At 58.6% G+C, this 47,982-nt stretch carries 41 protein-coding genes (1 of these 41 cut by a window edge); 34 read left to right on the top strand and 7 right to left on the bottom strand.

All coding sequences use genetic code 11. From position 1 onward, the window contains the following. Positions 1 to 417, bottom strand: partial view of an ROK family protein gene (locus PLH32_13775; protein ID HQJ65676.1) — the beginning only. Its footprint begins 555 nt before the window's first position; the window shows 417 of its 972 coding nt (coding positions 1–417); its start codon is at positions 415 to 417; the stop codon falls past the left edge of the window. Positions 418 to 476: 59 nt separating this feature from the next. Then, positions 477 to 1,670 carry a hypothetical protein gene (locus PLH32_13780; protein HQJ65677.1) on the bottom strand — a complete coding sequence of 398 codons (1,194 nt, stop codon included), beginning with the start codon at positions 1,668 to 1,670 and terminating at the stop codon, positions 477 to 479. Between the two features lie 278 nt (positions 1,671 to 1,948). Here PLH32_13780 and PLH32_13785 point away from each other — a divergent pair, with 278 nt between their 5' ends. The 7 genes from PLH32_13785 to PLH32_13815 all read left to right on the top strand — a co-directional run bounded on the left by PLH32_13785 (position 1,949) and on the right by PLH32_13815 (position 7,970). After that, entirely contained in the window at positions 1,949 to 2,458 is a 510-nt protein-coding gene (locus PLH32_13785) for a TlpA disulfide reductase family protein (GenBank protein ID HQJ65678.1), read from the top strand. A 30-nt stretch (positions 2,459 to 2,488) separates the two neighbouring features. After that, positions 2,489 to 2,920 carry an OsmC family protein gene (locus PLH32_13790; GenBank protein ID HQJ65679.1) on the top strand — a complete coding sequence of 144 codons (432 nt, stop codon included), beginning with the start codon at positions 2,489 to 2,491 and terminating at the stop codon, positions 2,918 to 2,920. Between the two features lie 193 nt (positions 2,921 to 3,113). Further along, on the top strand, positions 3,114 to 3,695 hold the full coding sequence (locus tag PLH32_13795) for a sigma-70 family RNA polymerase sigma factor (protein HQJ65680.1): 582 nt from the start codon (positions 3,114 to 3,116) through the stop codon (positions 3,693 to 3,695). A gap of 97 nt (positions 3,696 to 3,792) precedes the next feature. Further along, on the top strand, positions 3,793 to 4,629 hold the full coding sequence (locus PLH32_13800) for a CsgG/HfaB family protein (protein ID HQJ65681.1): 837 nt from the start codon (positions 3,793 to 3,795) through the stop codon (positions 4,627 to 4,629). 19 nt (positions 4,630 to 4,648) lie between these two features. Next, positions 4,649 to 5,461, top strand: coding sequence for a hypothetical protein (locus PLH32_13805; protein ID HQJ65682.1), 813 nt, complete (start codon positions 4,649 to 4,651; stop codon positions 5,459 to 5,461). A gap of 62 nt (positions 5,462 to 5,523) precedes the next feature. Beyond that, positions 5,524 to 7,344, top strand: a complete 1,821-nt coding sequence (locus PLH32_13810) for a DUF2207 domain-containing protein (protein HQJ65683.1) — start codon at positions 5,524 to 5,526, stop codon at positions 7,342 to 7,344. Positions 7,345 to 7,469: 125 nt separating this feature from the next. Further along, the gene (locus PLH32_13815; GenBank protein HQJ65684.1) at positions 7,470 to 7,970 is read left to right on the top strand and encodes a peptidylprolyl isomerase; all 501 of its coding nucleotides are present in this window, start codon (positions 7,470 to 7,472) and stop codon (positions 7,968 to 7,970) included. A 56-nt stretch (positions 7,971 to 8,026) separates the two neighbouring features. On the opposite strand, the gene PLH32_13820 is transcribed toward PLH32_13815, so the two are convergent. Further along, the gene (locus PLH32_13820) at positions 8,027 to 10,882 is read right to left on the bottom strand and encodes an SNF2-related protein (GenBank protein HQJ65685.1); all 2,856 of its coding nucleotides are present in this window, start codon (positions 10,880 to 10,882) and stop codon (positions 8,027 to 8,029) included. Between the two features lie 102 nt (positions 10,883 to 10,984). Further along, complete coding sequence (locus tag PLH32_13825) at positions 10,985 to 12,463, bottom strand: aminotransferase class V-fold PLP-dependent enzyme (protein HQJ65686.1); 1,479 nt, start codon at positions 12,461 to 12,463, stop codon at positions 10,985 to 10,987. A gap of 214 nt (positions 12,464 to 12,677) precedes the next feature. Here PLH32_13825 and lexA point away from each other — a divergent pair, with 214 nt between their 5' ends. The 16 genes from lexA to PLH32_13905 all read left to right on the top strand — a co-directional run bounded on the left by lexA (position 12,678) and on the right by PLH32_13905 (position 30,292). Then, positions 12,678 to 13,310 carry a transcriptional repressor LexA gene (gene lexA / locus PLH32_13830; protein HQJ65687.1) on the top strand — a complete coding sequence of 211 codons (633 nt, stop codon included), beginning with the start codon at positions 12,678 to 12,680 and terminating at the stop codon, positions 13,308 to 13,310. 14 nt (positions 13,311 to 13,324) lie between these two features. Continuing rightward, the gene (locus tag PLH32_13835) at positions 13,325 to 13,762 is read left to right on the top strand and encodes a hypothetical protein (GenBank protein ID HQJ65688.1); all 438 of its coding nucleotides are present in this window, start codon (positions 13,325 to 13,327) and stop codon (positions 13,760 to 13,762) included. A gap of 37 nt (positions 13,763 to 13,799) precedes the next feature. Then, positions 13,800 to 14,042 carry a hypothetical protein gene (locus PLH32_13840; GenBank protein ID HQJ65689.1) on the top strand — a complete coding sequence of 81 codons (243 nt, stop codon included), beginning with the start codon at positions 13,800 to 13,802 and terminating at the stop codon, positions 14,040 to 14,042. Between the two features lie 136 nt (positions 14,043 to 14,178). Continuing rightward, complete coding sequence (locus PLH32_13845) at positions 14,179 to 15,321, top strand: ion channel (GenBank protein HQJ65690.1); 1,143 nt, start codon at positions 14,179 to 14,181, stop codon at positions 15,319 to 15,321. Between the two features lie 11 nt (positions 15,322 to 15,332). Beyond that, a complete protein-coding gene (locus PLH32_13850; GenBank protein HQJ65691.1) occupies positions 15,333 to 15,842 on the top strand; it encodes a cyclic nucleotide-binding domain-containing protein in 510 nt (169 codons plus the stop codon). Between the two features lie 20 nt (positions 15,843 to 15,862). Further along, a complete protein-coding gene (locus tag PLH32_13855) occupies positions 15,863 to 18,598 on the top strand; it encodes a valine--tRNA ligase (protein ID HQJ65692.1) in 2,736 nt (911 codons plus the stop codon). A 53-nt stretch (positions 18,599 to 18,651) separates the two neighbouring features. Further along, on the top strand, positions 18,652 to 20,001 hold the full coding sequence (locus PLH32_13860; protein HQJ65693.1) for a hypothetical protein: 1,350 nt from the start codon (positions 18,652 to 18,654) through the stop codon (positions 19,999 to 20,001). Positions 20,002 to 20,028: 27 nt separating this feature from the next. After that, positions 20,029 to 22,134: an ATP-dependent DNA helicase RecG gene (gene recG / locus PLH32_13865; protein ID HQJ65694.1), complete on the top strand. Its 2,106-nt coding sequence runs from the start codon at positions 20,029 to 20,031 to the stop codon at positions 22,132 to 22,134. Between the two features lie 50 nt (positions 22,135 to 22,184). Next, positions 22,185 to 22,550, top strand: a complete 366-nt coding sequence (locus PLH32_13870; protein ID HQJ65695.1) for a DUF1844 domain-containing protein — start codon at positions 22,185 to 22,187, stop codon at positions 22,548 to 22,550. Then, complete coding sequence (locus tag PLH32_13875) at positions 22,522 to 23,313, top strand: class I SAM-dependent methyltransferase (GenBank protein ID HQJ65696.1); 792 nt, start codon at positions 22,522 to 22,524, stop codon at positions 23,311 to 23,313. Before PLH32_13870 ends, PLH32_13875 begins: the two co-directional genes overlap by 29 nt. Before the next feature lie 5 nt (positions 23,314 to 23,318). After that, on the top strand, positions 23,319 to 24,458 hold the full coding sequence (locus tag PLH32_13880; protein ID HQJ65697.1) for a glycosyltransferase family 4 protein: 1,140 nt from the start codon (positions 23,319 to 23,321) through the stop codon (positions 24,456 to 24,458). A gap of 43 nt (positions 24,459 to 24,501) precedes the next feature. Then, a complete protein-coding gene (locus PLH32_13885; GenBank protein HQJ65698.1) occupies positions 24,502 to 27,150 on the top strand; it encodes a DUF2723 domain-containing protein in 2,649 nt (882 codons plus the stop codon). 20 nt (positions 27,151 to 27,170) lie between these two features. Beyond that, the gene (locus PLH32_13890; GenBank protein ID HQJ65699.1) at positions 27,171 to 28,178 is read left to right on the top strand and encodes a lysylphosphatidylglycerol synthase transmembrane domain-containing protein; all 1,008 of its coding nucleotides are present in this window, start codon (positions 27,171 to 27,173) and stop codon (positions 28,176 to 28,178) included. A gap of 20 nt (positions 28,179 to 28,198) precedes the next feature. Further along, complete coding sequence (gene purE / locus PLH32_13895) at positions 28,199 to 28,657, top strand: 5-(carboxyamino)imidazole ribonucleotide mutase (protein HQJ65700.1); 459 nt, start codon at positions 28,199 to 28,201, stop codon at positions 28,655 to 28,657. A gap of 7 nt (positions 28,658 to 28,664) precedes the next feature. Then, positions 28,665 to 29,558 carry an NAD(P)-dependent oxidoreductase gene (locus PLH32_13900; GenBank protein HQJ65701.1) on the top strand — a complete coding sequence of 298 codons (894 nt, stop codon included), beginning with the start codon at positions 28,665 to 28,667 and terminating at the stop codon, positions 29,556 to 29,558. A 17-nt stretch (positions 29,559 to 29,575) separates the two neighbouring features. After that, positions 29,576 to 30,292: a polyprenol monophosphomannose synthase gene (locus PLH32_13905; protein ID HQJ65702.1), complete on the top strand. Its 717-nt coding sequence runs from the start codon at positions 29,576 to 29,578 to the stop codon at positions 30,290 to 30,292. Here PLH32_13905 and PLH32_13910 read toward each other — a convergent pair. Next, the gene (locus PLH32_13910; GenBank protein HQJ65703.1) at positions 30,270 to 31,148 is read right to left on the bottom strand and encodes an SDR family oxidoreductase; all 879 of its coding nucleotides are present in this window, start codon (positions 31,146 to 31,148) and stop codon (positions 30,270 to 30,272) included. The genes PLH32_13905 and PLH32_13910 overlap by 23 nt on opposite strands. 75 nt (positions 31,149 to 31,223) lie before the next feature. Here PLH32_13910 and PLH32_13915 point away from each other — a divergent pair, with 75 nt between their 5' ends. Next, the gene (locus PLH32_13915) at positions 31,224 to 32,531 is read left to right on the top strand and encodes a M23 family metallopeptidase (protein HQJ65704.1); all 1,308 of its coding nucleotides are present in this window, start codon (positions 31,224 to 31,226) and stop codon (positions 32,529 to 32,531) included. A gap of 31 nt (positions 32,532 to 32,562) precedes the next feature. Here the strand turns inward: PLH32_13915 and PLH32_13920 are convergent, their stop codons facing one another. After that, on the bottom strand, positions 32,563 to 32,784 hold the full coding sequence (locus tag PLH32_13920; GenBank protein ID HQJ65705.1) for a hypothetical protein: 222 nt from the start codon (positions 32,782 to 32,784) through the stop codon (positions 32,563 to 32,565). On the opposite strand from PLH32_13920, the gene PLH32_13925 reads away from it, so the two are divergent. After that, entirely contained in the window at positions 32,783 to 33,247 is a 465-nt protein-coding gene (locus tag PLH32_13925) for a 23S rRNA (pseudouridine(1915)-N(3))-methyltransferase RlmH (protein ID HQJ65706.1), read from the top strand. The genes PLH32_13920 and PLH32_13925 overlap by 2 nt on opposite strands. A 121-nt stretch (positions 33,248 to 33,368) precedes the next feature. On the opposite strand, the gene PLH32_13930 is transcribed toward PLH32_13925, so the two are convergent. After that, positions 33,369 to 33,599, bottom strand: a complete 231-nt coding sequence (locus PLH32_13930; GenBank protein HQJ65707.1) for a KH domain-containing protein — start codon at positions 33,597 to 33,599, stop codon at positions 33,369 to 33,371. A gap of 320 nt (positions 33,600 to 33,919) precedes the next feature. Here PLH32_13930 and groES point away from each other — a divergent pair, with 320 nt between their 5' ends. The 9 genes from groES to PLH32_13975 all read left to right on the top strand — a co-directional run. Beyond that, positions 33,920 to 34,204: a co-chaperone GroES gene (groES, locus tag PLH32_13935; GenBank protein ID HQJ65708.1), complete on the top strand. Its 285-nt coding sequence runs from the start codon at positions 33,920 to 33,922 to the stop codon at positions 34,202 to 34,204. A gap of 48 nt (positions 34,205 to 34,252) precedes the next feature. Then, the gene (gene groL, locus PLH32_13940; protein ID HQJ65709.1) at positions 34,253 to 35,872 is read left to right on the top strand and encodes a chaperonin GroEL; all 1,620 of its coding nucleotides are present in this window, start codon (positions 34,253 to 34,255) and stop codon (positions 35,870 to 35,872) included. Between the two features lie 347 nt (positions 35,873 to 36,219). Then, positions 36,220 to 36,972: an alpha/beta fold hydrolase gene (locus PLH32_13945; GenBank protein HQJ65710.1), complete on the top strand. Its 753-nt coding sequence runs from the start codon at positions 36,220 to 36,222 to the stop codon at positions 36,970 to 36,972. Between the two features lie 24 nt (positions 36,973 to 36,996). Further along, positions 36,997 to 37,875 carry a TIGR00730 family Rossman fold protein gene (locus PLH32_13950; GenBank protein ID HQJ65711.1) on the top strand — a complete coding sequence of 293 codons (879 nt, stop codon included), beginning with the start codon at positions 36,997 to 36,999 and terminating at the stop codon, positions 37,873 to 37,875. After that, complete coding sequence (locus PLH32_13955; protein ID HQJ65712.1) at positions 37,865 to 38,683, top strand: polysaccharide deacetylase family protein; 819 nt, start codon at positions 37,865 to 37,867, stop codon at positions 38,681 to 38,683. Before PLH32_13950 ends, PLH32_13955 begins: the two co-directional genes overlap by 11 nt. A gap of 7 nt (positions 38,684 to 38,690) precedes the next feature. Further along, complete coding sequence (nagA, locus tag PLH32_13960) at positions 38,691 to 39,839, top strand: N-acetylglucosamine-6-phosphate deacetylase (GenBank protein ID HQJ65713.1); 1,149 nt, start codon at positions 38,691 to 38,693, stop codon at positions 39,837 to 39,839. Positions 39,840 to 40,495: 656 nt separating this feature from the next. Next, complete coding sequence (locus PLH32_13965; protein HQJ65714.1) at positions 40,496 to 43,939, top strand: YCF48-related protein; 3,444 nt, start codon at positions 40,496 to 40,498, stop codon at positions 43,937 to 43,939. Between the two features lie 234 nt (positions 43,940 to 44,173). After that, complete coding sequence (locus PLH32_13970; GenBank protein HQJ65715.1) at positions 44,174 to 47,050, top strand: S8 family peptidase; 2,877 nt, start codon at positions 44,174 to 44,176, stop codon at positions 47,048 to 47,050. Positions 47,051 to 47,472: 422 nt separating this feature from the next. Beyond that, the coding region (locus PLH32_13975; GenBank protein ID HQJ65716.1) for a hypothetical protein at positions 47,473 to 47,982 on the top strand (510 nt) is incomplete at its 3' end.

Raw genomic sequence — 47,982 nt, forward strand, 5'->3', positions numbered from 1 at the left:
GCCCACCACATCCCGCGCGCCTTGTGCGGCGCCGTAGGTATACTCACCCAGCAAACCAACGTTGCAATCGTTATCGACATAAACCGGCTTTTTCAGCAGCTTTTTGAGCTCCTTACGCAACGGTGCTTCTCTCCAGGCAAGGTTGGGGGTCTCAATGATCATGCCCTGCTTCAGGTCGAGGGGGCCGGGGGAGCCCACCCCGATGCCCCGGATCGCCTCCCAGGGGATGCCGGCGGCGGTTGCAGCAGCCTGCGCGCAAACGGCCATCCGGGCAACAGTCGTATGGAAACCGAGCTCCGCTTTGGTTTTTTTTCGCTCGCTGCCAAGGATTTTCCCTTTGCGGTCGATCACCGCGGCATAGATTTTGGTCCCACCCAGATCGATGCCGATGACGAAATCTTTTTTATCCTTGCCCATGGTTCCATCCTGACGGTTGTTGGCGCTGCAGCCGGCTTCGGAGCTCGCCCGGCCGCTGGCTAATCGATGCGATAGGTGATGCCAGGCTCGAGCATTTCGGCGATACTCAAGCCGACGAATCCGGTGCTGATCGAGAGTTCGAAAACCCCGTATCGCTGCAAATTTCCGGGGGTGAGGAAGAACCGGTAGTTGCGTTCGAGGCTCGCTAGCACCATGGGTTCGGGAGAGATTTCGTTATAATAGAGGACGATCAGATTGACGGCTCCCTGGCTGCGCTGCTGGTCCTCGCTGCGCAGCTTGCCCCAGAGGCCTTGCCCGTTCTGCTGGTTGAGAAGCCAGTTGACGTTGCGGTTGATCGAGGAGGCAATCGCCGTGCGCATCGCCTCATGGGGGGTACGGCGGTAGAGGCCAATAAGGCCGTCGCTGACGTAGCTCAAGGTATTGATCGGCCACTCTTCATGGAGACGGCCCTCGATGGTATAGGGCATGTGTCCATCGGGGGCGCTTTTTTTGAGAAGCCAGGTGCCGGCCGCCTCGGCAATTTCGAGATAGTCAGGATCACGGGTGAGGCCGTAGAGCGCCGAGAAAAAGCCGCATCCGGTCACGGAGGTGGCGATGGTGTAAGGAGCGATTGCCAGTTTGCCCTTGTAGTAACCGGTGCCGAGAGCCCCGCGATCCGGGCCTTCGGTGATGACCCAGCCGGGCGAACCACCACGCCCTTGACCCTGGGGGTCGTCCGCGCAGCCGAAACGCACAAAGGCGGCATAGCGCTGCAAGGCTTGAAGATAGGCCTGGCGCCGCGGCCCTGTGGCGAAGCGGACCGCACCGGCCAGAGCCGTGGCTGAGGTCCCGGCATCGCCTAGATAGATGTTTGCGGCAGGAGAAAAATCACCCCACCAGCCGACCGAATCACCCCTGGAGGAGACCGTCACCTGTTGCAGGGCGACGAGGCGGTCGAACCAGGCCAGGGCCTCCTCAAGATAGGCCTCCCCGCCATGGAGCTGGTACCCCGCAAGCAGGACGCGGGCGAGGTTGCTGTTGATAAAGATCGAAGTCCGGCGTTTTTCCTGGATCTTGAGTTCACCGGTGCGCAGCCCGACCTGAATAGCCCAGTCACCGATCTCGCGCAGAATCCGGGTCAGCTCTTCGCGTACGGCCGGGCTGGTCAGCACCGGCGTCGATTGCGCGCCACTATCACTGGTGACCAGCAAAAGGGCAGTGGTTGCCATCGTCCGGATCCAAGCGGTTCTCATATCGATTCCTTTCTTCTGACCTTGCTGCCCGGAGTGGCCCTGCAGCTCCGGGCAGTACTATTCACAGCAGCACTGAACCCTGCAAAGTTATTAAATCAGGGTCTTAAAAACAAGAAAATAGTACGAAAACCGCTCCGCACTGCCCCGGCATGAAACTTTCGGATGATTGCGGCATCTAAATAAAACACAAGGCGGGCAGCGAACGCTGCATGCCCTGATCAATTCTCTCAGCGAACGACCCGTTGATAAAAACAGCACGAACCGATATTGGAGGCGAGATGAAAAAGCAGATTGTATTGGCCCTGGCGGCATTGATTCTGGGCGCTGGCGTACAAACCGGATGCACCCAGCAGAGGGATAAAAATACATCCCTGAAAAAAGCCCCGGCCTTTGAACTGATGAGTACCGAGGGGAAAAAAATCACCCTGGCCGATTACCGCGGCAAGGTGGTGATTGTCGATTTCTGGGATACCTGGTGTCCTCCGTGCCGTATGGAGATTCCCCATTTCATCGAACTCTATTCCCAATACAAGAGCAAGGGATTCGAGATGCTTGGCGTCGTTCTGGGACGCGAAGGCAAGCAAAAGGTGCTGGATTTCATCCAATCCAACAAGATCAATTACACCAACGCCTATTCAACCGATGCCTTCCTTGACGCCTATGGTCCGATCGACGGTATCCCTACGACGTTTGTCATCGACCAGCAGGGGCGGATCTACAAATCCTATACCGGCTATCGCGACAAATCGGTGTTCGAAGGCGATATCAAGGCGCTGCTTAAACTTTAAGGCCGGCTGCGGTGACGCGGGAGATGAGAGATGCAAGCCATTATCAAACGGATCGCCGGGCTGAGTCTAGCCGGCAAGGCCGATTCTGACCATTGGGTGAGCATGGATACCAGCCTGGCTGGCGGCGGCAACGAAGCTGGCGCCAGTCCGATGGAGTTGGTGTTGATAGCGCTCGGAGGCTGTACCTCGATGGATGTGCTCTCGATCCTGGCTAAAAAGCGCGTTACTCTCCAGGAATACGAATGTCAGGTCGAGGCGGAGCGCGCCGAGGAACATCCCAGGATCTTTACGCGGATCCATATCCGGTTTATCTTTTATGGCGATAATATTCCTGTCGAGGCGGTCGAGCGCGCCATCGCCCTCTCTAATGAAAAGTATTGCTCTGTTTCGGCGATGCTGCGCAAGGCGGCCGAAGTGCGGGTGGAGTACGATATCCGGCCCGGAAAGGAGGGCCGGCGCTAAACCGCAGTCTCGCCGCGCCGCCGCCCTTGCGGCTGGTGGCTTTTCTTCCCTGATTGCCCCCTTGGACGCCGCCGGGACACCCTCCCGGCGGCGTTTTCCTGCAATAAAACTCTTGATACTCTATAAGATAATGGTTAAGTTGTAGCCATCCTCGCCCCCGGGGCGAATCCGTTTGGAACCCAGCGAGCAAACCATGAACCAGGCACAAGAGAGCGAGACCGCCCTGGTGGCCCGGGCGGTCAACGGCGACCACGAAGCCATGACCCGGATTGTCACACAGAATGAGCGCATGGTTTACAACACGGCCCTGCGCCTGCTCACCGATCCGGTCGAGGCCGAATGTGTCTTGCAGGAGACCTTCCTCAAGGTTGTTCAGGCGCTCCCTGAATTCAAGGGCGGCTCGTCGCTCTCGACCTGGATTTTCCGAATCGCCACCAACTATGCCCTGATGCGGCTGCGCTCGCGCAAAAAGGAGGGGGGCTCTCTGGATGAGGCCGAGAGCCGGGTGAGTCAGGAGGCGCTCGAAGCCTTCAATCGCTCCGTCGGCAACAATCCCCTTCAAGCCATCATGAACCAGGAACTGCGCCAGGCGATGGAGGCCGCGATCGCCGCGTTGCCCGCAAAATTCCGCTCGGTCTTTGTTCTCAAGGATATCGAAGGATTCTCTCTCAAGGAGATCGCTGAAATGCTCGGCCTCTCGCTCGCCGCCGTCAAAACCAATCTGCACCGTGCCCGCCTTTTCCTCCGCGATCGTTTGGCGGAATACAGCCACTGAGCGACCTGTTAATAAAAATAGGCCTTGACAAATAGGGCTTCCCTGAGTACATTGAATTATTAACCATGCGACTTTTCACGCGCCTTTGAGGGTAGATATGAATAAGGCCTTTGCACTCTTCCTGCTGCTCGGGATCGTTTGCCAACCCAACCTGCTGCACCCCCAAGCCAAACCCACTATTGCAGTGCTCACGCTCGAGGCCAAGAATGTTGGCCAAGAGACCGCCGACGCGGTGTCGGATATCCTCAGCACTGAACTCTTCAATTCGCAGCGGTTCAAGGTGATCGAACGCCAGGCTATTCTGCGGATACTCGACGAGCAAAAGCTGCAAATGACCGGGGTGACCGACATGAGCCAGGCGGTCGAGATCGGCAAGATCCTCAATGTGGAGAAGATCCTGATCGGCAGCGTCAGCCGGCTGGGTGACAACTATATCATCAATACGCGCCTCGTCAATGTCAAGACCGGAGCGCTCGAGCTGGCCCAGAATGCCACCAGCAAACGGGGGGAAGAGGGTTTGACCGAGGCGATCAATGATCTGGTCGCCAAGATGAGCGAAAAGATACAGGTCGAGGGCTCCGTGATCCGCATCAAAGGGGAGGTGATTCTGGTCGATCTTGGCCTAAATCACGGTGTGGCCGAGGGTCAGGAACTCAGCGTGGTCCGGCTAGGCGATGTCGTCACCGATCTGGGCGGCACCGTGATCGGCCAGGCGGAGGATAGAATCGGCACACTCCTGCTCACAGCGGTGAAGGCCGACTATTCGGAGGCCCGGGTCGGGATGGTTAAGCTGCCCTTCAGGGTGGGCGACAAGGTACGCGTGGCCGCTGCTATAGTGGAGACGACGCCGGAAAAACCGGTGGTCCGCAAGAAAGAGAAACCAAAAAAAGAGGGCGATCAGGGGAAAGCGGTCGATACGCCCCCCGTTTTTTAAACCAACAGGAGGGAGTCGTATGAAACAAACGTTTCTACTGGTGGCCGGACTGCTCCTGCTCTTGACGGCAGGCCTCAGCTTGGCTCAGACCAAGACCACCTACACGGTCGGTGCCGGGATGTGGATGCCCGCCTATTCCTGGGTTTACACCGGCAACGAGAGCGGGATGGATGATTATGAACTGGGCAATGGCTCTTATTTCGGACCCTATCTGGCCGTCAATTCCGGCCGCTGGAATTTCGGCGCCTCGATGCTCATCGGTACCCTCAAGGCCGATGATCAGGAATATGCCTGGCAAGGCCTGGAGGCCAAACGGACCGATCTTAACTTCACCCTGGGTTACCGTCTCATCAGCACCACCTCCCTCAGCGGCAACGCCTTTATAGGCCTAAAATACCTCAAGGAAGACCAAACCGCCGACTCCTGGTACTGGACAGGCTATAGCGTCGACACCGGGGATTACATCGACTGGTACGACAAGTATGATGCGACGGTCTCGGGCGCCATGTACGGGGCGGGTGTTTCGCTGGTGGTCCCTTTTGGCGGTTCCAATCTCTACGCCTACGGCTCCATGGCCTATCTTCTCGGGACCTTGAAAACCGAGAATAACCTCAAATCCACCGATGTCAATCCCAACGGCTACTCCTCGTGGGACACTGAAGACGATACCCATCTTTTCGCCCTGACGCTGGGCATGGGGTACCGCTTCCCGAGTGGATTCGGGCTCAATCTCGGTTATCGTGGCGACCTCTATGGGAATGAGGCTTCGGACGAATTCGAGTATGCGCAGCGGCTGGCCGGCCTGGTGCTGAATGCCTCCTATACTTTTTAAGGAGGTCTGACTTGACACTTAAAGCCTGCCTCGAGCAGGCTTATTTATATCCGGAGGAACTGATGAACCTTCTGATGCCGCGCCATCCGGATCTCCTGCGGCTGCTGCTCCTGATCCTGGCTCTGGCCGGACCGGTGCGCGCGGCTCAATCCTACCGCATCGGTCCGGTTGAGATCGAGGCTTGGCTGGATGATGCCGGCGGGCTGACCGTGGAAGAGCGGCGGACCTACGATTTCACCGGGTCGTTCCATTATGCCTACCGTTCGCTGCCGCTGCGCGAGGGTGTGCATTACGGCGATTTTGCCGTCTTCGAGGGCGGTCAGGCCTTCATCGAGAAACCGGCAAAGGATCCGGGCTGCTTCGCAGTCCGCGAAGAGAAACAGGCCTTGGAGGTGCGCTGGTATTTCAGTGCCCGCAATGAAAAACGAACCTTTGTCTTTCGTTATCGCGTGATGGGTGCGGTGGCTCGCCATGAAGATGCGGCGGTTTTATATTACCAGTTCATTGGAACCGACTGGAGCCATAAGCAGAGCGATGTGACCCTGATCCTGCATCCACCGCAGGAGGGAGAGGAAGGGAAGGTACTGCACTGGCTGCATGGACCGCTCTGGGCCCGATCGGCCATTCAGCCCTCCGGGCGGATAACAGCCCTTTGTGCGGAGCTGCCGGCGCGGACCTATCTGGAGGTACGCGCGCTTTATCCGCCGGCGTGGTTCGCGGGCATGGCGGTTGCGGACGGTACGGTCCGCCCCGGCATCCTGGATGAGGAAGAACGCTGGGCGGCGGAGGCCAACCGCCTACGCAGCGCTGAAAAGGAAAAACAGGCGATGCGGCACGAACGCAGCCGCCAGGGCGTCTATTATGCGGGCTTTCTGGCCGTGATCGGTGTTGCGGCCTGGTGGTATTTTTACCGCCTCTACGGCAAGCGTCCGGCGGTGCATGAATACATCCCGGCCCAGAGTCCGGATATTCCGGATGAAACGCCGCCCGCTCTGGTTAGCTATCTGCTGACGATGCAGATGGTCACTGGTGGCGCCTTGCAGGCGACTCTATACGATCTGGCGCGGCGCGGTTTCCTGCGGATTTCGGCTGTAGAGCCGGAAAAGCGCAACCGATTCTTCGGGGCGAAGCAGGACTATCTGCTCGAGTTGCAGACCGAGGTTTTGCGGCAGCGCCGGCAGGAGTTGATGGTATACGAGTCCGATTTGCTCGATTTTCTCTTCCGGGAGTTGTCCGGGGGCGAACCGCGGCTGCGCATGCACGACATTGGCAAGCAGGCTCACAAGATGGCGAGTTTTTTCCGGGGCTGGCAAAAATCCGTTAGTAAAATGGCCGAGAGTCGCGGCTATTATGACAAGCGGAGCGAGCACGGTATGTACCGCGCGATGCTCGTTTTTGGCGTGGGCATCCTGGTGAGTTTGCTGCTGCTGATCTGGTACGCACCCTGGCCGGGGGCCGCTGCGGGCCTCTTTTTTATCCTGCTCATCGGGGCGGTCGCCATCCGGCATCGCACAGAGGAGGGGGAGGTGCAGTTCCGGCGCTGGAAAGCGCTCTCCCGCTATCTCCGCCGCGGCCGTTTTGAGCAGTCGGAGCGCGCCTCCCTGCTTGGCAACATCGACCGCTACATGGTCTACGCATCGGCTTTAGGTGCGGGGCCGAGGCACTATCGGGCGCTGGCTGAGGTGATCCCCGTTGATCAGAGCGCCCATTACATCCCCTGGTTCGTATACTCAGCCGGCGGTCCTGGAGCAGCCGCGCCGGTCGCCTTCGCCCAGGCGTTTGCTGCGATGACAACGACGATGAGTTCTTCCGGCGGCATCGGCGGTGGCGCGAGCGCTGGAGGAGGGGGCGGAGCGGGAGGTGGTGGGGGTGGTGCAGGTTGAGTCCATTCAGCCGGAGCAGGGCTTGCCCTGGACCGGCTGTTTTTTGCTTTGGTTATTCCTTTTTTTTATGTATAATGTAGTCAATTAATTGGCGTTGCCACATCATCGAGACCACGGAGGTTATTGTGCCTATACCGAACGATCAGGTTGTCACGGTTCATTACACGCTCACCGATAGCGACGGGAATCTGCTGGATACCACCTATGATGAAGATCCCCTGGAATTCATCTCCGGCGCCGAGCAAATCCTCGCCAAGCTGGAAGACGAGATTCTCACGATGCCGATGAAGAGCAAGAAGAAAGTCGTCCTCCGGCCGGATGAGGCCTATGGCGATTACGATCCTGAGGACATTCAGGTCGTCCAGCGCAACGAGCTGCCCGATGACATCGAACTGGAGATTGGCGCCGAGCTGCTGGCGGAAGTGGATGAGAATGATGAAGAGGATGAGGACGAGCAGCTATCCTGTTTCATCAGCAAAATCGACGGCGACCAGATCACCCTCGATTTCAACCATCCTCTCGCCGGGAAGACCCTGCACTTCGATGTGGAACTGATCGGCGTCCGACCGGCAACTCCGGCGGAACTCGAACACGGACATGTCCATGGCGAGGATTTCGAGGAGTAGCCGATGCTGCTTCTGCGACCGGGCGCGAAACGCCCGGTTTTTTTTTGCCCCCGCTCCTAGATCACGCTCCAGCGGAGGGTGAAGAGTTCCTTGACCTCGCTTTTTTGCGCCACGCGTTGTTCGAGCATGGCGATCAGGGCGTCGCGCCGGGCGCCGATCTCGTCCTCGACCTGGAAGATCCTCTGCCGCAACCGGCGTTTTTTCTGTTCCAGTTCCTGCAGCTGGCGATGGATCTGATGCTGCTCGACCGCCATGGTGCTCCGCCGCGAGAGGCGGCTGAGCTGCCGGATCTCCTTTTTCACGGCATTCAGCTCGTTCTCCACCGCCCCGGCGGCCTCCTCGGACCAGGTATCGAGCCGGTCGCACTCCTCATAAAAAAGCGCATTGTTCCAGTCCAGGGAGCGCTGGGTCAGGGCTTTGATCTGTTTTTCGCTCTCCCGAGCCAGTTTTTTCAGCGTCGCCTCCGGTGGGGGTTGAACCGGACGCACCGCCCCTTGGCAGTAAAACAGATGCTCACAGAGTTCGCTGTCGAGATGCCGACCCTGATCGTCAAAGGCAGCGAAGATCAGATGATCCTCGCGATCGAGGGCATCGATCCGCAGCCAATGGAGCGTGAGCCAGCCGCTGCGGCCTTTGAGGTTTTCGATCATTGAGATGCGGCTCGGGTGGTGGCTGATGTCAAAAAAGAGGTGGGCGGTGGGCGTCGCATGGCGCTGGCCGGCAGCAATGACGTACTCACCGAGAGGGTGGGAGAGGCGGTAGAGGGCTTCATCAATCACGGGCTGGCGGCTACGCGAGACCAGGGTATAGCGCCCCGGCGGTATCTGCGGCAAGGGGGACCGCACCAGATCGAAGTGCAGCGCGGCCTCGTCGAACTGCGCCTGGTCGGCGAGCTGATACCGGGTCAGCTCCCAGAAGAAAAGGCCGATACGATTGAGCTGCTGGCGGGCGGCATCGAGGCGCATGCGCAGCCGTGCCTGAACATCCTGGTCGAAGTGTTCGAGGAGAAGACGGCGGGTCTTGTCGAGCCGGTGGGTGATGCTCTCTTCCATCTCCTGCTGCAGGGCGGCGAAGGCCGCATCGATCTCTTCGCGGCTGCGGCAGCGCTGATACAGATCGAGGATGCGTGCCTCGAAATCGACCCCCGATTCGATCTGCCCAAGGATCTCGTCGGAGGCGCCAAAGAGGCCGTTGAAGAGGGCGAACTTGTGTTCGAGGAGCTCATAGACCCGCTGGTCCGCCTGGTTCTGGGTGTTGAGAAAATTGATCACCACTACATCGTACTTCTGGCCATAACGGTGGCAGCGGCCGATGCGCTGTTCAATGCGTTGCGGATTCCATGGCAAATCGTAGTTGATCACCAGACTGCAGAATTGCAGGTTGAGCCCCTCGGCGGCCGCCTCGGTGGCGATCATGATTCGGCCGCGATCGCGGAAGTGGTCGACCAGCGCGGTGCGGATGTCAGCCGGACGCGAACCACTGCTGCGGCCGGAACCGGCGTTGCGACCGATCCACTCCTGATAGATGGCGGCCGACTCGGGGTCGGCGTTGGTGCCGTTGAAAAGGACGATCTGGCCCTCATAGCCGATCCGGCGCAGGTGCCGGTCAATGTACTCCTGGGTGCGGCGCGATTCGGTGAAGATCAACGCCTTTTCGGGGGCACCCATCCTTCTCATTTCCGCGAAACCCGTCTCGAGAGCCTGTTCAAGGCGCTCTGCCTTGGACTCGAGCACGATCGCTCCGGCCGCCTGGATGAAACCGTCGAGCAGGCGGATCTCTTGCTCCAGCTGCACCGGATCGACCTCGCCTTCTGCCTCTCCCTCGCTTTCTGCTAAATCGGAGTCCTCCAGATAATCGCTCTCGACCTCCTCCCCCGCAATCAGACCGTCGATAAAGTTCCCTTCGGGCTGCTGGCCGCGCTGTAAAAGCAGCAAGCGGTTGCGCATGGTCGTCAGGGTGAAGCGGATTGCGTAAGCGGAGGAGGCGAGCAGTTTGCGCAGGATCAGACTGAGCAGATGGCGCTGCCGCACCGGGACCGCCAGGGTATCCTCACGGGCGAGGTATTCGGAGATGGCCTCGTAAAACTGCTGCTCCGCATCGCTCGGGGTGAAGGGGAGGGTGATGGCGCGGCGCTCGGTATACTGGATGTACTCGGAAACCTGGCTGCGCAGCGTGCGCTTGCAAAAGGAAGCGAGACGCTTGCGCAGCTCGTCATGGTCCGGCCGGGGCCCTTCGAAACGGGCGCGGAACGCCCCGAGGTCGCCAAAAATGTGGGGATCGATGAGGGTGGCCAGGCCGTAGAGCTCCTGCAGCGAGTTCTGCAATGGCGTGGCGGTGAGCAATAATTTTTGCCGGCCTTCGAGGGCCCAGTTGATCTCCTGCGCCATCTTGTTGCCCTGCTGGTACACATTGCGGAGCTTGTGGGCCTCATCGATGACGACCAGGTCCCAGGGAACCGTCCGCAGGAGTGCTCCATGGCGGCTGGCGAAGTGGATGGAGGTGATGACGACCTGGGGCTGATCGAAGGGGTTGGCCCGTCCCTCACGTTGAACCTGGCGCAGAGTGCGGGCGTCGATCAGCTGGTTGGGAAGATGAAATTTTTCGGTCAATTCCAGGCTCCATTGCACCCGCAATGCGGCGGGCGCGATGATCAGCAGTCGACGGCGGCGCTCGGCCCAGTACTGGCAGAGCACCAGCCCCGCCTCGATCGTTTTACCGAGCCCCACTTCGTCGGCCAGGATCACTCCCTTGCTGAGGGGAGAGCGCAAGGCGAAGAGAGCGGCTTCGAGCTGGTGGGGATTGAGGTCGACCCGTGCATCAAAGAGGGAGTGGGAGATCTTGCCGAGGAGGTCGCCGTGATAGTGCTGCGACAAGGCATGAGCGAAAAATTTGGCATGGAATGCGGTGGACATGGACTTCCTGTGAACAAAGGGTTAACGAATCGCGGGATGGGGCGGGCCGGATGGGTCGTGCTAGAGTGGCCTCTCCCGCAGCGGGTTGACCGGAAGGCCCATTCAGCTGCGCAAAGAAAACCAGGAGGCGATATCCGGCGTACTGTCGCATCCGGCGCGGAGGCAGTGAAATTCGTTCGTCGCCGGCGCGTAGCGGTACTCTTTCCCCCACGCCGCAGCGTGCCGGATGGTCTCCCCGAGGCCTTCCAGGATGAAGTCGACCTCCGCGTTGGTCATGGTGGGATGGATGGAGAGGCGGACCCAACCCGGTTTGTCGGAAAGATCGCCACGGTCAATGTGCTCGGCGATCTGGTGCGAGCGGTTGGGATCGACGTGCAGGAGATAATGGCCGTAGGTGCCGGCGCAGGAGCAGCCGCCGCGAACCTGGATCCCGAAGTGGTCATTGAGCAGCTTGACAAAAAGGTTGTAATGGATCCGGTCGGAGTAGAAGGAAAAAATACCGAGGCGATCCTCGATATGATCGGCGAGCAGGTGCAGCTCCGGCAGTGCGCGCAGACCGGCGAAGAGGCGGCGCTTCAATTCCTCTTCGCGTGCCAGCATATCCGGCACTCCCATGTGTTCCTTGAGCTCGATGCTCAGGGCGGCGCGAATGGCCTGTAGAAAGCCGGGGGTGCCGCCATCCTCCCGGGCCTCGATGTTGTTGATGAAACGGTGCTCGCCCCAGGGATTGGTCCAGTTTACCGTGCCCCCGCCGGGTTGGTCGGGGACGCGCAGGGTGTACAGACTGGAAGCGAAGATGAGGACTCCGGCGCTGCCTGGTCCGCCGAGAAATTTGTGCGGCGAAAAATAGATGGCATCGAGCCGCTCCAGGGGATCCTGGGGGTGCATATCGATGGAGACGTAAGGCGCTGAGGCGGCGAAATCGACGAAACAAAAGCCGCCGTTTTCGTGCATGATCCGGGCCAGGGCATGATAGGGGGTGCAGATGCCGGTGACATTCGAGCAGGCGGTGAAGGTGCCGATCTTCATCGGCCGGTCGCGATAGATACGGAGCAGCCGCCGCAGGTTGTCGAGATCGACCAGACCTCGGTCGTCGGGTTCGATCACCTCGACGTCGGCGATGGTTTCGAGCCAGGAGGTCTGGTTGGAGTGATGCTCCATGTGGGTGAGAAAGACCACCGGCCGCTCCTCGTCGGGCAGATAGAGATGATCGGCCAGCTGTTCCGGCACGCGCAAGCCGAGAATCCGCTGCCATTTATTCACCGCTGCCGTCATTCCCGATCCGGTTGTGATGATTACATCGTCAGGACCGGCGTGGACGTGGCGCTTGATGATCTCGTGCGCCAGGTGGTAGGCCCGCGTCATGCTGCTGCCGGTCACACTCGCCTCCGAGTGGGTGTTGCCGACAAAGGGGCCGAAACGTTGGCTCAGGGCCTCTTCGATCGGGGCATACAGACGTCCGCTCGCGGTCCAGTCGGCATAAACGATCCGTTGCTCCCCGTAGGGCGTCGTGAAGGTCTGATTACCGCCGATGATCTGCTCGCGGATCGGCGCGAAGCGGTTTTCCAGGGTTTCGGACATGGGGCTCCTGCTCAAGTACCACTTTAGTTTCGGGGTATAGTGTAGCAAAATTCTCCGACAGGAACAATCTTTTTCTTTATCCTGCAGGGCCGAGGGGGCGTTTCCGCTGAAAAGTGAACATTTGTTTTAAACTGAAAAAAGACTTGACAAAAGAACGAAGATTTACTATATTAATGTGTACAAATGTTCGTTCAAAGTGAATAAGAGTTCACCCATGCACGATTCCTTGACACCCAAACAGCGCCAGGTCCTGGACGCCATCCGGAACTTCCAGCAGGAGAAGGGCTATCCGCCCACAGTGCGCGAGCTAGCGGAACTTTTAGGCCAGGTCTCGGCCGCGGGGATCCACAAGATCCTAATAACCTTACAGGAGAAGGGCGCGCTCAGTCGGCATGAAAGCGGCAAATCCCGCTCCTATCACATCATCGGCGAAGAGCAGCCTGAGGGCTACAGCCAACGCGCGCGCGCCTGCCCGATCATCGGTGAGGTGGTCGCCGGCATGCCCGAACTGGCCCTTGAGGAACGCGAGGGTGATCTCTATCTCGATTCCGAATGGGTCGGCAAGGAAGACATTTTCCTCCTCAAGGTCCGCGGTCACAGCATGATTGACGCAGACATCCGCGACGGCGACCTCCTGGTGGTGCAAATGACCCAGAGCTGCCGAAACGGCGATATTATCATCGCTCTTCTCGACGATGAGGCTACGGTCAAGCGCTTGTACCGGGAGAAGGACCGCGTGCGGCTGCAGCCGGAAAACCAGACGATGCAGCCGATCTATATCCCCGCCGATGATCCTGGTTTTCGCATCATCGGCAAAGTCAAAGGCCTACTGCGCCGATATCACTAAAAGGCGGAATAATTATGCAGACACTGATTCACACCCCGCATATCCAGCTGTCCGCGCGGGTGCGCCCGGCCATCCCGGATCCCGCTCTGGTCATGAGCGCGGCCAGCCGGCGCGCCGGCAAATGGTTCGCCCAGCTCGAGGAACAGCATCATATCACCGCCGCCGAGGTGATGGAGTTTCTCGCCACACACGAACCCGCGGTCCGGGAAAAACTAGAAACCCTGCGCGCCGCAGTGGATGACGATATTTACGGCCGCTATCTCGAGGGCGTGCTCGACAGCGCCGATTACCGGCTCTGGCGGCGCAACCTCCATGCATGGCTCTCCCTGCTTCACGCCGCCCTGGCCCTGGTGCGCCTGCGCTTTGGCTTCCAGATCGAGAGTGATTTCGCACTGCCGCTGGGAAGCACCTGCCAGCCCCTCCCGCCGGGCCCGGCCTCTGCGGCGGCCTGAGGGAGCGCCAGGATTGAATTAAGGCAAGGAACCGGCTATGACCAAATCCTATCGCACCAATTGGGCTGCCTACTGGGACCAGTACGACGACCTCGACGAACTCGAGTCCTTTTCCTTCAATCTCGATGACACCCTCCTCGAGATCGAACGGAACACCGGCTGCAAGCTGCTCAGCGGCGACCAGATGCAGATTATCATGGCACTCGAGGAGCGCATCCGCGAGGTGAGCAAGCGCTCCGGTTCGAGCCGCCCCGATCTCCAGTTCAGCCTCTTCGACTGATCCTCCCCGGCCTGGCAATTCCTCGCCCGTCCCGCCCCTGCCGATAAAACCGTTGACTATTTACAGGTAATTGACTATATTTTTAGTTATGGTCAAATTATTTCGATATTTACAGCTTCGCGGGAGGGTATTGCCCTTGCTGCGGCGCCTGCAGTATCGGATCCGGCATGATGAATTGATCAAGACGCTTGCAGCCGTCCTTCTCCTGGTCTTTATTGCCGCCGTCGCGGTCTCCTATCTCGAGCGCGGCAGCAATCCGCAGTTTGCGCGTGTGACCTCGGCTATGTGGTGGGCTATTGTCACCATGACCACCGTCGGCTATGGCGATATTGTTCCGCAGAGCGGCCTCGGCCGCGTTCTTGGCGCCTTCGTGATGCTTTCCGGCATGGGGGTGCTGTCGCTTTTCACCGCGGCGGTTTCCACCAGGGTCCTCACCAACCGCCTCAAAGAGGGCAAGGGCCTTAAGAAAGTGAACCTGAAAAATCATATTGCCTTGCTGGGCTGGAATCCAGCCGGTTACGAGATCATCGGCTCCATCCGTGAAGGAATGATCCGCGAAAACCGGGCGCTGGTCCTCATCAGCCAGCTCGACCCGGACCAGGCTGAGGCCATTATCGGCCGCTACCCGGATCTGCACATCAAATTCGTCAGCGGCGACTGCACCGATGAGGAGGTCCTGCACCGCGCCTCCATCGGGACGGCCTATGCCGCCCTGATCATCCCGGATGAATCCGCACCGCAACGTCCGAAATCGGACGAGCACACCATCCTGACCACCCTCTCGGTCAAGGCGATTGAGCCCCGGGTCAAGGTGATCGCGCATATCCTTGACAGCCAGAATGAGGCCCACCTTCGCCGCGCCAATGCCGACCGCATCGTGGTGAGCGATCGCTACAGCGGTTATCTGCTCGGCGCCCATGTCACTTCTCCGGGGGTCCCGGAGATGATCGACCGGCTTTTCACCGGCAGCGCGGGTGTCCGGTTCGCCCGGCGTAAAATGCCCAATTCTCTGGTTGGCAAAAGCTTCGCCGCCGCCAGCGCCCATTTCCTCTCGGAGGAGCATGCTGTCCTCATCGGCTTCTTGCGTGAGGAGGAGGGATTCAAGCTCGACGATATCCTCTCGGATGACTATTCGGCGGTGGATCGGTTCATCCGGGAAAAGTTGGCCCATGCCGGCAAGGGGTTGAGCAAGGCCGCACGGCTTGATATCAACCTTTCGCCCGGACCGGAATATCTGGTCGGTGCACAGGATATCGCCATCGTACTCGAGCGTCTGTGAAGGAGGAAAGCATGGCGATCACGCGTCAGGAATTGGCCCCTTTTCCCATTTTCGACGGCCTCACGGCGGAACAGGTCGATAAAATCCTCGCTATCGTCGGCGAACAACGGGTTGCCGCTGGAGAGTCGATCATTCGGGAGGGCGAAATCGGCGATGCGCTATATTTGCTCCTGGATGGCCGGGTCGAGGTGCGCAAGAACCTCACCCTCAATCTGGGGCATGGGGGTCTGGATGCCCGTGAGAAATCGCTGGTGGCCCTGCGCGCCGATCAGGCGCCCTATTTTGGCGAGATGGCCCTGCTCAAAGCCGACAGCCTCCGCACCGCCACCGTCCAGGCCGTTGCCGAATGCCGCGTCGGCGTCCTCCACCACGACGCCTTCACCCGGCTCTGCGAATCGGATACCGCACTCGGCTACAAGGTGCTGCTCAATATCGCCAAAACCCTGGTGGTCCATCTCGAACGGACCAACCAGGATGTGCTGAAACTCACCACCGCATTCAGTCTCGCCCTGCAAAGCTAAAGAAAGGTACTGTGGTCTCGATGAGCCCTCGCGAACTCGATAAAGTGTACGACCCCACCCTGGTTGAGGACCGTTGGTATGCCTGGTGGGAGGAGCACCATCTCTTTCATGCCGATGCCGCTTCCACCAAACCGACCTATACCATCATGATCCCGCCGCCCAACGTGACCGGCATGCTGACCATGGGGCATATCCTCAACAACACCATCCAGGATCTGCTCATCCGCTGGAAGAAGATGCAGGGGTACGAGACCTTGTGGATGCCCGGCACCGATCATGCCGGTATCGCCACCCAGAACAAGGTGGAAGCCGCCCTGCGCCAGGAGGGCGAGAGCCGCCATACCCTCGGCCGGGAGAAATTTCTCGAGCGGGTCTGGGAATGGCGCGAAAAATTCGGCGGCATCATCTTTCAGCAGTTGCGCAAGCTCGGCGCCGCCTGCGATTGGGAGCGCGAGTCCTTCACTATGGATGAGGGGCTGAGCGCGGCGGTGCGCGAGGTCTTCGTCAGCCTCTACGAAAAGGGATTGATCTACAAAGGCAACCGTCTGATCAACTGGTGCCCCAGCTGCCATACCGCATTGGCCGACGAGGAGGTCAATTCGATCGACGAGGAGGGCAAACTCTGGAATATCGCCTATCCGCTGGAGGACGGAAGCGGCGAGATCATCGTCGCCACCACCCGGCCCGAGACGATGCTGGGCGATACCGCCGTCGCCGTTAATCCCGCCGATGAGCGCTATCAGCAACGCATCGGCAATAGGGTGGTTCTGCCCCTGGTCGGCCGGGCCATCCCGATCATCGCCGACGAACATGCCGATCCCGCCTTTGGCAGCGGCGCAGTCAAGATCACCCCCGCACATGATTTCAACGACTTCGAGGTCGGCCAGCGCCACGGCCTGGAGCTGGTGGCGGTCATCGGTCCGGATGGCAAGATGAACACCCATGCGGGAGCCTACGCGGGACTCGACCGTTTCATGGCGCGCAAACAGATCCTTGAGGATTTGCAGCAGCAGGGCTTGCTGCGCGGCGAGACCCAAAAAATCATCCCGGTGCCGCACTGCTACCGTTCGGGAGATGTGATCGAACCCTATCTGTCGGAGCAGTGGTACGTCCGCATGGCGCCCCTTGCCGCCCCCGCCCTGGAGGCGGTGCGCGACGGCCGCGTCCGATTCTATCCCCGCCACTGGGAGGAGACCTATTTCCACTGGATGACCAATATCCGCGACTGGTGCATCAGCCGGCAGATCTGGTGGGGGCACCGTGTGCCGGTCTGGTACTGCGAAAAGGGCCATACCCTGGTGCGCCGGGAAACCCCGACGGTCTGTCCCGAATGCGGCAGTGCCGCACTACGGCAAGACGAGGATGTGCTCGACACCTGGTTCAGCTCTTGGCTCTGGCCTTTCAGCACGCTGGGTTGGCCGGCCCGGACAGCGGATCTCGAAAAATTCTTCCCGACCGACACCCTGGTGACGGGGCCGGATATCATCTTTTTCTGGGTGGCGCGGATGATCATGGCCTCCCTCGAGTTCATGGGCGATGTTCCCTTCCGGGAGGTCTATTTCAACGGCATGATCCGCGATCTCGACGGCCGCAAGATGTCCAAATCCCTGGGCAACTCGCCCGATCCGCTCTGGCTCATCCGCGGCGCCAGCGTTGACGAGATCGGCGCGTTCGGCAAGTCCAACGCTACCTACAAGAACGGTGTGCCCGCTTACGGCGCCGATGCCATCCGCTTGACTATGGTCTATCTGACACCGCTCGGCGGCGATGTCCGCTTCGATCATACCTTGGTCGAGATGGGGCAGAAATTCTCCAACAAACTCTGGAACGCCGCCCGCTTTGTGCTGATGAATCTGGAGGAGGGAGAAGCCCTGCTGCCCATCGAAGCGATTGCAGAGGAACGGCTCGAACTGGCCGACCGCTGGATCCTCAGCCGCTTCCACCAGGCACTGGCGGAGGTGGACAAAGCGCTGCAGGAATTCCGGTTCAACGATGCCACCCGGGCGGTTTATGATTTCATCTGGGGCGAATACTGCGACTGGTACGTCGAGCTGATCAAGAAACGCCTCTATGATGCGGCCGATCCCGAAGGGCGGCGGGTTGCCCGCTCGTTGGCCACGTATCTTCTTGAGAACAGTGTGCGCCTGTTGCATCCCTTCATGCCCTTTATCACCGAGGAGATCTGGCAGAATCTGCCCGAAATTTATCAGCAGCCCGCCGCTGTGCGCTCCATCATGCTGCAGCCCTATCCCCAAACCGATCCCGACCGCCTCGACAGCAGGGTGGAAGCGGAGATGGCCCTGCTGCAACAGGTGATTGGCGCGGTCCGCAACATTCGCGGCGAGATGAACATCCCGCCGGCCAGGGAGGCCGATCTTATCCTCAACAGCACCGATCCGGCCGCTCTGGACCTGATCGCCCGCAACGAAACCTATCTGCACAAGCTCGCTCGCGTTCGCGACATCCGCTACAATCAATCGCGGCCGGCTGCCACCGCGAGTGCCGTGGTCCAGGGGGTGGAGATTCTCGTCCCCCTGGCCGATCTGATCGATGTAGCGGTGGAGAAAAAACGGCTGGAGAAGGAGATCACGCGGCTGGAAGCCCAGGTCGTCGGTCTGACCCAGAAACTGATGAATCGCGATTTCATCGCCAGAGCGCCCCGGGAGGTGATTGAGAAGGAAGAGAAGAAGCGCAGCGATTTCACCCAAACCCTCGAGAAGCTGCGGGCAAGCCTGCAGAGCTTCGCCGGAGAATGAGCGCTGCAAGGGAGGATTTCTCCGATCCGGCTTTTTGTGCACAGGAGGTATCTATGGAACATCATCTTTGGCTGGTCTCTTTGCTCGTCCTGCTTCCCCTGCTGGCTGTCGCGGCAGAACCTAAAATTGCGGTTACCGTGTACAACGAGGATCTGGCACTGATCCGCGAAACGCGAACGCTCAAGCTGGTCAAGGGGGTGCAGGATTATGCCTTCAGTGGAGTCGCCGCGCAGATTGACGCCACCTCGGTTCATTTTCGCGCTGTTGATAGCGCCGCCGGCATAACCCTGCTCGAACAGGACTATGAATTCGATTTGGTGGGAACCGAGCGGCTGCTGCAAAAGTATATTGATGAGCAGGTCATCGTGACCGCCGAGAACGGCGCGGTGCACAGCGGAACCCTGATGAGTGCACAGGATGGCGACGTGGTCCTCCTCGATCCAGACGGCAAGGTCCAGGCGCTCAAGGCAGCAAAATTGCAGAGCATCGAATTTCCCTCGCTGCCCGAGGGGTTGCGCACACGGCCGACCCTGGTCTGGCAGCTGGAATGCGCCAAGGCGGGGGACCACGAAGCGGAGATCAGCTATCTGACCGGAGGACTGAGCTGGCACGCTGAATATGTGGCGGTTCTGAATGCCGGCGAGAGTTCCGCTCAGTTGAACGGCTGGGTTTCGATCGACAACCAGTCGGGCGCCACTTTCGCCAACGCCCGGATCAAGCTGATCGCCGGAGATGTCAACCGCGTCGGGGAGGAAAAACCGGTGCGCGCACTCTATCGGGCGGAAGCGGCGATGGCCATGGATTCCCAGTTCGAGGAAAAGGCCCTTTTCGAATACCATCTTTACACCCTGCAACGGCCGGCCACCCTAAGGGACAAGCAAATCAAACAGTTATCGCTCTTCTCCGCCGCCCAGGCCAGTGTGACCAAGCTTTATTCCTATGACGGCGCGATGGACGGGAGCAAGGTGCGGGTCTCCCTGGAGTTCAAGAACAGCCAGGCCAATGGTCTAGGCATGCCGCTGCCCAAGGGCAAGGTGCGCGTTTACAAGCAGGACGTTGATGGCGCCCAGGAGTTCATTGGTGAGGATCGCCTCAACCATACCCCCAAGGATGAGAAGGTGCGCCTCCGCCTTGGCAACGCCTTTGACATCGTCGGCGAGCGCGTGGTCAAGGATGTGCGCGAGGTTTCGCGCACTTCACGCCAGGAGACGGTGCAGATCAAGCTGCGCAACCACAAGAGCGAAGCGGTCACGATCAATGTGATTGAGCATTTTTCCGGCGACTGGAGCTTTATCGGCAAGACCCCGACGGTTGTCCTCCAGGAAGCGTCCAAGGCGGAGTTCCAGCTCCGGGTCGCGGCGGATCAGGAGAGTTCTTTCGAATACACCGTGCTCTACAAGTAACCCACCCGCAACCCGTCTGAAGGTTCCATGGTGAATATGCCCGCGAAAACCGCCCTGGAGTGGCCGGTCGACCGCGCCGCCGGAATCGGTCCCAAGCGGGTGACCGCGCTGCAAAACGCCGGCGTCTATACGATTGGTGATCTCCTGTACTACTTTCCGCGCCGGTACCTCGACCGCTCGACGGTGACACCGATCAACCGGCTCAAACCGGACCAGGAGGTCACCGTCGTGGCCAAGGTGATGCAGTTCACTGTGCAGAAGGGGCGGCGCAGCCGCTTCGTGCTGCTCGTGGGCGACGGCACCGGATTTCTGCATTGCATCTGGTTCTCGCGGCTCACCTGGTGGTACAAGATGTTCAAGCCGGGCGAGTGGCTTGCCCTGAGCGGCAAGGTGGGCTTTTTCAAAGGTCTGCAGATGACCCATCCCGAGTTTGACCGGCTCGGGATGAGCGGCGAAGGTGAGCTGGTGCATACCGGCAAGATCATCCCGCTCTACCCCTCCAATGAGTCTCTGGGGGAGGCGGGATTCGACAGTCGCGGCTTCCGCCGCATCATCCATGGGGTCCTGAAAGCGTACGGGGAGCAGATCCGGGAGAGCATTCCCGAGACCCTGGTCGGGCGGCTGGGAATGATGTCGCTGCGCCAGGCGCTTGCGGCGATTCATTTTCCGGCCGATTACGCCAGCCTGCAGGCGGCGCAAATGCGGCTCAAATTCGATGAGCTCTTTTTCATGGAATTGCTGGTGGCCCTGCGCCGCCATCATCAGCAGGAGAGCACCGGCGGCATCCGCTTTGAGGCCGTGGGTGAACTCACACGTCGTCTGGTGGCGTCGCTCCCCTTCGAGCTGACCGGTGCGCAAAAACGGGTGCTGCGCCAGATCCGCGCGGATATGAAGAGCGCGAGGCCGATGAACCGGCTGCTGCAAGGGGATGTGGGATCGGGCAAGACGGTGGTCGCCCTGATCGCCATGCTGATCGCGGTGGAGAACGGCTACCAGGCGGCGTTGATGGCGCCGACCGAGATCCTAGCCGAGCAACATTACCTCACCCTTCATGCCCTGCTCGAGAGCCTGGGCGTCGAGGTGGTGTTGCTGGTCGGCGGGCAGGGCCGCAGCGAGCGCGAGCAGATCCTCGAGCGGATTGCCACCGGCCAGGCGCGGATCATCGTCGGCACCCACGCCCTGATCCAGGAGGGGGTTGATTTTCAACAGCTCGGTCTGGCGGTGATCGACGAGCAGCACCGTTTCGGCGTGATGCAACGGGCCACCCTACGCGACAAGGGGCTTAATCCCGATGTGCTGGTGATGACCGCCACACCGATCCCGCGCACCCTGACAATGACAGTCTATGGCGACCTCGATGTCTCGGTCATTGACGAACTGCCGGCCAACCGCAAGCCGGTCCGGACCTTCTGGCGGGAGGAGCAGAGGCGCAGCAAGGTCTACCATTTTTTACGGAACAAGGTCGCCGATGGGGCACAGGCCTATATCGTATTCCCCCTTGTCGAGGAATCGGAAAAGTCGGATCTCAAGGCTGCGGTTGCGAGTTACAAGGTGATGTGCGAAACCTTTTTCAAGGAGTTTCGCCTCGGTCTGCTGCATGGCCGCATGAAACCGGCCGAGAAGGAGCAGACCATGACGGCCTTCAAACGCCATGAGATCCAGATCCTGGTCAGCACAACGGTCATCGAGGTCGGTGTCGACGTGCCCAACGCCTCGATCATGGTCATCGAGCATGCCGAGCGCTTCGGATTGACGCAGTTGCACCAGCTGCGCGGCCGTGTCGGCCGAGGATCCCGGCAGTCATATTGCATCCTCATCAGCTACGGCGCGGTGACCGAAGAAGCGCGCACCCGGCTGAATACCCTGGTCTCCACCACGGACGGTTTCAGGATCGCTGAGGTGGATCTCCAACTGCGTGGGCCGGGCGAGTTTTTCGGCACGCGGCAGCACGGGCTGCCGGAGTTGCGGCTGGCCGATCCGAGCCGGGATGTACAGCTGCTGCATCGCGCGCGGGACGAAGCCTTCCGCCTGGTGGCGGAGGATCCGCAGTTGCTCAGCGAGGAGTGTCTTGGCACCCGGCACTACTTTTTGAGAAATTATCAGGAACGTTTCGGGCTGGCCTGGGTGGGATGAACCCCTGCGCAGGCCCTTCCAGGATTAACCCGTCACAGTGAGGCGCAGATATGGACGAACAGAATAAACACCATGCCGCACTTTTCTTCAATCTGGTTATGATGTTCCAATCGGCGGCAATGCAGCAAATGGGCAAGCTCAAAAATCCCATGACCGACGCGATCGAGCGCAACATGGAGCAGGCGCGGCTCTCCATCGATATGTTGGATATGCTCCAGGCAAAGACCGCCGGCAACCTCGGCGAGGACGAGGCCAAATTCGTCGCCCATGTCATCAGTGAGCTCAAACTCAATTACATCGATGAGGTGAACAAGGACAAGGCCAAAGCCGGATCCGAGGCCGCCGGCAGCGAAACGGGTGGTGCTGCCGATAAGGCCGGGAGTCAGAGTGCAGAAGACCGCACAGCATCGGCGTGAAGTCTGGGACCAGTTCTGGAGCGACCGAGAGGAGATCGGCGAGGTCTACTCCAACTCCGGCCGTGTGATCGATCAGTTGCTGCGCCTTGGTGATCCCGCCGGCCGCTGGGTGCTCGAGGTTGGCGCGGGTTCGGGGCGTGACAGTTTTTCTCTGGCCGGTCGGGGTGCCCGGGTTATCATGCTCGATTATTCGGCCCCGGCCCTGCGGGTTATGCAAAATCTGGCGCAGAACACCGCCGCCCCGGTCCATCTCGTGCGCGGTGACGCCTTTCATCTGCCCTTCCGCAGCGGCGCACTCGATCTGGTCTTCCATCAGGGGCTGCTGGAGCATTTTACTTGCCCGCAAGGGATTCTCGCAGAAAATCTGCGCGTCCTGCGTCCCGGCGGCGCGGCGCTGGCGGATGTGCCGCAGCGCTATCATTTGTATACCCTGGTGAAGCACCTGCTCATCCGCTGCAACCGCTGGTTTGCAGGGTGGGAGACCGAGTTCAGCCGCACCCAGCTCGGCCGGCTTTTCGCGGATACCGGTTTCGAGCGGATCGAATTTTATGGCGACTGGATGCGGCCCAGCTTTCTCTATCGCGCCTCACGCGAGGCGTTGAAAAAGGTGCACCTGCGCCTGCCGCTTTATCCGCCGTCGCTGCCCCTGGCGGGGCGGGTCCGCGCCGTCTTGCGCCGCGCCCTCAAACGCCGCGCCTGGCATCTGTTGACAGTGATGGATATCGGCGCAATCGGCCGCAAGCCGGCTGGAACGGCGCGGTGAGCGGCATGAGGATCCTGGTGATCAATTGGCAGGACATCCGCAATCCCTTCTCGGGGGGTGCGGAAGTGCATTGTCACGAAATTTTCAGCCGCGTCGCTGCCATGGGCCACCAGGTGACCTTGCTTTGCTCCACCTTTCCGGGAGCGCCCCGCGAGGAGATCCTGGACGGCATCCGGATCATCCGCAGCGGTTCGCGTCTGCTCTTCAATTATGCGGTTCCAGCCGCCTATCGGCGTCTGCGCCGGGAGCAGGTTTACGATATCGTGATCGATGATTTGAACAAGATACCCTTTTACTCCCCCTGCTTTGTCCGGGAGCCCTTGCTCACCATCGTTCACCATCTTTTTGGCAAGAGCATTTTCATTGAGACCTCATTTTTCCCAGCTGCCTACGTCTGGCTGGCCGAACGGTTGGCGGTGCGGCTCTATCGCCACACCTCCTTTGCCGTGGTCTCCGAGAGCACCCGGCAGGAATTGCTGCGGCTGGGGATCCGGGCGTCCATCGATCTGCTTCCCAATGCCGTCGATCCGGTGCGTTACCACGCCGGTGGCAGCAAGAGCGCCACGCCCCTGATCTGCCATCTCGGGCGGCTGAAACGGTACAAGAGTGTTGAACATCTGCTGCAGGCCCTGCCCCGGGTGCGTCAGGCCGTGCCACAGGCGAAGCTGGTAGTCGTCGGCGACGGCGATCATCGCGCGGCGCTGGAGGCGCTGACGGCAGAGCTCGGCTTGGGGGAGGCGGTCCAGTTCACCGGCAAGGTCAGCCATGAGGAGAAGGTGCAGTGGCTGCAGCGCAGCTGGGTGGCCGTCAATCCCTCCCCCAAGGAGGGATGGGGCTTGACCGTAATCGAAGCCAACGCCTGCGGGGTGCCGGTGGTAGCCGCTGATTCGCCGGGGCTGCGCGATTCTGTGCGCGCAGGGGAGACTGGACTGCTCTATCCCTATGGGGAGGTGGAGCAGCTGGCCGCGGATCTGATCCGGCTGCTGCAGGAGGCCCCCTTGCGCGAAAAGATGGGCGCCGCTGCCCGCGTCTGGGCGGGCAGCTTCACCTGGGATCATTCCGCCAGGCAGGCGGTTGAGATCATGGAGCGTCTCTACCGGTCACGGGGCGGGCCGGCTGGGGGATGCTCTGAGCATATCCTCTGATTCGAGTTTTCAGTTGCAGGAGCTAACCAAATGGAGTCGCGTCATGCCTAAATTCAAGCTCTATCACCGCATCGCCGCTGCCGCCGCTTTCCTGATCTCCCTTGCGGTCTATCTGCGGACCATCGCCCCAACGGTCTCATTCTGGGATTGCGGCGAGTTCATCGCCTGCTCCTACCTGCTGGCGGTGCCGCATCCCCCCGGCGCGCCGTTTTATCTCCTCCTCGGCCGTTTGGCGAGCATGCTACCCTGGACGGCGGATATCGGCCTGCGCGTCAATCTGATGTCCTCTCTGGCCACCGCCGCAACTATCCTGCTGACCTATCTGATTATCGTCCGTCTGATCAAACAGTGGCGGGGCGAGCCCAAGGATGGAGCTGATGGCTTCATTCTCATCGCTTCCGGTCTCCTCGGCGCCCTGGCCTTTGCCTTCACCGACGCCATCTGGTTCAACGGCGTGGAAGCGGAGGTTTATGCTTTCTCGCTCGCGCTGACCGCCGCGGTCGTCTATGTCGCTCTGGTGTGGCTTGAAAAAGCCGACGAAGCCGGTGCCGAACGGTATTTGCTCCTCATCGCCTACCTGATCGGCCTCTCCTTGGGCGTCCATCTGCTCGCGGTTCTGGCGGTGCCCGCCATTGCCCTGATCGTCTACTTCCATTGGCTGCGCAAAAATGGCAAAAAGTCGCAGCTCTCCAAGCTTCTGATCTTTCTCGGTATCACCGCCGTCATCTTTTTCGGCATCTATCCAGGAATCGTTAAATACATCCCGGATCTTGCCGGCAACCTCGGCTTGTGGGCGGTGCTGCTCCTTTACATCCTCATTCTTGGAGCCGCGTGGTATGCCATAGCCAACCGCCAGCGGTTGGCCAGCCTGGTGCTCACGGGCATGTTCCTCGTTCTCCTCGGCTACTCCACCTATACCATGATTATGATTCGCTCGGGTCTCGATCCGGTCATTGACGAGAATGATCCCGAAACCGCCGCCGGCATGGTGCGCTATCTCAATCGCGAGCAGTATGGCGACTGGGGCACCTTTCCCCGCCGTTTCCCCGGATTGCCGATGGAGTGGCAGTTCAATCAGGAGCATCCCGGCGAAAACTACAAGACCTGGCAGTGGTCGAAGCAAATGGGATTCCTCTGGGATTACCAGATCAAAAAGATGTATCTGCGTTATTTTGCCTGGCAGTTCATCGGCAAGGGGAATACCCGCGGTCAGGACGGTTTCATTGCCGAGAACTTTACAACGCGCGGACTCTACATGCTGCCCTTCCTTGTCGGGCTCATCGGCATGTTCTACCACTTTCGCAAGGATTGGCATCACGCCACCTCCATCATGCTGCTCTTCCTCGCCACCGGCGTAGCCATTGTCCTCTATCTCAACCAGGAGAACCCGCAGCCGCGCGAACGGGATTACGTTTTCGTTGGCTCCTTTTTCGCCTTCGCCCTGTGGATCGGCATCGGGGCTTCGGCGATTTTTGAGTGGATCAAGGGACGCTACTATCTGATCACCCAACCGGGCAGCGAAAAGCGAAAAAGCACCCTCTACATGGCGCTCAGCGCCGCGGCTGCCGTGCTGCTGGTGCTGGCCCTGCCGGTCAATCTGCTCAGCTTCAATTTTCATGACCATGACCGCAGTGGCAATTACGTCGCCTATGATTACTCCTATAATATTCTGCAATCCTGCGAGAAAAACAGCATTCTCTTCACCAACGGCGATAACGATACCTTCCCACTCTGGTTCCTGCAGTTTGTCTATAACATTCGTCCCGATGTGCGGGTGGTCAACCTGAGCCTTCTCAACACCGATTGGTACATCAAACAGCTCAAGAACCAGGAGCCGAAGGTGCCCATCAGCCTGACCGACAGCCAGATCGAACAGCTGCAGCTGATTCCCTGGGAGGCGCAGAAGCTGAAAATCCCCGTGCCTGAATACGCCCGCAACGAAGTTCTGGGTGAGGTTAATATTGCCTCTCAGGCCGCTGCGGAACCGCTCAAGGAACTTGAGGTTAACGTCCAGCCCACGGTTTTCGGCCGAGCGCTGCGGGTGCAGGATTTCATGATCCTGAACATCATTTATGCCAATCAGTGGAAGAAGCCGATCACCTTTGCGGTCACGGTTTCTGATGACAACAAAGTCAATCTCGATCCCTACCTGCGCATGGATGGGCTGGTCTTCAAGCTGGTGCCCATGAATGGCGAGGTGTTGGCGCGCGAACGCTTGCACAAGAATCTTTTTGAGGTCTTCAAGTATCGCGGACTCGATGACAAGAGCGTCACCTACGATGACAACGTCATCGGGCTGCTGCAGAATTACCGGGCCGGCTTTTTGCGACTCGCCCAGGAATACCTTACCCAGCAGAACAATCCCAAGGTGATCGAGTGCCTTGACCGGATGGAAAAGGTCATCCCCGAAACCGTAATCCCGGTGCCTGATTACCGGCTCTCGATGCGAATAGGCCAACTGTACGACCTGGCGGGCAAGACCGATGAGCTGATCCGTCGAGCGGAAGTGGTCATCAAGGAACAGCCCGACAACGCCATGGTCTATGGCTATCTGGTGGCCAGTCTGAGCCGTGCCGGTAACCACCAGCGGGCGGCGGAGCTGCTTGCGGACTGGGTGAAGCGTCATCCCGACGACAAGGAAGCCGAATCGCGCCTCGAGCAGGAGCGGGCTCAGATCGCGGGCGGACGGTAGCGGTAGCGCACGTGCCGGTTGTGAAAAAGAAACCCCGGGAGCAAGGCTGGCGCCCCCTGGCAGCCAGCCTGCTCAAGGTGGGCGTCAGCGTCATCCTGGTCTTCCTGCTGTTGCGGGGCATCGGCTGGGCTCCGATCCGGGCCCAGTTCGGGGAGGCGCGCTGGGGCAGCCTCGCGTTGGCCCTCGGGTTTTTCGTTGTGAGCAACGTGCTTGGCGCGCTGCAGTGGCATCTGCTGCTAGTGAGCCGGCAGATCCGGTTGCCCTTCATGCGCATCCTGGCGTACTACCATGTGGGATTGTTTTTCAATAATTTCCTCATCGGTAATGTCGGTGGGGATGCCTTCCGGGTCTTCGATATCCGGCGGATCTCGGGCGATACGCGGGAGGCCTTGTCGACGGTCTTTTTTGACCGTTTCATCGGCTTTTTTGCGATGTCGACGCTGGCGCTGGTCGCGATTTTTCTCGCCGCCCGCGAGATGGTCCACGCCTCGGCGCTGGAGTCGGTGCTTTTCATCTTTGGCGCCTGGCTGCTGGCTCTCGCCTTTCTTTTTTATGAGCCCTTCGCCAAAAAGTTTTCCGGGATCTTCCGGCTGCTGCTGCCAGCCTCCCTGCACGTCCGGGTCAAATCCTTCTACTACAGCCTGCATGGCTTCCGCCGCCAGAAACTGCTGCTCCTGAACCTTCTGGGCCTCTCCCTGTTGGTGCAGACCCTGCGGATCCTGACCCACTTTTACGCCGCCCGCAGCCTCGGCGTCGATGTCCGGGTCAATTTTTTCTTTCTATTCATCCCGGTGGTGGCACTGGTCGCAAGCCTGCCGATCTCGCTGGGCGGACTGGGCGTACGCGAGCAAAGCGCAGTTGCCCTCTTCAGCCCTCTCGGGATCCCCGCGGCTAAGATCGTCGCATTTGAGTTTATTGCTTACGTGGTGGGCATTCTGGCGAGCATTCCCGGCGGCATTATCTTCGCCTTGCGGCGCGAGGACCAGGGGAGGGTTCAATCCGGGCCGGCACAGCCGGTGGAGTCCTAGAATCTTGCAGTGAGGAGAACATGTACAAGGTAGCGATCATGATGGGTTCGGAATCCGATCAGGAGGTTATGGCCGCAGCCCATGCCTTCCTGGACCATTTCGGCATCGCCTGGGAGACCAGAATACTCTCTGCGCACCGGACGCCGGATGCGACCGCCGAGTTCGCCAAATCCGCTGAAGCCAATGGCTATTGTGCGATCATTGCCGGCGCCGGGATGGCGGCCCACCTTGCGGGGGTCGTCGCCAGCCATACCCTGCTGCCGGTCATCGGCGTTCCCCTCTCGGGATCGGCCCTGACCGGTGTCGATGCGCTCTACTCCATGGTGCAGATGCCCAAGGGGGTGCCCGTCGCGACGATGGCGATCGGCAAAGCCGGCGCCGCCAATGCGGCGATCTTTGTAGCCGAACTGCTCGCCGGCCGCGATCCGCAGATTCGCGAAAAGCTGGTGCAATTCCGCAAGAATGGCTGCGTTCTGTGAGGCCCGTATGCGGATTTTGATCACGGGCTGCAACGGCCTGCTCGGACAGCGGCTGATTCATCTGGCGCCAACCCAGGCCGAGATCATGGGCATCGATCTGGGCGAAGAGCCGGTTGCCCTGCCGCCGGAGCGGTACCAGCGGCTGGATCTCGGAGCGCGCAAGGAGGTGGAGGCCTGCGTCCGCACCTTCGTCCCCGATTGGATTCTCAATGCGGCCGCCTACACCAACGTCAACCGCGCTGAGGTGGAGCGGGAACTCTGCTGGCGCGCCAATGTCACGGGTGTGGAAAACCTGGCCATCGCTTGCCGTAAATACCATTGCCGTCTGGCACATGTCTCCACCGATTACATCTTTGACGGCCAGCACGGCCCTTACCGCGAAGAGGACTTGCCGCATCCGATCGGCTATTACGGCAAGTCCAAGCTGGCGGCTGAAAACATCCTGCATGGCTCGGAAATCCCCTTTGCCGTGGCCCGGACCATGGTCCTCTACGGCCATGCGCGCCGGGTCAAGCCCGATTTTGTCTCCTGGATGATCGATTCCCTGCGACAGGGCCGCCCGGTGCGGATCGTCACCGACCAATTCGGCAATACCACTTTCGCCGACGAATTGGCAGAAGGTATATGGCGTATGGTCGAATGCGAGGCGCAGGGATTCTATCACATCGCCGGGACGGAGATCATCGACCGGTTCACCTTCGCCCTCAAGATCGCGGCCGTCTTCGATCTTGACGACCGCCTGATCGCACCGATCACCACAGCCGAATTGAACCAGGAGGCACCGCGACCGATGCGGTCGGGATTGATTGTCGAGAAGGCGCTGCGCGAGTTGGGATTGGAGCTGAGCGATGCGAAGGGGGGGCTGGTAAAACTGAAACAGCTGCTGAGCGCGGTTGATTGAATCCGAAGGAGCCGATCTTGAAGAGCCTCGTGATCATTCCCACCTATAATGAAAAGCAGAATATCGAGGCGATCATCCAGGCCATCCTGGCCCAGGAGATCCCCGGAATCGAGATCCTGATCGTCGATGATGGCTCACCCGATGGCACAGGGGCGCTGGTGGCGGCGATGATGGAACGTGAGCCGAGACTCCATCTGTTAAGCAGGGAACGGAAGATGGGCCTTGGCACGGCCTATGTGGCTGGCTTCCGGTTCGCGCTGGCGCACGACTTTGACCGGGTGATCGAAATGGATGCCGATTTTTCACACGACCCGCGGGACCTGAAACGCCTCCTCGAGGCCAGTGACGAAGCCGATATCGTCATCGGTTCCCGGTATATCACCGGAGTCAATGTCGTCAACTGGCCGCTGCGGCGACTGCTGCTGAGTATGTTCGCCAGCTATTATACGCGGATCATCACCGGCCTGCCTCTGCGCGACTGCACCGCCGGATTTAAATGTTTCCGGCGCGAGGTTCTCGAGCACATCGATCTGGACCGCGTCCGCTCCGACGGCTATTCTTTCCAGATCGAGATGAATTTCCGTGCCTGGGTTCATGGCTTCCGCATCCAGGAAATCCCCATCGTCTTCGTCGACCGCGCTGCGGGCGCTTCCAAGATGTCCAAAAAGATCATCTACGAGGCGGTCGGCATGGTATGGAAGCTGAAATGGCTCAAGATCTGCCATCGCCTCTGACCATACGCTCCAGTCCCGTCTGCGTATCGAGCAGAAGCGTATGTAGCAGGGCGGCGGCCTTGCTGCTATCCAGGGAGACATCTACCGGACGCGGGGCGTCGCTGACCGCCCCTTGCATCGAGGTGGGCTGCAACAGCGAGCTGTCGTATCGGGTCACACGACAGAGCTGCTGTGCAAAGCGGTAGCGGTCGATGCGGTTTGCGCCACCGAGATGCAGCAGACCGGTGATCTCCGATTCCGCCAATTCGAGCAAGGCGTCCGCGAGGTTCTCAACCCAGATGGGGGAGCGGAACTGATCGGTATAAAGGGGTACCGGCTCTCCGATGCGGAGTCGCCGCTCGATCCATTCGGAGAACGAGGTGCCGAGGAGGCGGGGACGCCCGTAGATCAGCGCGGCGCGGGCGACCAGGTGATTTCCGCCGGCCTGAAGCACCAGCGCCTCGGCGGCGGCCTTGGTTTCCCCGTAAACCGAAAGGGGATGAACCGCTGCAGCTTCCGTATAGAGGCCTTGGCGGCCGTCGAAAACCATATCACTCGAGACCAGGATCAGACGCGCGCCCACCTCAGCGGCTGCATCGAGGAGATGGGCGACGGCCGTGGTATTGATCGCCCGGGCCGCTGCGGGATCGCGCTCGCAGACATCCAGGTTGGCCTTGGCTGCGGCGTGCAGGATGACCCGCGGCCGCAATGACCGGACCAGGGATAGGCAGGCATCGACATCACCAAGATCGAGAGCAAGGGTGCCGGGGAGGGGATGACGGTGGCTGGTAGCGGTGACCCGCCAGCGGGTTTGGGCCTTTGCATAGAGATGACCGCCGAGAAAACCGCTCGCGCCGGTCAGCAGCAGGTCGGGCATAGCGCCTCCTTTTCAGTTCCGGCTCAAGTTAATGAAAATACGCGCAAGAAGCAAAGCGCATTTTGGAAGTACCCCATGAAAAAAATGCCAAGCCCCCACTCCCGGCCTTTCCTCCTCCTGCTCCTAGCCGCCGGCGCGCTCTGGAACTGCTGCCGCAAAGCGCCTGATACGCCACATACAGCAGAGCTCAAACCGCGGGAAAAGATCCTCCTGCGCAAGGAAGGGACCTTCCGCCACGGCGAGACCTTGGAGAAGGTCCTGCTCCGCGACCTTTATGATCGCGTCCTCACCCGTGAGTTGGTTACCACTTTCGCGCGGGTATTCGATGTGCGCAAGATCCGCGGCGAACGGGGCTACAGTATCCTGACCGATTCGTTGGGGACCGTTCACGGGTTCGAGTACTACCCGGAGGAGGACAAGACCATCAGGGTGGTCCGGGATTCGCTCGGGGTGCTACAGCCGCACGTGGTGCAGCTCCCTTTGATCCGCAAAATCTTCACCCTAAGCGGTGAGGTCAAGACCACCCTGTACGATGCGGTGCGGCAAATGGGCGAGAGCGATGAACTGATCATCGCCTTCAGCGACCTATTCCAGTGGGACATCGATTTTTTCGTCGATCCCCAGCCCGGGGATGAATTCCGCATGGTGTATGAGGCCGACTATGTACGCGATCCGTCCCGGCCCGACAGCCTGGGCGATTTCATACGATACGGGCGGGTCCTCTCGGGACAATATCGCTGCAGCGGGGTGTTGCGCAGCGCCATCTTTTATCAACAGGGGGAGCAGCCGGGCTATTACGACCTCGAAGGTCGCTCTTTCCAGAAAACCTTTCTAAAATCTCCGCTCAACTACCGGCGGATCAGTTCCCTCTTCAGCGGCGGCCGGCGGCATCCTATCCTCAAAATCGTACGACCGCATTACGGGGTTGATTTTGTTGCGGCTGCGGGCACACCGGTTTCCGCAGCCGCCGACGGGACAGTCCTGGAAATGGGGTATGAAGGCGGGGGCTTGGGCAATTTCATCAAGATACGGCACAAGAATCCGCGTTTTGTCACAGTGTATGGCCATCTGAGCGGTTTCGCCGCCGGTCTGACTGCCGGGAAAATGGTGGCGCAGCGCGATGTCATAGGCTACGTTGGCCGAACCGGGCTGGCCACCGGCCCGCACCTGCATTACTGTTTCTATGAGAACGGCCGCCCGGTCAATCCCCTGAAGATTAAGAACTCATCCGGCGATCCGATTCCTGCCGCGGAAATGGCGCGTTTTGAGACGGTCAAGGCCGCGCAGCTGGCCCTGCTCGCGGCGGCGCCGGTGCGGGGCAAGGCGCTGCAACCGGTGCTGGCCGGCACAGGACCGGCACCCAGGGCCATACCGCCGTTTTAGAGACGGCCATAACCTGCGGCCTCTCGCGGATCTAGAGGTTGGATTTGGGACGGCGCGACCCGAAGAGCAGGGCGCAGGGGGCGTTTTTGGTAACGATCTGCTGCAGGGCCCGGCACCAGAGGGCGGCGAAGGTGCGGCAGCTGTTGGCACCGTCGAGGTGTTCCTCGGCTGCAAAGGCGGCGTGCTCGCAGCGGAGATCGCAGAATTTGATCCGGCTGCTGCTGACGCCGGCATTTTGATGGTCTGTCGTCATGAAAATCAAGATCCTCAGCGTGGGTAAGCCTGGTGACCCCCATTATCTTGCCTTGAGCGAGACCTATCTGGGTCGCATCCGGCATTATACGCCCATCGATTATCTTCAGGTCCGCCCTGCCCGCGGGGATCTCCCGATTGGGGAAATCCGCGCGCGCGAGGCGGTTTTGCTTCTGGACAAGATTGCGCCGCAGGATTGGTGCGTGGCGCTGACCAGCACGGGGCGCATGATGGATTCCGAGTCCTTCAGCCGCGAGTTGGCGCGGCAGCAGGTGTCGGGACGGAAGACACTGCTTTTTTGCGTGGGTGGGCCTTATGGTCTCGGAGAATCGGTGCTGGAGCGGGCCAATCAGCAGTTATCGCTCTCGCGAATGACCCTGGCGCATGAATTGGCGCTCACCTTCCTGCTCGAACAGATCTACCGCGCCTTCACGATCCTGCATGGTGAGGGCTACCATAAATAAAAAGGACCGCCGATGATTATCGCACGGTCCCATCAAACCGGATGACTGCCGCTTCACGCCTGTACCGTGCTGATAGTGGTACGGGCTTGCCCCCTCGGCAATTTTCTTGTTTATTGAAAAACTACTCCAGGATTTCGAGGGTCGCGTGTTTGCCCGCTTTGCGCGAAACCGCGCTTAAAAGCACACGGATGGCATGGGCCGTCCGGCCATTCTTACCGATAACCTTCCCCATATCGGGCTGGGAGACGCGGAGTTCGTAGACCACCGTGGTTTCGCCGAATACCTCGGAGACCTTGACCTCGTCCGGATTATCGACCAAATGCTTGACGATGTACTCGACAAATTCTTTCATCCAGTCGCCCCTTCCTGCAAGCTAAATGCGTAGATCAGACCGTGGATTGGGTGCTGCTGCCTTCTTTTGTTGCGTAAAATGCAAAGAACGATTGAATTTACCTCAATTTAAATATATCTACTGGCATGGCCAATGTCAAGCGAAAAATAGCCGGAAATGTATTCTACATCAGCGGACAGGAAGGGACGGCGCGCAGGGGAATAAAAAAAGCTTGACTGGGATTATAAAAAGTGTAAATTATAGTTTGTTAGCACTCGACTCAGGTGAGTGCTAACAAGGATAAGTAATAATAATCAATTAATCGTATTGGAGGCTATCATATGACCATCAAACCGTTAGCCGATCGCGTGGTCGTCAAGCCGGTCGAAGAGCAAGAGGTCAAGCAGGGCAGCATCATTATCCCCGACACGGCGAAAGAGAAGCCGATGCAGGGCACCATTGTTGCCGTTGGTCCGGGCAAGATTTCGGAAAACGGCGCCAAAATCGAGATGAGCGTGAAGGTGGGTGACAAGGTGCTCTATGGCAAGTACAGCGGCACCGAGGTGACCATCGACAAGGAAGAGTATCTGATCATGCGCGAAAGCGACATTTTCGCCATTATTTAATCAAGCTACCCGATAGCATCAGCCATCTTATCAGGAGGTTTTAACCATATGGCAAAGATTATTGAATTTAATGTAGAAGCGCGCAACGCCATGAAGGTCGGTGTCGACAAGCTGGCCAAAGCGGTTGGCGCAACCCTCGGTCCCAAAGGCCGCAATGTCGTGATTGACAAAAAATTCGGCGCTCCCACCGTGACCAAGGACGGTGTGACGGTAGCCAAAGAGGTTGAGCTCGAGGATCCCTTGGAAAACATGGGCGCCCAGATGGTACGCGAAGTCGCTTCCAAGACCAGCGATGTCGCCGGTGACGGCACCACGACGGCGACGGTCCTGGCGCAGGCGATCGTGCGTGAAGGTTTGAAGAATGTCACCGCCGGCTCCAATCCGATGGCCCTGAAACGCGGCATCGAGAAGGGCGTCAAGACGGTTGTCGAGGAGTTGCGCAAGTTGAGCAAGCCGATCCCCGGTAAGACCGAAATCGCCCAGGTTGGCGCCATCTCCGCCAACAACGACAAGGCCATCGGCGAACTGATCGCGGATGCCATGGAGAAGGTGGGTAAAGACGGCGTCATCACCGTCGAGGAAGCCAAAAGCACCGATACCAGCCTCGAGGTAGTCGAGGGCATGCAGTTCGACCGCGGCTATATCTCTCCCTATTTTGTGACCAATCCGGACACCATGGAAGCGGTCCTTGAAGAGGTCATGGTGCTCATCTATGACAAGAAGATCAGCGCCATGAAGGATCTCCTCCCGATCCTGGAAAAAGTGGCCCAGACCGGGCGTCCGATGCTGATTATTGCTGAAGATATTGAAGGCGAGGCCCTGGCTACCCTCGTGGTCAATAAGATTCGCGGCACGCTGCGCATCGCCGCCGTCAAGGCCCCGGGTTTCGGCGATCGCCGCAAGGCCATGCTCGAAGATATCGCCGTCCTCACCGGAGGTCGCGTGATCTCCGAGGAGGCCGGTTTCAAACTCGAGAATACCACCATGAGCGATCTCGGCAAAGCCAAGCGCATTACGATCGACAAAGACAACACCACCATCGTCGAGGGTGCCGGCAAAACCGAGGACATCAAGGGTCGCATCGCCCAGATCAAGAAGCAGATTGAGACCTCGACCTCCGATTACGACAAGGAGAAACTGCAGGAACGCCTGGCCAAACTGGCCGGCGGCGTTGCGGTCCTCCAGGTCGGTGCAGCCACCGAGGTTGAGATGAAGGAGAAAAAGGCCCGCGTCGAGGATGCCCTGCACGCCACCCGTGCGGCCGTTGAGGAAGGTATCGTACCCGGCGGCGGTATCGCCTATCTGCGCGCTCTGCCGGCGCTGGACAAGCTTCAGGTCAATGGGGATGAGAAGATCGGCGTTGCCATCCTGCGCCGCGCCCTGGAAGAGCCCATTCGCCTGATTTCCGAGAATGCCGGCTGGGAAGGCTCGATCGTGGTTCAGAAAGTACGCGAGACCGACGGAGCCTTCGGCTTCAATGCCGAGAGCGAGACCTTCGAGGATCTCTACAAGGCCGGCGTCATCGACCCGACCAAGGTGTCGCGGATTGCTTTGGAAAATGCCGCCTCGGTGGCGAGCCTTTTCCTGATGACCGAGTGTGCTATCGCGGAAAAACCGGAGCCAAAACCGGCTACCCCGCCGATGCCTCCCGGCTCCGATATGTACTAATATTCACCAAGCCCCCGCAAGGGGGCTTTTTTTTACGCAAAAACGGCCGCGGCAGGGACACTTTAAGACCTGCCCTTGCCGGCTGGTCATTTTTTGGCCAATTTTGGCTCTTACCAAGAAATCACTTGACTTTGAGTTCAATATTCTTAACTTAATAGTGTGCCGAAAGGCACAGTGTCGGGTGTGGGTAGTGATGTGTAGTGATGGGACAACACCCTTTATAGCGCTGACGTCATGTCAGCGCTATTTTTTTCGTCACGCCGACCCGCTGCGATCATCTCCGGTGATGGTGCATGCGGCCACGAGGGTGCAGTCAGACAACCCAACTCTTTTCCAGGATCCCATCCATGCACAAATCGCCACCTGAAATTCCCGTTACCTTCCTCAGCCAGGAGTCCCAGATCGTCGGCATGCTGCACCAGGGAAAAGGGGCCCGCCTGGTCATCCTTTGCCATGGCTTTCTGAGTTCTAAAAACGACTGCCGGCGGCTCTTTGTCGAGACGGCGCGGGCTTTCGCTGCTGAGGGCCTTGATGCCCTGCGTTTTGATTTTTACGGATCGGGCGACAGCGCCGGCGCCTTTTGTGATTCCCTGGTCAGCCGCTACATCGCCAATCTACGCGACGCAATCGAGTGGGGCCGCCGCCATGGCTATGACCAGATTGCCGTGCTGGGGCTGAGCATGGGCGGCGCCGTTGCCATCCTCACCCTGGCGGAGACCCCGGCCGATGCCCTGATCACCTGGTCGGCTGTTCCCGACATGCAGCAAACCTTCCTCAGCTATGTCGGCAATCTCGACGAAATCGCCACCCAGGTGGAGGAGTATGTCCATGACGGCTGGGTGATCCGCAGAAATTTCTGGGAAGAGGCGCTGCGTTACGACATCAAGGCGGCCCTGAGCCGGATCACCGTGCCCAAATTCATCGTCCAGGGAACCGGTGATGCCCCGGTCTTCGTCGAGGGATTCGCCGCATTCCGCGACCTGGTCCAACCCCCGGCTGATTTTATGGAAATTCCCGCAGCCAGCCATACCTTCAGCCTCCCGGCCCACCGTCATCAGGTCATCCGGCAGAGTCTGATCTGGCTCAAACGCAACCTTTAATCCGCTCCATATCCGAGGTCATCCATGCCTGAAAATGATAGAAAAAACCACAAACACCTTTCCCTCAAGCCGCTTCCCGTCAAGGCCTATGCCAATGAAGAGTTTTTAAACAGCGCCGATGCCCGGACCATTCGCATCCTCGCTGAATATCTGGAACCCCAAATGCGCTTGCGCCGCAGGCATATCAAGAATACCGTGGTCTTTTACGGCTCGGCGCGGGTTCTTCCCCTCGATGTCGCACAAAAGCAGCTCAAAGGTGTACTGGCCCAGTCGCAGCGCAACGGCAGTGCCGCCGAGGAATTCCAGCGGGAATTCGATAAAGCCAGCCATGCCGTTAAACTGGCCCATTATTACGAGGCCGCGCGTGAACTGGCCTTCAAGCTCACCGAATGGTCGGCCACCCTCAGCGCCCGCGAGCGCTTCATCGTCTGCTCCGGCGGCGGCCCCGGCATCATGGAGGCCGCTAACCGTGGCGCCACCGAAGCGGGCGGTCTCACCATCGGTATGAATATCAGCCTGCCCTTTGAACAAGAACCCAATCCCTACATCAGCGAAGACCTCTCTTTTGAATTCCACTACTTTTTCATGCGCAAATTCTGGTTCGTCTATCTGGCCAAGGCCCTGGTGGTCTTCCCTGGCGGCTTCGGCACCATGGACGAGCTCTTCGAACTGCTGACCCTGGTTCAGACCGGCAAGATCCACAAGACCCTCTGTATTGTCATGTTTGGCAGCGAATACTGGGATGAGGTGCTGAACTTTGACCGGATGGTCGATTGGGGGGTGGTCTCGCCCGATGACCTGGAGCTTTTTCACAAGGTGGACAATGTGGAGACGGCCTTTCAGACCCTGAAGAGTCATTTCGAGACGCACTTCCTGCGTGCAGGCGCGCATAATGGATATTGAGCACCGGCGCAGGGTTGTGGCGGTTACGCGCCGGGTTCGGATCTTCGCCGGGGTGTTGCTTCTCGCCTTGTTCGATTGCAAACCGGCGCCGCCGGCCTCCCTCCGCGATCATGGCGCCCTCATCCGCGGCGATACCGGCCGGCGCGCGCTGGCCCTGATTTTCACCGGCGGTGATTTCGCCGACGGCGGCCCCTTCATCCGCCAGACTCTGGCGGACAAAGGGATTCAGGCGGGTTTTTTTTTCACCGGGGATTTCTACCGTGATCCCGCCAAATCGGAACTTATCCGGGCGCTGATCCGTGACGGCCATTATCTTGGCCCCCACTCCGACCAGCATCTGCTCTACGCTGCATGGGAAAAGCGGGATTCCTCCCTGGTGACGCGGGAGCAGTTCACCGCGGATCTCCTGGCCAATTATGCCGCCATGGCGCCCTTCGGATTGCCCAACTACCCGGAGCGTTATTTCATCCCCCCTTATGAATGGTACAACCGCGAGCAGGTGGCCTGGGCTGCTGCCGCAGGGATCACCCTCTTCAATTTTACCCCCGGCACGTCATCCAACGCCGACTATACCACGCCGGAGATGCGGGGATACCGTTCTTCCCAGGCTATTTGGGAGGCTATCCTGGCGTATGAAAAGAGGGATCCGCACGGACTGAACGGCTTCATTCTGCTGATACATGTCGGCACCGATCCGCGCCGGACCGACAAGTTCTATCTGCGTCTCGGTGATCTGATCGATCTGCTGCGTCGCAAGGGCTATTCCTTTCAGCGGATTGATGCATTGCTCAGGCGCGCCAACCGATGAGGAGGCTATGAGCAGCCGCTATGATCTGATTCTGAAAGACGTGCGCTTGCTGGAACGCAGCGCCGCAACGGACCTCGCCATCCGCAATGGACGCATCGAAGCGATCGGCCGCATGCCCGGAGATGCCCGCCGGATTCTCGATACCGGCGGCCTGCGCGTTATCCCTGGCTTTATCGATCTGCACATCCAGGGCGCTGGTGGAGCGGATGTTCTCGATGCAACTCCTGAAGCCCTGCAAACCATGGCCCGGTCGCTTGCCCGCTTGGGTACCACCGGTTTTCTCGCCACCACCGTGATTTTTCCGGAGGGCGAGAACCGCCATCTCCGCCTGGCAGCGGAGGCGCTGGGACGAAACCTCGGCGGCGCTCAACTGCTGGGCATCCATCTCGAGGGTCCCTATATCAATCCGGTCAAGAAGGGCGGGCTTGAGCCGCGCTGTATCTTTGCGCCCGCGGTGCGCTCGTTGGATACAGTGCTAAAAAGCTGTGGCGGTGCTCTGAGGATGATGACCCTTGCGCCGGAGATACCCGGGTGTCTCGATCTCATCCGCGCCCTGCGTGCAAACGGGGTGGTGCCCGCCCTGGGCCACACCAATGCAACCTATGAACAGGCCGCGGCGGGGCTGGAGGCCGGCATCTCGCATGTCACGCATATTTACAACGCCATGCCTGGATTGAGCCATCGGGCGCCCGGCCCGCTCCTGGCCATCTTCGAGAACCCGGATGTCACCGCCCAAATCATCAGTGACGGCGTGCATGCCCATCCCGGCATGGTGCGCCTGCTTAGCCGGATCATCGGTTTGGAGCGCTGTGTGCCCATCACCGACGGAGTCCAAGCGATGGGACTGCCCGAAGGCCGCTATCTCTACAACGGCCGCGAATATGAATCGCGCGAAGGCACGGCGCACTACCTCGATGGAACGCTGATTGGCTCGGCGCTCGGACTGGCTGAAGTGACCTGGCGTTTCCAGAAATTCACCGGTTGCACGGCCCTCCAGGCGGTGGCTGCAGCAACTCATCAGGCGGCGCAGGTGATCGGCCTGGGCGAATGCAAGGGCCGCATCGCCCCGGGCTATGATGCCGATCTGGTCATCCTTGATGAAGCGCGTTCGGTGGTCATGACGATGGTCGGTGGCGAGATCGTCTGGCAAAATTAGGACAGTCAGGACGGCCCCGAACGAGTCAGCAGTGCCGGATAAAGAAACAGATCCGCATCCTGATAAAAAACAAGGATCCAGCGGATTCGGGCTTTACCATGCGGGAAGTATGGCTATTCTCTTCTTGTCGTTATGTCTCGACGCTTGCCCCTCCTCTTTGCTCCCGCTATACAGCTCGATCCCCCTTTTCTGCTTGTCTGCTTGCAGCCGGTGGCTTTTCCCTGCTAAGAGTCAGAGAGCGTGCTATATTTTATAGAATAGTGTACGATTGTTAAAAATTGTCTTGACAAAATAGTTAATATTGGCTAAATTTCGTTAGTTAGGCATCAATCCCAAGGGGACCTTCCTATCTGTGCCGAATAATATCTGCATCGATACGGCGCTGCCCAGGTTATCTCTATACATTAAAAAGTACGAATACGGCATCAAGCCAATCGAATTTTATTATAGTTAGTCTTACTCAACTGCCATTTTGGAAGATGATCTGCCCTATTTAAGGTGAACAGGTCGTCGTTCAGTCATCTTCGACGGACTCCTCAGAGATCATGGGATGCTGACGGGCTGGGTGGTAGGGTGCTGATGTCTGCAGTTGTATGCGATATCATCATCCCCTCTTTGTTATGCAACTTAGTAATTAGGCATAAAGGGGTAACGCCATGAAAATTGCCGGTCGATCCATCATTATCCTACTGTTTATCCTATCTTTGCACACTTCTTTCGCAGCGATTACGGTTCTCACCCCGAATGGGAATGAGCAATGGCGTTCAGGAACCGCCAAGAAGATCACTTGGACTACCCCTGAAACCACGACGGTCAGGCTGGAGTACCAGACCAGCCAAGGCGGAGTCTGGAACCTAATCGCGACCTCCATTCCCTCCCAGAATCTGAGTTATTCCTGGATTGTACCGGTTCTTGAAAGTACGGCTTGCCGCGTCAAGGTGACCAACCTTGCCAATGAGGCCGATTTCGATCAAAGTGATACAACCTTCACGATCACCCAGGTGGTTCAGACCGTGGAGACCGAATCCAACAATTTGGCGTCTGTGGGCAACTGGATCGAATACGGTGATTCGCTGTTTGCAACGATCGATCCTCTGGGGGATGTGGATTACTACCGCTTCTGGGGAGCGGTGAACGACACGGTGGAAATCTGGGGGCATCAACGCAACAATTCCGGCCTCGGGGCCCGTATCTCGCTGTTTCGGGCTGATGGCGCACGCTTGACGACCAATAACGGCTATGTCAATCCGCCGTATGATCAACGGATTGTGTGGATTCTGCAACAGAGTGGCGTCTATTATGTTCGCTATTCCGAAACCTCCAACTGGGGTGTCTTCCCCAACCGCGAGTTAGTCGAGAGGCTGGAGCAGGATCAATGGTTGAAAATGGGCAAGGATCTGGCTAAAATTCAGTGGGACTCGACCGGCGATTATACGATTGGTTTGCGCAAGCTGCAGCCGGGCGGTCCGGTGATCCTTCAAGCCGGTGGTTTCGATTACTGGTGGAATGCGGCCCGCTTTCATGGGTATATCGACACCGGAGGTTTACCCACAACGGTCCGATTCGAGTACGGACTTGACAGTAACTTTGACTCTTTTATCTTGCCGGTGGGAGGGCCTTTCGTCAGCGCAGCGCCCATCTGGATCGAATCGCCCATCGTTACCAACCTGCTATCGAGCACCTTTTATTACATGCGCATTCAAGCCACCAATGCACTAGGAACATCCATCTCCTCCCCCTTCCAGTTTAGTACGGTTGCGCCTGCGGAAGGATGGGAAAGGAAGATATCCGGCTTTTACCGGACATTTGCCGATGTCCAGTTTGTCAACAGTACCACCGGCATCATCGCCGGGGACAGCCTGTTGATTCGCACGACGGATGGCGGCACAACCTGGACCTCCGTTTACCCGGGCACGAACTGGATGTTTATGCATGGGCTCTCGTTCCCGGATTCACTCACGGGTTATGCTTTCGGCAGCTACGATCACATCCTCAAGACGACCAACGGAGGGTTGACCTGGTCTTTCTGCTCCACCGGCTCCGGTTACTACCTGAAGAACGGCTTTTTTATCACGGCCCAGGTTGGCTGGGCCATCGGTGATGGCGGTGGTATCTTTAAAACTGTCGATGGCGGATCCAGCTGGACACCCCAAAACAGCGGGACCACCAGACAACTAATGGGGATCGATTTCATCAATCCGGATACAGGCATGGTGGTGGGAGATAATATCATTCTTCGGACCATCAATGGCGGCACAACCTGGACGACGATCACCACAAGCCGCTCAACGGTCTTTAGAAGCATTGCCTTTGCCTCGCCCCTGGTCGGCGTGATCGCCGGTGATGAACCCTATCTGCTGAGGACAGCGGACGGCGGACTCACCTGGACCCCGATCACCCTTACCACCTGGCCGGACCTGGATATGTATGATGTATACTTTTATAATGAGACAGCGGGAATTGCCGTCGGTTGGATGGGATCGATTTACCGCACCACGGATGGCGGCTTGACCTGGACGGCTCAGACAAGCGGCACGGTGAACAATCTCTTTGCTCTCAGCCATGCCGGCACCTATACGACCATCGTCGGGCGCAGCAGTGCCATCTTGCACAGTGTCGACTATTTATCGCTGCAGTCCCCGAATGGTGGGGAATCCTGGGGGGCCGGCACAACTCACAACATCTCCTGGTGGAGTGATCTCAGCGGCGAACTGCTCCTGCAGTACCGCACCAGCGCCGGAGACAGCTGGACCACGATTGCCTCGGGCATCCCAATATCTTCGGGAAGCTATGCCTGGACCCTTCCGGCCGTCAACAGTGACAGCTGCCGGGTGAGGATTTCGACCCTGCCGAGCGGGACTTTTGCGGATATCAGTGAAAATGTTTTCTCTATCCATCCGACCAGCGTGCAACAGACCATCCTCCTTTCCGCCGGCTGGAACATGATATCTTCCTATATCAATCCGCCGGACTCCACACTCCCCACGCTGCTGTTGGGGCCGCTGGGGAGCCATCTGACCATTGCCAAGAATAACAGCGGACAAGTGTACTGGCCAGCCTATAACATCAATACCATTGGCAAATGGAACCCGCTGCAGGGATACAAATGCTACCTTACCACTTTGGATACACTCATCTTTTCCGGCGTCCAACTGGCGCCGGAATCTACACCGATTAACATGACCCTTGGCTGGAATACGGTGGCTTATCTGCGCAGCACTGCACTCACCGCCCCGACTGCCCTGGCCTCGATCTCCAGCTATCTGACGATTGCCAAGAACATGGCCGGACAGGTTTACTGGCCCCTTTATAACATCAATACCATCGGCAACATGCAGCCCGGCCAGGGGTATCAGGCCTATGTAACCAGTGCGTGCACCCTCACCTATCCCGCCAATGGCCTTGGGCTGGGAAAGGGAGTGGCGGCCGGAACGGTGCCCAAATCTCCGCAGCATTTCAAGGTAGCGAACCAGGAAACTGGCAGCAGTGCGATCTTGCTGGTCCGGGCCGCCTCGCTGCAAGATGACGATGAAGTAGCGGCTTTCGGCCCGGAAGGCCAGTGCCTGGGCGCCGGCGTGGCGCGCGGCGGACAGGCCCTGGTGATCATCTGGGGAGATGATGATCAGACCAAAGCTATCGATGGCGCCAGAAATGGAGACCCCTTGAAGCTGGTCTTCTGGTCACTGCGTGGCGGTATGGAACGGCCATTGGCAATCGCCGCTCTGGCGGATGGCTTGAATGGAACGCTTCTGCCAGCTGATCTTACCTTTCAAAGTGATGCCATCCAGGTTGCTGATATAGCTGATCTCGCGCTTCTGCCCCGAGATTATGCCTTGAAGCAGAATTTTCCCAATCCTTTCAATCCCAGTACCAGCCTCCGCTTTGAACTGCCGCTGGATAGCAAGGTGCAACTGGTAATTTTTAACCTGCGCGGTCAGGCGATCCGTACCCTTGTAGAAGGCGAGAAAAAAGCCGGTTATCATGAGGTGGTCTGGGATGGCCGGGATCAGGAGGGTCTGAAAGTGGCCAGCGGTCTCTATCTGGTGCGTCTCGAAGCGGGTGGGTTCCGTCAAGTGATAAAAATGTCCTTTATCAAGTGATGGGCTTTGCTATGCGAGCTGCCCTGAAGGGCGGGAAGATTGTGGTGGTTGTTCATGCGATGCAGTAGAAAAACAGCACGGACGGTTCTCCTTCTTCTTTTCACCCTCGTTCCCGGTCGGGCTCTAAGCGGGCAGCAGGTGCAGAATTCGGAAGGGATTGTTGCCGGCCGCATTGTTATCAAATGCAGGGACGACCGCATCGCTGTGAATATGAGTCCGGAACTTCTTTTAAGCATGTTAGGACCGCAGGTGCGCAACCGCGGTCTGGTTCGACTTGGAAAACGGGAAATCAAAGGACTGCAAGTGGCCAATCCAGCCAAATCATCGTTGCGAATGGGCCGGATATACTGGGGATACCTTTCCGCGGCGGCTGAACGGGAGCGGATTCTGGCCTTGCTCAGGCGCCATCCTTTGATTGAATACGCAGAACCTATTTATTATCATAGCCTTGATGCCGCACCAAATGATTCGCTTTACGCGCGTCAGACCAATCTCCCGGTCATCAACCTGGCAAATGCGTGGGATGTGGTCCGGGGAGAGCAGGGTTCGACCGTCCTGGCCATCGTCGATGGGGGCACAGAAATCAGCCATCAGGACCTGCGCGACAATCTCTGGGTTAATCGCGCCGAGATTCCTGGCAACCACACGGACGATGATGGCAATGGGTTTATTGATGATATCCATGGTTGGAATTTCGCAAACAACAGCGGGGATCCCACTGGACTCGTCAGTCAGCCCGATTTTGCCAATCACGGCACACATACCGCCGGGATTGCCGATGCCGTGGCCAACAACAGCCATGGAATTGCCGGGGCAGCCTGGAACTGTAAGCTGATGGCCATTAACGCGGCTGATCCCTATGGGGAGGGTATCGCCTTCGGCTATGACGGAATACTCTATGCTGCTGAGAATGGTGCCCGCATCATCAACTGTAGTTGGGGACGTAGCGGATCGGCCTCCGCCTTTGAACAGGATGTGATCAATTATGTCAGCGAACTGGGGGCGATCATCGTCGCTTCGGCAGGGAATGCCAACTCCACTGCAGCCAATTACCCCGCCTGTTACGACAAGGTTTTCTCCGTCGCTGCGACCAATGACTACGATATAAAGGCGTCTTTCAGCAGCTACGGGAACTGGGTCGATGTCAGCGCGCCGGGCATGCAGGTTTTCAGCACCATTAGCCGCAACACTTACGCCCGGTATAGTGGAACCTCGATGGCGGCACCCCTCGTGGCGGGGGTGATCGCCCTGGTCAAGACGAAAAATCCGGGCTGGTCGGGACTGCAGTGCGCTGAACAGGTCCGAGTGACCTCCGATCCGATCGACCAATTGAACAGCACGTATGCTGGATTGCTTGGGAAAGGGCGGATTAATGCGTTCAACAGCGTGACGGTTAATTCACCAGCCATCCGGATCGTCGCAGTAGATTTCTCAAGTGATGACGGGGATACCCAGTTCCGGCCGGGCGAAAGCGGCAGAATCTATCTGACGCTGACAAACTTTCTTACACCCTCGGGCCCTGTTTCGCTCAGATTGAGCAGCAATTCCGCTTATCTGACGCTGACAAGGGGCGAGGTGGGGATGGCTGGGCTAGGCACGATGGAATCGGCAACCCAGTCGATCCCTTTCGAGTTCTCTCTTGCCGAGACGGCGCCGGCGAATCATGTCGTAACCTTCGATCTGGACCTGAATGCCGGAATCTATACAGACAGGGATCATTTTGCCTTGACGGTTTCGGAAAATTTCCTTATGCTCGGAATCAACCAGATAACGACCTCGGTGACCCCGATCGGGCGCATTGGATTTGCCCAGCCGTCAAAAGCTTCAGGCGGTTCCGGATTTCACTATCAGCAAGGCGCGAATCTGATCTATGAGGGCTCGATCATTGCCGGGACTTCACCCTCGCGGATTTCAAGCTCTTCCCGCAGCATGACTACAGTGCCTGATCAAGACTTCATCCAGGCCAGCGGCACTTCTCTCTCTCTCCTGCATCCGGGGCCGATTATGGATGAAGAAAGTCTCATTTACATGCAAGACCAGAATGCCGGCCATCCTATGAATATTCTAGTCAAGCAGCATACTCTGGCTTCCAGCACAAACCGCTATGAAGATTTCATCCTCCTGCACTATGAAATAACCAACCAGGGTTCGACGGCGCTGAATCCGTTTCATTTTGGCCTCTTCTTTGATTGGGATGTGGACCAAGAGCATTATGACACCGATCAGGCGGCCTATGACGCCATCCGGCGGTTGGGTTATATTTATAACATCACTGGAAATCCGTCGACTTTTGTGGGATGTGCCCTGCTTTCATCGAAATCCGTTTCCTATCGCGCCATTCTGAACGATGAAACCGCCGCCGGCAATCCGGGCTGGGGCATCTATGACGGATTCAGCGATGCCGAGAAATGGGATGCGATCAGCAACGGCACTGCTATCTGCCAGGCTGGGGTCGGGGATGTCTCGCAGGTCCTCGCCGCCGGCCCCTTCCAGATTGCTCCACAAGCGACGATTACCCTGGACTTTGCACTGGTTGCAGGCGTGAACCTCGCCCAATTGCAAAAACATACGGATCAAGCGCGAGCCTTCTATAGACGCTATCTTAGCAGCAAGCCCGATTCAGCCCGGCTGCATCCTGGTAAAGGATGGAATCTGATCTCCAGCTGGGTGGCCCCCTCCGACAGCCTTTTGAGCCACCTCCTGGCGCCGGTTGGGTCTAACCTGGTCCTGTTCAAGGATGGTAACGGCAATAGCTTCTGGCCGGCCTACCAGATCGACATGCTTCACTTTTGGGACTGGCGAAAGGGATATTGGATCTATTTGACGGATCCTGTCGATTTGACCTTGACAGGCCTGGCCATTACCGGTGATGATGCTGCGGTTTCGCTTAAAAACGGCTGGAACCTGATTTCATGTCTCAGCGATACCGCTATGGCTGTAGAAACAGCCTTCAGCAGTATCAGAGATGTAGTCGTTCTGGTGAAGGATGGACAGGGCAAAGTCTATTGGCCGGCGTACGGAATCAACACAATCGGGGTGATGCAACCTGGATCGGGTTACTATGTCTATCTGCGAGAACCGGCGACCATGTACTGGCTGCAGCAGCCCTGATAAAATACATTCCTATCCTGCAAAACCTCGAACGGCTTTATTATCAGGTCTCGTCAGGATAAAAGTTATTGTGATAATGGGATTACAATACAAAAATATTGACCTTTTCATGTCGTTTAAATTCCTGAATGGTTTTATTTTCATGAGGATATTCGCCGACAGGTGCTATGGTGTGTAAGGTTTTCTTGCGTTTGAAAACTTGGGGCTTTTCTCTCTTGGGTTGGGGCAGCACGGTTGATCTGACGGAATAGTCGGATTAGGCATACTATCTCTCAGTTCTCTTTTCCGTTATCATTGTTGAGACAACAGGAATCGCAGATAACCCGTTCTCTGGGGCAAAACCTCGGCAGGAACGGGTCGAGCGTACCCTTCAATCCGTAAGACAACCTAATTGCTTTATTAACAAATGGAAGGAGTGAGTCATGCATCTCGGCAAGTTGAAATTGCTGGTCATCGCGGTGCTGGCCTTCTCGGCGCTGGCTTCCGCGCAGAGTCATTTCAGCTTTACGACCACCTCCAACAACATGACCGTGATATTCACTTCACCGCCGACGCTCAACGGGGTAGCCCTGGTCGCCGGCGATGAGGTTGGTGCCTTCAAATCCGATGGCACTACCTGTGTAGGTGCCATGGCATGGAGTAACGATCCGAGCCAGTGGCAAATTGCTGTTATGGGGAAAGATACCTCGCCGATAGTGCTGCCGGGGATGGATACCGGTGAAACCGTGCGCTGGAAGGTCTGGCGGGCCAGCGTAAATCTGGAGGGTGAAGGTACACCGAGTTTTGCACTGGGTAATGGCACCTATACGGCGAACGACATGCAGGTCATTTCTTCTTTAGCTGCTACGGCTGCGGTCAGCTATACTTTAACTGCTAACAATGACGGTCACGGGACGGTGACGCTGAATCCTGCGGGCGGGACCTATGCCTCG

Source organism: bacterium, from assembly GCA_035419245.1.
Taxonomy (GTDB): Bacteria; Zhuqueibacterota; Zhuqueibacteria; order Residuimicrobiales; family Residuimicrobiaceae; genus JAKPUX01.

What these genes read in the sequence shown, in the direction of transcription:
- PLH32_13965 (HQJ65714.1), top strand. Translation starts at nt 40,496, where the DNA reads ATGAAAATTGCCGGTCGATCCATCATTATCCTACTGTTTATCCTATCT.
- PLH32_13955 (HQJ65712.1), top strand. Translation starts at nt 37,865, where the DNA reads ATGGATATTGAGCACCGGCGCAGGGTTGTGGCGGTTACGCGCCGGGTT.
- lexA (HQJ65687.1), top strand. Translation starts at nt 12,678, where the DNA reads ATGCACGATTCCTTGACACCCAAACAGCGCCAGGTCCTGGACGCCATC.
- PLH32_13840 (HQJ65689.1), top strand. Translation starts at nt 13,800, where the DNA reads ATGACCAAATCCTATCGCACCAATTGGGCTGCCTACTGGGACCAGTAC.
- PLH32_13930 (HQJ65707.1), bottom strand. Translation starts at nt 33,599, where the DNA reads ATGAAAGAATTTGTCGAGTACATCGTCAAGCATTTGGTCGATAATCCG.
- groES (HQJ65708.1), top strand. Translation starts at nt 33,920, where the DNA reads ATGACCATCAAACCGTTAGCCGATCGCGTGGTCGTCAAGCCGGTCGAA.
- PLH32_13820 (HQJ65685.1), bottom strand. Translation starts at nt 10,882, where the DNA reads ATGTCCACCGCATTCCATGCCAAATTTTTCGCTCATGCCTTGTCGCAG.
- PLH32_13925 (HQJ65706.1), top strand. Translation starts at nt 32,783, where the DNA reads ATGAAAATCAAGATCCTCAGCGTGGGTAAGCCTGGTGACCCCCATTAT.
- PLH32_13915 (HQJ65704.1), top strand. Translation starts at nt 31,224, where the DNA reads ATGAAAAAAATGCCAAGCCCCCACTCCCGGCCTTTCCTCCTCCTGCTC.
- PLH32_13860 (HQJ65693.1), top strand. Translation starts at nt 18,652, where the DNA reads ATGGAACATCATCTTTGGCTGGTCTCTTTGCTCGTCCTGCTTCCCCTG.
- PLH32_13885 (HQJ65698.1), top strand. Translation starts at nt 24,502, where the DNA reads ATGCCTAAATTCAAGCTCTATCACCGCATCGCCGCTGCCGCCGCTTTC.
- nagA (HQJ65713.1), top strand. Translation starts at nt 38,691, where the DNA reads ATGAGCAGCCGCTATGATCTGATTCTGAAAGACGTGCGCTTGCTGGAA.
- purE (HQJ65700.1), top strand. Translation starts at nt 28,199, where the DNA reads ATGTACAAGGTAGCGATCATGATGGGTTCGGAATCCGATCAGGAGGTT.
- PLH32_13800 (HQJ65681.1), top strand. Translation starts at nt 3,793, where the DNA reads ATGAATAAGGCCTTTGCACTCTTCCTGCTGCTCGGGATCGTTTGCCAA.
- PLH32_13855 (HQJ65692.1), top strand. Translation starts at nt 15,863, where the DNA reads ATGAGCCCTCGCGAACTCGATAAAGTGTACGACCCCACCCTGGTTGAG.
- PLH32_13850 (HQJ65691.1), top strand. Translation starts at nt 15,333, where the DNA reads ATGGCGATCACGCGTCAGGAATTGGCCCCTTTTCCCATTTTCGACGGC.
- PLH32_13780 (HQJ65677.1), bottom strand. Translation starts at nt 1,670, where the DNA reads ATGAGAACCGCTTGGATCCGGACGATGGCAACCACTGCCCTTTTGCTG.
- PLH32_13920 (HQJ65705.1), bottom strand. Translation starts at nt 32,784, where the DNA reads ATGACGACAGACCATCAAAATGCCGGCGTCAGCAGCAGCCGGATCAAA.
- recG (HQJ65694.1), top strand. Translation starts at nt 20,029, where the DNA reads ATGGTGAATATGCCCGCGAAAACCGCCCTGGAGTGGCCGGTCGACCGC.
- PLH32_13805 (HQJ65682.1), top strand. Translation starts at nt 4,649, where the DNA reads ATGAAACAAACGTTTCTACTGGTGGCCGGACTGCTCCTGCTCTTGACG.
- PLH32_13880 (HQJ65697.1), top strand. Translation starts at nt 23,319, where the DNA reads ATGAGGATCCTGGTGATCAATTGGCAGGACATCCGCAATCCCTTCTCG.
- PLH32_13950 (HQJ65711.1), top strand. Translation starts at nt 36,997, where the DNA reads ATGCCTGAAAATGATAGAAAAAACCACAAACACCTTTCCCTCAAGCCG.
- PLH32_13870 (HQJ65695.1), top strand. Translation starts at nt 22,185, where the DNA reads ATGGACGAACAGAATAAACACCATGCCGCACTTTTCTTCAATCTGGTT.
- PLH32_13945 (HQJ65710.1), top strand. Translation starts at nt 36,220, where the DNA reads ATGCACAAATCGCCACCTGAAATTCCCGTTACCTTCCTCAGCCAGGAG.
- groL (HQJ65709.1), top strand. Translation starts at nt 34,253, where the DNA reads ATGGCAAAGATTATTGAATTTAATGTAGAAGCGCGCAACGCCATGAAG.
- PLH32_13795 (HQJ65680.1), top strand. Translation starts at nt 3,114, where the DNA reads ATGAACCAGGCACAAGAGAGCGAGACCGCCCTGGTGGCCCGGGCGGTC.
- PLH32_13785 (HQJ65678.1), top strand. Translation starts at nt 1,949, where the DNA reads ATGAAAAAGCAGATTGTATTGGCCCTGGCGGCATTGATTCTGGGCGCT.
- PLH32_13900 (HQJ65701.1), top strand. Translation starts at nt 28,665, where the DNA reads ATGCGGATTTTGATCACGGGCTGCAACGGCCTGCTCGGACAGCGGCTG.
- PLH32_13835 (HQJ65688.1), top strand. Translation starts at nt 13,325, where the DNA reads ATGCAGACACTGATTCACACCCCGCATATCCAGCTGTCCGCGCGGGTG.
- PLH32_13970 (HQJ65715.1), top strand. Translation starts at nt 44,174, where the DNA reads ATGTTAGGACCGCAGGTGCGCAACCGCGGTCTGGTTCGACTTGGAAAA.
- PLH32_13810 (HQJ65683.1), top strand. Translation starts at nt 5,524, where the DNA reads ATGAACCTTCTGATGCCGCGCCATCCGGATCTCCTGCGGCTGCTGCTC.
- PLH32_13790 (HQJ65679.1), top strand. Translation starts at nt 2,489, where the DNA reads ATGCAAGCCATTATCAAACGGATCGCCGGGCTGAGTCTAGCCGGCAAG.
- PLH32_13825 (HQJ65686.1), bottom strand. Translation starts at nt 12,463, where the DNA reads ATGTCCGAAACCCTGGAAAACCGCTTCGCGCCGATCCGCGAGCAGATC.
- PLH32_13910 (HQJ65703.1), bottom strand. Translation starts at nt 31,148, where the DNA reads ATGCCCGACCTGCTGCTGACCGGCGCGAGCGGTTTTCTCGGCGGTCAT.